We start from the raw sequence: 57,671 nt of genomic DNA on the forward strand, positions 1-57,671 counted from the left end.
CCGCAGAATAGTGGAGCTATCCCGGGAGGAAAGGTTTAAGGGCCACGTTTACATCGTGGAGAACTATGCGATGGATAAGGCGAAGAAGCTGGTCCAAGGCGTCGACGTTTGGCTCAACACGCCCGTGAAGCCGATGGAAGCGAGCGGTACAAGTGGACAAAAGGCGGCCATGAACGGCGTAATCAACTGCAGCGTACTGGACGGCTGGTGGGTGGAAGGCTACAACGGGCGAAACGGCTGGGCCATCGAAGGCGAGACGGAAGGCGACCTTGAGTACCAGGCGCAGCAGGACAGCGAAGCGCTTTACCGCTTACTCGAGGAAGAGATTATTCCGCTGTTCTACAAGCGGGGTGATCGCGCGGTCCCGACGGAATGGGTTAACCTAATGAAAGAGTCGATCTGCTCAATCGCGCCCGTCTTCAACACCCACAGAATGGTAAGCGATTATTGGCACAAGTTGTATGTTCCCACGACCTTACGGGGGAAGCGGTTTGCCGCTGACAACTTCGAGGTCGCATCGAGGGTTGCCGCCTACAAGCAATTCATCCGTGACAACTGGTCCGGCGTCTGCGTCCGGAAAGCGGACATTCTGGCCGACCATAGCAGCAGGATTGGGTTGAACAAGACGGCCTTCCGTGCCGAAATTCAACTCGGCGCCATCTGTCACAAGGACGTCCGCGTGGAAGCGGTCGGCTCCGACGGCCATCGTGGCATCTGGAAGGCGAAGCTGGAGCCAGTACAGCAGCAGGCCAAGGGACTGTACGTCTATGAGGGGGCTTCTCCCGACATCGCAATCAACATCTGGAAGGCTAATGTGAACGTGCGGGTCACGCCGATCAGTCCAGATTTCACGACCGATTTCGAGATGGAGCTGGCCGCTTGGGGATAACGGAAGAACGGCATATAAGACGGCGGAGCTTTGAAGGGCTCGGCCGTCTTGCATTCCCGAAGAATGGGGAGTTTTATAAGGTAATGAATAGGCGACCTGTACAGCTAGCTCTAACAGGAATCGAGACGGCGCAGGTTGTAGTTAAATTACGATTGTGATAAACTGTATGTAATTTTGATGATGGGAGTTGAACGAATACATGTAGAACTTTCTTGCTGTGAGATCGCGAAAAGAACGGACTCAGCTATCGGCTGTAGTTGGTTTATTTCGTCTCTGCAAGAAAGGTCTGCATTTCGTTTGCGCTCCCTATCCGGACAGTCATCCGGCCCCTTGGAATGGGGCTGTATTTCCTCGTATGGATTAGAGCCGCAAGAAAGCACCTTTCTTGCGGTTCTTTTTATTTTCCATACGAAAGGATGATCGCCATGCCCGCGATACAAGTATCCAATCTTACTTTTGCCTATCCAGGCAGTTATGACCATATATTCGAAAATGTTCATTTTCAAATCGATACAGACTGGAAGCTGGGGTTTACAGGGCGAAACGGTCGGGGAAAAACGACGTTTTTTAACCTGCTGCTGGGGAAATACGAATACAGTGGCACGATCTCCGCACCGGTCGCCTTTGATTATTTTCCGTTTCCCGTCGAACATCCGGAATATTTGACCGTCGACGCCATCGAAGAGATTGTGCCAGGCTATGAGCGCTGGAAGTTGATGCGCGAACTGAATCTGCTTAAGGTTTCGGAGGACGTGTTGTACCGGCCATTTGAATCGCTGTCCCAAGGCGAGCAAACGAAGGTATTGCTAGCCGTGCTGTTCATCCAGGACAATCGATTTCTGCTCATCGACGAGCCGACCAATCATCTCGACTTTCATGCACGCAAGCTTGTAGGCGATTATCTGAATACGAAACGAGGTTTTATTCTTGTTTCACACGATCGGGCATTTCTCGACCGCTGCGTCGATCATATTCTATCGATCAACAAAACTAATATCGAAATCCAAAAAGGCAGCTTCTCCAGCTGGTGGACGAACAAAGCTCGCCAGGACAATTTCGAATTAGCACAAAACGAAAAGCTGTACAAAGACATACAGCGTTTATCGACTTCCGTCAAACGTACGAGCGGCTGGTCTCACGAGATTGAAAAATCGAAAAATGGCACACGAAACTCCGGCTCCAAGCTGGACAAAGGATACGTCGGTCACAAAGCAGCAAAAATGATGAAACGCGCGAAATCCATCGAGCAGCGGCAAAGCGCCGCTGTAGAGGAGAAATCGAAACTGCTTCGAAATATCGAACAGTCAGAAAGCCTTGCGATCTCTCAGCTCGCGTATTCGAAATCAGAACTGGCTGTGCTGGATCACGTCACGATGTACTACGGGGAAAGACCGGTGTGCAAAAACGTTTCTTTGACGATCGAACAAGGGGATCGGATCGCAATTTCAGGTCCAAACGGTTCGGGCAAGTCTAGCTTGCTCCGCCTGTTGAGCGGTGAGGCGCTTCACTATACAGGCACGTTTCGGCGGGAGCCGCAGCTTCGCGTTTCCTATGTATCCCAAAGCACTTCTCATCTGCGAGGATCGCTTTCCGATTATGCAGCAGAGCACGGAATCGACGAAAGCTTATTTAAGGCCTTGTTGCGTAAGCTTGATTTCGCCCGTATCCAGTTTGAGAAGGATATGTCGGCGTTTAGCGGCGGGCAGAAGAAGAAGGTACTGATCGCGAGAAGCCTATGTGAAGAGGCGCATCTGCATATATGGGACGAACCGCTCAACTTTGTCGACGTGATTTCCCGGATGCAGATTGAAGAGCTGCTGCTTGAGTACGCGCCGACCATTGTGTTCGTGGAGCATGATCGGGAATTTCACGACCGTGTCGCTACGAAAACGATTGAACTCGGTGAAGGTTAGATTTATAAAAGGTTTAACAATAGCAGAACGAGGCTGCCGTTACATGTTGGCAGCTTAAAAAGGGCGGTAAACCGATAACTCATGAGAATCTTTTATGTAATATTGGTGATTATTATTTTAGTATTGATATTTATATATTTTCAAAAACGATTTAATATTAACAAAAATTTAGTTAGTAATCAGAATTCAACCAATGTAGGTCCAAAGGCAATGAAATTCGATTCGAATCCTGATTTGCCAGTTGAATTTGGTTATAAGTGTCAATGGTTTGCGGTTAAGACTAACGATACCCAAGCTGTTTTAGATGCAATAAAGCTGGAAAATATTCAAATCTCTAATTGGAGAACCGGAATAGAAGGAGCTTATGAAGGATACTATTTCATATCACCTCCAATTAATGGTTGGACATTAGTGATTAATTCGATTATGCCAGATTTAAGTGGAACAGAATCACTAAATCCATTAACTGTAATATCTGATCTGAGTTTGAGTTTCGGAGAAGCTTATTACTTCGGAACACATCGAGTTGTTGAGTACCATGCTTGGGCAAAATCTGTTAATGGCAAGCTAGTACGTGCTTATGGATATTTAGGAGAGACCGGAGAAACCATTTTTAATCAAGGTGAAATTAGTAAAGAAGAACTTGAAAATAATCTTATTTTTACGGAAATAGATGTTGATGAACCAAATTTAGCTGACGAAGAAGATGTTATATATATTGCAAAAAAATGGACTGTGGACCCTCAGATGGGAACTAACAATTTTCAGAAGGGGACAGGGTTTATTGGAATAAAATAAACGGATCATTCTTTTAGGCTAACGAAAAACGAGTGTTTAATGACCACGCAACATGGCTGCCGAGAGAACAGGCAGCCTCATAACTTCATAATGGTTATTTGAACTACAAGTAAACACCAGTAGGGTGGAGCCCTCCTTAAAGGAGGGCAAATCTCTCTGCCGAATCAACCGTATGCTTCAGAAGCGTAGCGATGGTGACCGGCCCTACGCCTGCAGGCACAGGGGTAATAGCGCTTGCTTTGGCAAGACAAGCCTCGTAATCAACATCTCCCACGTTTCCTTCATTGTAGCCGGCGTCTAACACGACAGCACCAGCGCGAATCCATTCTCCTTGAATAAAGTTCGGCTTGCCGACTGCTGCAACGACGATATCTGCAAGTCGAAGCATTTCTGATAAATTTTTCGTTCTGGAGTGACAGGTGGTGACTGTTGCATTGCGGTTCAGCAGCATTTGAGAAACAGGCTTGCCTAGTATTGGGCTTCTTCCAACTACGACCGCATGCTTGCCTTCAATTGGAATGTGATAGTAATCGAGAATCGCCATAATTGCAGCGGGTGTACAAGAAGGATAATTAGCGTAACCAAAGGCATTTTGGGCAAAACCGAGCGACGTTACACCATCGACATCCTTACGGATGCTTATCGCTTCAAATGCCGCACGTTCATCTATCTGATGCGGTACGGGGTGCTGCAAGAGGATGCCGTGAATAAGCGGGTCCTCATTAAGCTGAGTAATGACATCAATCAAGTCTTCCGTTGATATGTTTTTGTTCAAATGGATACGCTTGGAATGAATACCGAGCCGCTTGCATGCGTTGCCCTTCATTCGAACATAAGTTTCAGAAGCGGGATCATCCCCTACCAGTATCGTCGCTAAGCAAGGAACAATTCCTCGTTGGCTAAGTCTTTCAACTCTTCCTTTCAACTGCTCTTTCATAGAATCCGCGACAATTGTTCCGTTCAGTATTAGTTGTTCCGTCATCTTCTACCCAGCCCCTTCGAATCGTTATCGAAAAACATAAAAAGGCAAGGGGTATGTCCCCTTACCTTTGCCCAGGCGTACGGCTGATATTCTGCGCGCTTCCTCATGGGTGTGAAAAAGGGTGATGGATGCTATAATTGCTCTATCAAGAGGGAGCGAGCTGCGCTGCCTCTATATTTGCTATTGTACAAAATTGTTAGAGAATTGAGGTGTAACTTTGTTAAAGCTTACTAGATTTTTGAAAAAATATTGGCTGTCCGCTTTGCTGGCACCGCTGTTTATGCTGCTTGAGGTTTTCATGGATTTGTTGCAACCACGTTTTATGGCTTGCATTGTGAATGATGGCATTATTGCGGGTGATTTAGGGGCAATTGCGAGTACCGCTCCTAAAATGCTGCTGGCTGCGTTCATCGGTCTGATTGCAGGTGTAGGCTGCACCGTTTTCTCAACGATCGCCTCACAGAACTTTGGAGCAGATCTAAGGCAGGAGCTGTTTCAGAAGATACAATCCTTGTCACTGCGCTCACTAGACCGTTACGGTTCTGGATCAATCGTGACGAGGCTGACGGGTGATGTGACACAAATTCAGAGCTTAGTGCTGCTGCTGCTCCGCGTATTCGCGCGCAGTTCATTTATCATTATCGGGAGCTTAGTAATGGCTTTTGTAATAAGCCCTCGCTTATCAATTATTTTGCTGGCTATGATTCCGTTATTGGCCTTATTTCTCGTCATTACAACTCGGATTACCGTTCCTCTGTTTGCGATGATGCAGCAGCGGCTTGATCAAGTGAACACCGTCATGCAAGAAAATTTGTCTGGGATTCGTGTTGTGAAAGCATTCGTTCGGTCCGACTATGAGGAAGAACGTTTTAACGAAACGAACTCTAATTTACTGCAAGCAAGTCTCAAAGCGGCTAAGATTGCTGCACTAAATACGCCGCTTGTGTCGATCATTCTTAATTTCAGTATAGTAGCTGCTTTGTGGTATGGAGGAATGCTCTCAGAGCATGGAGCATTGTCCGTGGGCAGCCTTGCGGCATTTTTGACTTATATTACACAGCTGTTATTCTCTACACTAGGACTAGGTAATCAATTGATAGCGATTTCCCGTGCAAAAGCTTCTGCTGATCGTATTAATGAAATATTGGAGGTTCCTGCTGATAAGTGGACTGCTGTTCGTAAGCTGAATGAGCAGTCTAACAAAATTACGGATGGTAGAATTGCATTCGAGCATGTGCGCTTCAGCTATGAAGGCGATGTAGAGAAGGCCGTGCTTCACGACATTGATTTGGTTGTGGAGCCAGGGGAGACGATCGGGATCGTCGGTGTGAATGGCTCGGGCAAATCGACGCTGGCCAGTCTTATACCTAGATTCTATGAAGTGACTGAGGGAATGCTCCGCATAGATTCTCATCCCATTAACGAGATTGCTGCTGAGGAGCTGCACAGCCAAATCGGTATGGTGCTACAACAGGCGCATTTGTTCAGTGGGACCGTTCGAGATAATATCAGCTACGGTAAACCGGATGCAAGTCAGGATGAAGTTGAAGCGGCGGCCAAGGCGGCCGAAGCGCATGCTTTTATAATGAAGCTCGAAAATGGTTATGATACCGTGCTTGGACAGCGTGGCGTCAATTTGTCAGGAGGTCAAAAGCAGCGTTTAGCTATTGCTCGGACACTATTGCTGAAACCGAAAATCGTCATTCTCGATGACTGCACAAGTGCGGTCGATTTGAGAACAGACTTGCTTATACGGAAATCGCTTCAAACGATTATGAAGAACAGTACTTGTCTTATCATTGGGCAGCGAATTGCATCCGTACAGCAGGCGAATCGGATTATTGTGCTTGAGGACGGTCAAATAACGGCGATAGGCACGCATCGTGAACTGCTTGAACAAAGCAAACTTTACCAGCAAATGGCCTTTTCCCAGCAAGGAGCATAATAGATGAATCATACACTAACGACATTAAAAAGAATCGGCACTTATTTGCTCCATGGGCGGGCTAGGCTCGTAACGGTCATGCTATTAACAGTCGCTGCAGCGGGGCTTACGCTTGCAGGTCCATATTTCCTAGGCAAAGCGCTGGATGATTATATTATTGCTAAGCAATATGACGGTCTGCTTCAAATTTGCTTGCTGATGCTTGGAATTTACGCGGCAGGCAGCATAGTGGCATGGCTTCAAGCAATATTTTTGGCTGAGGTGTCGCAGAGGACAGTATGGAGCCTTCGTAAGGAGCTTTTCAATCATTTGCAAAAGCTGCCCATACCGTTCTTCGCAAGCAAAAATCACGGTGAGCTCATGAGCCGTACGACGAATGACATCGATAATGTGACCAATACGCTCAATCAAAGCCTGATTCAAATCATATCGAGCTTCATTATGCTCATAGGCTCCTTCACGATGATGCTATTCCTAAACGTTTGGCTAACCTTGGTTGCGCTGATTGTCATCCCGATTATCGTATTCGTTACGAAACGAATAGCAAAGATTACGCAGCGCCAGTTCAAAGGTCAGCAGCAGGAGCTTGGCGGACTTAACGGATTTATTGAGGAGACGGTATCCGGACAAAAGGTTGTCGCCCTCTTTCATCAAGAGGAGAGAATGGCGGAGCATTTCAGCGCTGCAAATGCGAAGCTAAAGAAGGTCGGAACAAAAGCACAGATTTATTCAGGTACGATGGGCCCATTCATGAATATGTTTGGTCACATTAGTTATTTGATCATTGCGGGTGTCGGCGGCTGGCTTGCGGTTCATGACCATGCGACGGTCGGTGTCATTATAAGCTTTCTCGGCTATTCGAAGCAGTTTTCGGGTCCGTTGAATGAGGTTGCCAACCAGTATAATATGATTCAGTCTGGGGTGGCAGGTGCGGAGCGGGTATTCGAGATGATTGATATTCCATCAGAGTTTGAAGCGGCAGATGCGGTGAAAGAGGTAGACTCAGTTGCAGGCAAGGTGGAGTTCCGCGATGTGCGATTTGAATATAAGGATGGAACGGCAGCGCTGAACAACATCAGCTTCATAGCAAAGCCAGGCGAGACGATCGCACTCGTTGGGCCAACAGGTGCAGGCAAGACGACGATTATTAATCTAATCGGACGGTTCTATGAGATTAAAGACGGTCAGATATTGATTGATGACGAGGACATTCGTGAGATGGATAAAAACAGCCTGCGAAGACAGCTTGGCATCGTACTGCAGGATGCTCATTTGTTCTCCGGTACGATTCGCGAGAATATTCGATATGGTAAGCTTGATGCAACGGATGAAGAGGTAGAGGCAGCAGCTGTTCAAGCGAACGCAAGCAGCTTCATTGCGAAGCTTCCGCAAGGATATGAGACAGAGCTGACGGTGGAGGGCGGCAACATCAGTCACGGACAACGTCAGCTCATCACGATTGCGCGTGCGATTCTTGGAGACCCTGCTCTGCTTATATTGGACGAAGCAACGAGCAGTGTGGATACGATTGCCGAACTTCAGATACAAGAAGCGATGAAGAAACTGCTCAGTGGCAGGACGAGTTTCGTTATCGCCCACCGCCTCAGTACGATTCGAAATGCGGATACCATTCTATTTATCAAAGACGGTGAAATCGCAGAGCGCGGAACTCATGAAGAGCTCCTCAATCGCAAAGGACTGTATGAGCAGCTGCATGGAAGTCAGTTTTTACAACAAGCATAGATCAACTCTCTCATAAAGCCGATATGAATGTGGTACAATGAGGACGAGCGATACAATTAGGAGATGACAAACGATGACTGAGGAATTGAACGAGCAAGAGCTTGTGAAGTATATAGCAAGCGAAACAAACGCGGATGAGAAGCTGATTAAGCTGGTATTAAAGCATGAGCATGCCTTCATCAACAGCGCAAAGGAAGATAAGAACGGCGAGGTAGATATTGACGGCGATGAGCTGGTTGATTACGTATTGAGCCGCCCTGATGTGAAATCGAACGAGTTGATCGTGGAATCGATTTTGGATGCTGAAATGGATTACTTGATGGACAAAGGCCTTGCAGGATACGTAGATTAAATGGAAAAAGACTCATGTCAGCTGGAATGCGGCAGGAGTCTTTTTTTTTGTTAACATGTATGCAAATGATAAGCAAAAGCTGCTCTTTTTCGTTTGTCGAGAAGTAGTTTTTTGAAAAAGAGCCTCTTTTATGATAAAATTAATGGATAGTCTAGGAACAAACGGAGGTTGAACTGTTGGCAAAGGCGAAGGCGCACAAGGGTTTATCATCTTTAGAAATTTTCAAACGGTTTATATTTATAACGATAGGCTCGATCTTAATGGGTGTTGCCTTAGAGCTATTTCTTGTTCCTAATAATGTTATCGATGGAGGCATTGCAGGTATATCGATTATGTTATCGAGTTTAACACCGCTTCCGCTCGGCGTTTATTTGTTCGTAGTGAACGTACCTTTTCTCATCCTCGGCTATAAGCAAATTGGGAAAACGTTCGCGATCTCGACCCTTTATGGCATTATCGTCATGTCAATTACGACATCAATGCTTCATCATGTTGAAGCATTCACCGATGAGAAGCTGTTAGCCGTACTGTTCGGCGGTCTCATTCTGGGAGCAGGTGTTGGTCTTGCTATTCGGTTCGGTGGCTCGCTTGATGGCGTAGAAATTGTATCGATTCTTATTTCGAAGAAGATGCGTATGCCGGTCGGACAAATTATTATGATTTTTAACGTTATCATCTTTATAGTTGCAGGCTTCGTGTTTGAATGGGATTCAGCCATGTACTCGATGTTTACATATTATATTGCGATTAAAATCATAGATATCGTAGTGGAAGGTCTCGATGAATCGAAATCAGTAACGATTATTTCATCGGAATTTGAAGAGGTGTCGCAAGCGATCATCGATCGTCTCGGTCGTACGACGACCTTGATTCAAGCGCGCGGCGGCTACTCCAAGGAAGATACGCAAATGATCTATTGTGTCGTATCTCGTCTAGAGCTCGCGAAGCTCAAGGCAATTGTACAATCCATCGATGAGAATGCGTTTATTGCCATCGAGCATGTATCTGACGTCATGGGCGGCGGGTTCAGCAAAGGCAGTATTCACTAATGATATAAACCCCAAAAAAAATCCGGCAACGACGTCAGTAGACGCAGAGCCGGATTTTTTTGTATGGATTCATAGGTTAGATGTAACCGTGGATTCGGATGCGCTTCTAGCAAGCCCTTTATCCTTCACGCTGAGAAGGAACAAGAGGGCGATAATCATGCCTCCAGATGAAGAGTAGAAAAGCACGGAGTAACCAAATAGATCAATCAAACCTCCCATAAGCGGAGGTGAAGCTATAGCCGCGAGTGAAGAAACTAAATAATAGATACCGGTACGGGTGCCTATGCTTTGTTCTCCTCCGAGCGCGATGATGAAAGGGTAGGAGTTGATGTTGATCATCGCCCAGAATATGCCGCCAATAATAAGTAAAGTACGTAGAGGCAGCAGAGCGTCGACGAATGAGATTGCAGCAAAAATAATAATAAGTCCTAGCACGCCTAGAGAGATAACAAGCTTCTTGCCAAAGCGGTTGCCGAGCAGTCCGCTTGGAATAGCGGCAACTACGAAAGCTAGTGAGAAGAAGGCAAGTGAGAAAGACGATTGACCATCGGTCAAATGTAAATGTTTTGTGCCATAAAGGGTGAAGAAGGCTTCAACGCCTTGATAGGACAGAAACCAGAAGAAAATTGCTCCGAGCAGGAAGATCGTGGGACGATTCCATTGTCCCTTAAACGAGACTGCTTTCTTCTCTTCAGCAGGGACATAGGCGATGGCATCCCTTTTTTCCTTTATGGAATACAAGAGAATAACTAGACAGATTAGTGTCAAAATAGAGGCAGACAGAAACGGGAGCGAGGCATGCTTCTCGTATAGAATAGCGCCCCCAGCGAAGGCAATTATCGAGCCAACGCCACCCATGAAATTGATAATTCCGTTTGCCTGCGTTCGCTTGCTGTCTTGTGTAATATCTGGCATTAGTGCAACGGTGGGTGAGCGGTATAAGCTCATCGATAGATTCATAAGTACCATAAACAATACGAGCATAAGCAAGGTGGTATGCCATGGGATCAGTGCGCCGAATACGGCTGCGAGCGGCATGCCGATGAGCAGATAGGGCATTCTTTTTCCCAGCTTGGTGTTCGTACGGTCGCTGCGGCTTCCAATCCATGGCTGCAAAAACAAAGCAAAGTAATTATCGATCGTCATCATGAACCCAATTAACGCAGTACTCGTCAAAAATTTATCTAAAAAAAGCGGGACGAATGCATTGTAAAGTGCCCATGTAATGCTGATGCTAAAAAAACCAAACCCGAGCAGCCATGTTTTTTTCATTCCGTTTGCGCTCCTCTCCGTTTTAGCACTTCTGCCAGCCGATCGGGGTAATCGGTAATGATGCCGGCAACACCGGCACGGATTAGCTGCTCCATCTCTTCCACCTCATTAACGGTAAATGGATTGTAAACGATGCCATGAGCGTCTGCAGCGGCAGTCCATTCAGGCAATACGGCATATTTGATGGGATGGAGTGCATCTGCTTGAAGCGTCAGAGCATAATCCCATGGACGATAAAGACCTTCCATGTACAATACACCAGTACGAATTTCGGGCGCAAGCTGCTTGCAAAGCACAAGCGAATAGTGGTTGAAGCTGGATAAGATGATCCGATCGGTCATTCGGTAAGCCCGAACCATATCGATAACCTTTTGCTCCAGACCAGGGTATTGGACGATGCCGTTTTTGAGTTCAATATTTAGAATAGTATCGTTATGACGCAGAAGCTCAAGAAGTTGTTCTAAAGATGGAACTCTTTCGGAATGGAAGGCGGGGTCGAACCAGCTTCCGGCGTCGAGCGTGATAAGCTCCTCGTACGTCATATCTTTTACAAGGCTGCGGCTTCCGGTTGTTCGTGCTAGGGATTCATCATGGATGACAACGATTTGACCGTCCTTAGTGAGTTGAACATCGATTTCAATTCCAGTAGCTCCTAGCTCTAGCGCTTTCTTAAATGCGGCGAGCGTATTTTCAGGACAATAGGCGCTTGCTCCGCGATGTGCGAAATTAACGATGTTTTCGATAACGAATCATCCTTTCTAGGCAAGAAGGTCTTTAAGCAACTATACAGAAGTAATATTAGTACAGTGTTAAACGAAGCGTTCATAAATGTGAAGGAAGGTCGGTTACGAGGATCGTAGCATATTGTCTTCTACAATAAAAGTGTCAAGATTGGAATAAAAAAAGAATATTTACATACCCCTTAGGGGTATGATATACTGAGTTCACGAAATGATACCCCCTGGAGGTATGAATGATGAGCAACGATCCAATAAATGATGGGAATCATGGGCATTCACACGATGATTGTTGTGATATGAATGGGCAGCGTAAGAGTCATCACTCTGCGCAGACAAAGGACAATTTAACGAAGCGCTTGAATCGCATCGAAGGTCAAATAAGAGGCGTAAAAGCGATGATTGAGAAGGATACGTATTGTGATGACGTGCTAAATCAAATCGCGGCAGCGCAATCCGCTTTGAACAGCGTCGGTAAGCTGCTCCTTGAAGGGCATATGAGAAGCTGCGTTATTGAACGTATTCAAGCGGGTGAGAGTGAAGTTATCGATGAGTTGCTGGTTACAGTAAATAAATTAATGAAATAGACGGAGAGGGGATTTTAATAATGGCAAATGTAGTATTGAAGGTTGAAGGTATGACATGTGGGCATTGTGTCAGTTCAGTTGAGAAGGCAGTCGCTGAAGCTGGAGCAGTAGGTAAAGTTGATTTGGCGAACAAGAACGTTACGGTCGATTTTGACGAGGCGAAAGTAACTCTTGAAGCTGTCAAAGCCGCTATCGAAGATCAAGGCTACGACATCGTATAATTAGTTGTATCCGTTTGAAAAATAAAAACGAGATAACGAAAAGGGGTCTGCCCTAAAAGTAGTACTAGCTACTTTTAGGGCAGACCCCTTTTTCTATGGTAAATTGATCATCAGTTATTTCCTGAATTAAATATTTATATTAAATGCGCTTCATATACTCTTGTCGATTTTAGCAACCCGCTTGCCAAGCGCATCAAACACTTCATCGAATTTATTGCCCATATCGTTAGCCTTATGACTTCATTATTTTTTTCGCTAGTGCAGATCATAATATTATCAAGTGTTATGCCTGCCGCACACGTCGTATTTGCTCTGTAAGCACGTATGTGCTCTTACAGACTACTAATCATGGTTACTTTGGCGCTGTAAGAGCACTGGTGTGCTTACAGCCATTCTTTCGCGTGACGCACACGTCGTATTCGCTTTGTAAGCACGTATATGCTCTTACAGACCACTAACTATGGTTACTTTGAGGGCTGTAAGAGCACTGGTTTGCTTACGGCCTTTCTTTCGCCTGCCGCATACGTCGTATTTGCTCTGTAAGCACGTATGTGCTCTTACAGACCACTAACTATAGTTACTTTGGCGCTGTAAGAGCACCGATGTGCTTACAGCCATTCTTTCGCGTGACGCACACGATGTATTCACTCTGTAAGCACGTATATGCTCTTACAGACCACTAACTATGGTTACTTTGGCGCTGTAAGAGCACTGGTGTGCGTACAGTCATTCTTTCGCGTGACGCACACGTCGTATTCACTCTGTAAGCACGTATATGCTCTTACAGACCACAAACTATGGTTACTTTGGCGCTGTAAGAGCACTGGTGTGCTTACAGCCATTCTTTCGCGTGACGCACACGTCGTATTTGCTCTGTAAGCACGTATGTGCTCTTACAGACTACTAATCATGGTTACTTTGGCGCTGTAAGAGCACCGATGTGCTTACAGCCATTCTTTCGCGTGACGCACACGTCGTATTCACTCTGTAAGCACGTATATGCTCTTACAGACCACTAACTATAGTTACTTTGGCGCTGTAAGAGCACCGATGTGCTTACAGCCATTCTTTCGCGTGCCGCACACGTCGTATTCACTCTGTAAGCACGTATATGCTCTTACAGACCACTAACTATAGTTACTTTGGCGCTGTAAGAGCCGATGTGCTTACAGCCATTCTTTCGAGTGACGCACACGTCGTATTCGCTTTGTAAGCACGTATATGCTCTTACAGACCACTAACTATGGTTACTTTGGTGCTGTAAGAGCACTGGTGTGCTTACAGCCATTCTTTCGCGTGATAGAAACAAGATGTCTTCATTCTGTTCATAGACGGTGATACGCGCCTCGGGGTATAGTTTATTTGGGAGAATCGCAGCAGTTCCTTCATCTGTGCAGCCTATAACAGCAATGTTTATCGTATTTGCAATTATTTTGTATTAGACTCTTACGTAAAGTATGAAATAGCTGAGGAGGAATTTAATATGAAATTAACCTATGATGATAAAATCGTACTTATAACGGGAGCCGGAGCCGGTATTGGTCGAGCGATTGCGCTTGCCTGTGCGGAGCAAGGCGCAATTCCTGTTTTGGCAGATAAAAGTGAAGAGGGACTAGAAGAAACCGGCATGCTGCTGCAAGAGGCTGGTTATGATTCGTTATCCTTAACTGTTGATATGAGCAAGCCTGAGGAAATTACGAAGATGCTGCAGGATCTGCAAACGATTGTGGGGAAATTGGATATCGTGATCAACAATGCAGGCTTTGGCATTTGGAAGTCGCCTTATGAGCTATCGATTGATGAATGGGATAGCGTTGTGAATACAAATTTGCGTGGGACTTTCGTCTGCTCGCGCGAAGCAGCGAAGCTCATGCGGGTGAATGGCGGAGGTGCGATTGTAAACATTTCATCGACTAGAGCGACGATGTCCGAGCCGAATTCAGAGGCATATGCGGCATCCAAAGGCGGGATTCTCTCGCTCACACATGCGATGGCTGTGTCACTTGGTCCTGATCGGATTACTGTTAATGCGATCTGTCCGGGTTGGATTGAGACGGGCGACTACAGTAAGCTGCGCCCAGAGGATCATGCACAGCATCCGTCGCAGCGTGTAGGCAAACCGGAAGATGTTGCAGGGGCATGTCTTTACTTGACCAACCCTCAAAATGACTTTTTGACCGGAACTCACATTACTCTAGATGGCGGTATGACGAGGAAGATGATTTATGAGGAATAGTTGCGCTAGTTCTACAAGTCATGATTTACTGATCTCAGAGCAAGAGAAGAGTTAATTCAAGCATAGCAATTATCCATACCGAACATAATAGTCCAAACGACGACTATGAACAGGTCAGGAGTATTGCCATATGTTTAATGAAGCAGTATCGATTGTGGATCATAAAATAAAAGTCATTGAGAGCGAAAAAGGGACTATATATTTGGTTGGACCTATTCAATTGCCCGTCAAGTTGGATGAGGGAGAGGTTGTCTTCCACTGGTATTGCTGGCTGCTCTGTAAAGAGAAGCTGGACGATGTGGAGCAAATCATTAAGAAGCTGTCAGCGATTAATTTAGCCGAAATGCAGCAATCAAGCGTGCTTGTCTATGGTGACTTTGAGCAGGCTGATGAGGCGTGGATTCGGATGCACAGCATTTGTCATACTGGAGATATTTTTGGGAGCAAACGTTGTGATTGCGGTTATCAACTGCATGAATCGATGCGTATGATTGTGGAGAAGGGAACTGGCGCCTTATTTTATCTCGCGAATCATGAAGGAAGAGGGATCGGTCTGTTCAGTAAAGCGATGGCTTATTTATTGCAAGAGCAAGGTTATGATACGGTAGAGGCAAATGAGGAGCTTGGATTTGTTGATGATGCCCGCAATTATGGCGATGCAATTCGCGTACTGCAAGCACTTCGTGAGAAACCAGTCTCACTCATTACTAATAATCCGAAGAAGCTAGATGCACTGCAAGCGGCGGGGCTTGATGTGAAGGACCGTATTCCGCTTTGGGGAGATCGATCAGAACATAATGAACGGTATCTTGCTACCAAAATAAACCGTTCGGGCCATTTTGCAGCAGGCGCGTGTCCTAACGAATAAGTAGTGAAAATTGGATAGGGCTGTCCGATTAGCACATAAATGTGCTAATCAGACAGCCCTTATTTGTATCATATATTTAACCGGACCTCTTCCTATAGAAAGGCCGTATGGAATCCCCTTGTTAACAGCAAACAGCATGTGTACTAAGTTGTCCTAAACTTGCATCCTAAAACAACGAAAGCCCTACCTCTCTTCCGTCCTCGCGGCTCCGATGACCGCGCCAGTGTGAATCAGAAATACATCACGTAACAGGTTTGGAATTAACAGCAAAGAAATCAAAATCTGAGGAAATCATTGAATCTTACTGGGGATTATATGGGGTTAAATATTATACATTTCTATTATCATACTACATGTACGGACAAAATGCAACCATGAAATGTAAGGAATGACTTTTCCAGTTCTGGATACTCTAGAAATGGAAGGGGGAAGTTAAATGCCAAGTTGGTTTGAAATTGTTCTGCGGACATTAGCGGCAATCATTATTTTATTTGCCCTTACGAAAGTACTGGGCAAACGCCAAATATCACAGCTGTCCTTGTTCGAGTACATAACAGGTATATCCATCGGTAATATTGCTGCATATATCTCGCTTGATCTCGACAATTTATGGTTTCTAGGGCTAGTATCATTAGGAGTATGGGTTAGTGTTTCGGTAGCTATGGAGTTTTTAACTATGAAAAGTAAAAAGGCACGTGACTTTATTGATGGAAAAGGAACAGTATTGATTAAGGATGGGCAGATGCTGAAAAAAGGGTTGTATAAGGAACGATTGACTTTAGATGAAATGCTAGAACAATTACGAAAAAAAGACGTGTACCGTGTAGCAGACGTGGAGTTTGCTGTCATGGAATCAAGCGGTGAAGTTAATGTTATGCTGAAGAAGGCCTATCAGCCCATAACGGCGGATTTACTTGGTTGGAAGGTTCCAAATGAACGAGAAGCAATGACCGTTTTGATGGACGGGGATATTCAGGATGAGGTGCTTGCAAGCATTGGACATGACCGGCAATGGCTGCGGCATGAACTGGACAAGAGAAATTTGAAAGAGTCAGAAGTGTTTATTGCTCAAATAGACGGCAATGGTGAACTGCTTATCGATACTGGGGAAGAGAGTAAACAACCACAAAACAGTCAATCGAAGCCCAGAGAACGCGTTACGATGTTAATCGAGCAATTTGAGGCTGAGCTGCTTCGCCTTGAACGTTTGTCTCGAAATGAAAGCGATCGACGAGTTTATCAGACAGCGATCGATCGCTTTCAAGCTAGTACAAAGTCGCTGCCCGATGATTTGCTGAAGCATTAGCCTATGTCCATCTAGCCGACCAGAGCTTCATTTCTTTTAAAATATGATGTAAGTCCTCGCCTTTTGGTGTCAGCGTATATTCGACCGTAACAGGTACGGTTGGAATAACCTTGCGTTCAAGCACGCCCTTGTCCTCGAGATGACGGAGCGTGCTTGTTAATGCACGCGGGCTGACAGCAGGAATAAGCTTCTGTATTTCTCCGAATCTTTTGGTACCACAAAACAACTCCCTCAGTACTAAAAAGGCCCATTTTCCCCCGATTACGTCCAAGGTTTTCTCGATATTACAATCGATGTGTATAGGTTCCTTCGGAATGTAATTATGTGCACTCATAGGCTATACCCCTCTCTGTTGGCTGCTATGACCAAGTATAGTATGTATAATAAAGATAATAAAGTGAAAAAACATTCACTACTTTAATAATAAAACGATCAAGTGCTTACACCGGAATTAGTGAATGGAAGCTGAGTCGATTTTAGCTGAAATGAGCAGCTTCTCACCGATGCGTTCAATAGGAATAAATAAAATTAGCAAAAAAAAGACTCTTCAAGGGAAGAGTCTTTTTTTTGCTATATATAATAGAAGCGATTTTTTTTATTGATCCATTTGGGTCTCTGATGGGCTGTTGATGCCGGGTTGTGTAATTGGAGGGGGCATGTCCTTGCCGCCAGCAAAATGGTATTTTACAACTGTATTGAATTTGTCGATCCAAGGCATTAGAGAGCGTCCGCCCCAAGCCTCCTTGGCAAAATCATTAAAGTAGTTTACGAACTCCATATTTGCTGAAATGTGTACCTCTTGTACGGCTGGAGCAAGTTCCCGTACTTTAAGTGCTATGGTTTGCTTAAGTTCATCCGACAAATTGTTAATATCGTTGACTGAAAAATAGGAATTGTAAGGTGATACGAGCATGCGGCTGTTGCCGTAAGGACTTCCTGTGTCATGGTTATAAACGCCTTCATTCGTGCCTGTATTGTCTTGTTCCGTTTTACCGCCGTGATTGCGCGTGCCGACAGCAGTCCAGTCAAGCATTAAGCCAACATAAGCGTTCTTGTCTGTTAGCATGACGATTGCGGAAGCAACGCCATTAAGATCGGTTACTTTTCGAGAAATGACGGAGCTGTATTCAAAAAAGGAATTGTCATGCTGATGCGGATTGTTCGACGTCGGTCCATAAGCTTTGCCTCCGAGCATCTTAGGATCATTGGCCTGACGACTGCCATAATCGGTGTCGCTGCGCTCGGCATTCTGTTGGTAGCTGCAGCCGGCAACTGTTGTTACGATTACAATCGACAGGAGCAATGCGGCTATTCGTTTAACCATAAAGAGCGAACCCCCATTCATGCGATAATGGCTTTAGTTTTTGCCTAGGCTACTTAAATATACGTTTTCACAAGCATACATAATTGACCATGGGTTTGGTGCACAATGTAGGATAGAGAGAATGCCATGCAAAGGGGCTGTACAATATGTTCATCATACGAAAAAACGTAGTGCTGATGCGAATTTGACAGCTTTGAGAACAATTTGTGAACTCTCTGTGGAACATTGACAAATAGGGGCTTCAACTTTATATTTAATAAAGTGATTTAAGTACAGGAGTTGGAAAAACATCTGTGAAACACGCAGCCAGCCGCATGCCACGTGAAAATTAGGCAGCTGCGAAAACGTCAAAAGTGGGGTTGATTAATGATGAAACGGTGGCGATTTGTAAAACGGCTTGCGCCGCTAATGGCCATGATGGTACTGGTACTGGCGGGCTGTGGGCGGAGCGATTTGTCGACGCTGAATCCTCAGGGACCTGTAGCGGAAGAACAATTCGGCTTGATGAAGCTGGCAATTGGGATCATGTTAATCGTGATTATTGCCGTATTTGCAATTTCTTTGTTTGTAATTATTCGTTTCCGCAGACGTCCGGGAGACAAAACAATTCCTAAGCAAGTGGAAGGAAATCATAAGCTTGAGATCATTTGGACAGTTATTCCAATCATCATGCTTATCATTTTAGGGGTTCCAACTGTACAATCCGTATTTAACTTAGCAAAAGACTACAGTAAAGATCCAGAAGCGGTTCAGGTAATCGTTACTTCACACCAATATTGGTGGGAATTTGAATACCCGGATTATGGAATTAAAACAGCTCAAGAGCTAATTATTCCAAAAGGTAAGACGATTTCCATCACAGCGAAATCCGCAGACGTGCTTCACTCTTTCTGGATTCCATCGCTGGCAGGGAAAATCGATACGAACCCTGGTGCTAACGTAAATAAAATGTACTTCTCGGCTCCAAAAGAAGGCGTTTACCTAGGTAAATGTGCCGAGCTTTGCGGACCTTCACATGGTTTGATGGACTTTAAAGTTAAATCAGTGGACGAGTCTTCATTTGATCGCTGGGTAGCAGCGCTTAAAGAGCCGGTAGCTCTTCCAAGTGATCCAGCAATTGCTAAAGCTTTCGAAAGCAAATGTCTATCTTGCCACGCTGTGGGCGACCTTGGCGGACCAGCTTATCCTAACTTAACAGGTATGGGAAGCCGTGGAACTGTCGGAGGTATACTTGTCAACACCGATGACCCGCAATATTCCAACGAAGGTTCAGTATACGATAACTTACACCGTTGGATCAGTAACCCGGATGAAGTTAAACCGGGCAACCAAATGGGTAAAATCGAAGATTTGACTGAACAAGAAATTGAAGGTATTGCTAAATATTTATCTGAATTGAAACTTGACTACGAACAATAATTTATCGGTGATTGAAGGAGGTACCTACTTTGGCTCATGCGCATTCGCATAAGGTCAAACGTTACAGCGGTCTAATGGACTGGCTGACAACGGTTGACCATAAAAAAATCGGAATATTGTATATGATTGCCGGCGGTTTTTTCTTCCTTGTCGGCGGTTTGGAAGCGATTTTGATTCGTGTTCAACTGTGGAAGCCGCTAAATAACTTTGTTAGCGCAGATACATACAATGAGCTATTAACAATGCACGGCACGACAATGATCTTTCTTGCGGCCATGCCACTTTTATTCGCTCTAATGAATGCGGTTGTACCGCTTCAAATTGGCGCACGCGACGTAGCCTTTCCTTTCGTTAACTCATTAGGCTTCTGGACATTCTTGTTCGGCGGTATCTTGCTTAACGTAAGTTGGTTTACTGGCGGCGCACCTGATGCAGGCTGGACATCTTATGCGCCACTCGCCGGAACGACCTATAGCGGCGATCATGGCGTAGATTATTATGTACTTGGCTTGCAGATTGCAGGTATCGGAACACTAATCGGGGGGATTAACTTCCTCGTAACGATTATCAACATGCGTGCTCCAGGCATGACGTTCATGCGTATGCCGATGTTCACATGGACAGCGTTCATTACTTCAGCGCTTATTTTGTTCGCTTTCCCTGCTTTGGCAGTTGGTCTAGCGGCGCTAATGTTCGACAGATTGTTTGATGCAAATTTCTTTGATCCTTCTGGCGGCGGTAACGCGGTTCTATGGGAGCATATTTTCTGGATATTCGGGCATCCTGAGGTTTATATCCTCATCTTGCCGGCCTTCGGCGTTATTTCCGAGGTAATAAGTACATTCTCACGTAAGCGTTTGTTCGGTTACAGCTCAATGGTATTCGCTACAATCCTGATCGGCTTCTTGGGCTTCATGGTTTGGGCGCATCACATGTTCACAGTAGGTCTGGGACCTGTTGCGAATGCGTTGTTCTCGATTGCAACGATGCTTATTGCAGTGCCAACAGGTATCAAAATTTTCAACTGGCTATTTACGATGTGGGGCGGTTCCATTAAGTTCACAGCAGCAAATTTATTCGCTGTCGGATTTATCCCGACCTTCGTAATGGGCGGCGTTACCGGCGTCATGCTGGCAGCAGCACCTGCTGACTTCCAATATCATGATTCTTACTTTGTCGTAGCGCATTTCCACTATGTTATCGTAGGTGGTTTGGTACTAGGTATATTCTCAGGTCTTCACTACTGGTGGCCAAAAATGTTCGGACGTGTGCTTAATGAAACACTTGGTAAGTGGACATTCTGGACATTCTTTATTGGATTCCACTTAACATTCTTCATTCAGCATTTCCTTGGCTTGCTAGGTATGCCGCGTCGTATTTGGACATATCTTGACGGACTTGGTTTCAATGAAATGAACATGATTAGTACAGTAGGCGCGTTCATGATGGGCTTTGGTACGATTTTCTTCTTGCTAAACGTTGTTATTACAGCGTTTAAACCACAAGATGCACCAGCAGATCCATGGGAAGATGGTCGTACTCTAGAGTGGACAATTCCATCTCCGCCTCCTGAGTACAACTTTGCACAAACTCCGCTAGTACGCGGATATGACGCTTACTGGAAAGAAAAAACGGATGGCCACAAAGGCATGACGCCTGCGGAGCCAATTGGTCCGATTCATATGCCTTCTCCATCGATCCTGCCTTTCTTTATGGGACTTGGATTGTTCATCGCAGCATTAGGATTTATGTATGCTCCAGATTGGGGTAACTTGTTCGGTTCATTCAACGCGGGCTATGCTGTCGGTATTGTTGGTTTGGTGATCTTGTTCGGTTGCATGTTCTTGCGTTCAGTAATCGATGATCATGGATTCCACATTGAAGAAGAAGAAATCCTTAGAGATTTGGGGGGGAAAGCATGAGTGCGCATTCGCATGTAGAGGGGCAATTGCCTCATGAGCCCGAAAAGGCGACCCTCGAGGGACGCAATAAAGTATTAGGCTTCTGGCTTTTCCTTGGCGGAGAGACCGTATTGTTTGGAACGTTGTTCGCAGCGTTCCTTGCACTACGCAATCAAGTGCTAGATGGACCGCCAGCACATGAACTGTTCCAGCTTCCACTCGTTGCACTTGCGACTGCATTATTGCTTACGTCAAGCTTAACGAGCGTGTTCGCTGTTCATGCGCTGCACACTAACAGAGTGAAGGCGCTAATCAATTGGTTGATTGTTACCGTAGTTCTCGGGGCTGCCTTCCTTGGTCTTGAAATTTATGAGTTCGTGCACTATGTACATGAAGGCCACGGTTTTACAACGAGTGCATTCAGCTCCTCGTTCTATACACTAGTTGGTTTCCATGGAGCACACGTAGCTTTCGGTATTACGTGGATCACATTGATTATCATTCAATTAGCAAGAAAAGGCTTGACTGTAGTGACAGCTCCGAAGGTATATGTAGCTGGTATGTACTGGCACTTTATCGACGTTGTATGGGTATTCATTTTCACCGTCGTTTACTTGATGGGAAAGGTGGTTTAATCCATGGCAAGCAATCATACAGCTACTGAGGAAACCCCAAAGCGTCATAGGGTAGAAGGTCCTAAGAAGCACATCATCGCTTTTCTATTCTCTGTCTTGCTTACATTCATCGCTTTCGCGACCGTAATAAGCGGAGAAATAAACAAAGATTTTACCTACATCATATTAATGGGATTAGCTGTATTGCAAGTATTCGTTCAAATGGCATTCTGGATGCATATGAAGGATCGTGGTCATACATTCGCAATCATTGGGATCTTGACAGGTGTTTTCATCGTATTCACTTGTGTCATTATGGCTGAATATTGGGCTTGGTGGTAAACGGTTAGTCCATTGGAGGAGGAGGGTCCCGAGGCTTGGGTCCCTCCTCTTTTGCAAAAAATAGCTGGCGTAATTGAAAGGAGCTTCCACGATGCTTGGCTTACAATATTTTCGCTTCGAGGAATTGTGGACCCCCATGTTTCTATTCGGAATGGCCGCAATCGTCATTCTATATTTCTATTTAATTGGTCCTTGGCGTGAGAAGCATGTTCCTGAGGCAGATGCAGCAACAACACTTCAGAAGACGATGTTTGTTTCGGCTGCTATTTTGTTTTATATGGTTCACGGTGGACCTTTCAATCTATTAGGTCACCTTATGTTTACATTTCATATGGTCAATATGTCGGTGTCGTATTTAATCGTCCCGCCTCTAGTTTTACTTGGAGTGCCAAGCTTCCTTTGGCGTAAAATGTTCTCGGCTCGTTTTTGGAAAAAGCTGAGTTTTATGATGAATCCCATTGTTTGTCTAATCCTGTTTAATATGTTGTTTTCGGTCTATCATGTTCCAATTGTCCATGACTATGTGATGACGCACTTCTCTGTGCATCGTCTTTATTATTTTATATTGTTAGTAACTTCGTTTATGATGTGGTGGCAGATTACAGATCCTGTACCGGAGTGGAAAAAACTAAGCGATGTGAAAAGAATGGGGTATGTGTTCGCGAACGGTATGCTGCTAACTCCAGCTTGTGCATTGATTATTTTCGCGAAAACTTCCATGTATGCGATTTATAGCGATCCAGACGTTTGGGTAACAGCGATGGGCTACTGTGTATCGGGTGACCCAAGCAGATTGCTAGAGAGCTTCAGCGGTCCGCAATTTTTTAATTTGATGGACGTTGTCGAGGATCAGCAGCTGGGCGGGATCGTCATGAAGTTTATACAAGAAATTATGTATGGACTCATTCTGGTGTACATCTTCAAGCAATGGTACAAGCGCGAGCATAAGGATGATGATATGCCGAATACGAATCCAGGAACGGCTTAATACCAAATATTTTACGAACAATAGGTGGGGTAAAATTGAACAGTTATACTATTATGCCGACAATCAGCACTTTCTTCATCGTGCTTAGCGCCGTGCTGGTCGCAATAGGCTGGAGACTCGCAATCAAGCGCAGGCTGGAAGAGCATCAGAAGGTCATGTTCTATGCAGCGGTATCCGCAACAATCTTCTTTATCATATATTCAACTCGCACGATATTTGCAGGAAATACAGCATGGGGCGGTCCTGATGAGTTAAAGCCTTATTATCTTGTTTTCTTATTATTTCATATTGTGCTTGCGACAGTTGGCGGCGCATTTGGAATTACAACACTTACGCTTGGTTATAAGAAGAAGTTTGTTAAGCACCGCAAGTGGGGGAAAGTAACCTCGCTCATTTGGTTTGTTACAGCTATTACTGGAACGATGGTATATATATTGCTGTATCTTATGTATCCAGGCGGCCATACCGAACCTGTCATCAAAGCTATTTTCGGATAGGATATTTCTATTTATAAAGTGAGAAGGCTGTGCTTTCGAAAGAGATAACTCTTTTGAAGGCATAGCCTTTTTTGTATATTTAAGTGAATTGCTTATTAAATTAGACGGATTTTTATGATGCTGGTGCATTTAACGTTAGAGGGAAATCTCCTTCATAAATCTTTTTATGGAAGTGCTTGACAACTATGTATACAGTGAATATACTGTGTATAAGGATATATACAGTATATATACGATATACGGTTGAAGGGAGTATATGGCATGGGATTATGGAAAGGTGCTTGGTATTTAGCGAAGCATGAGATCGCTAATGATGGCTGGAAGTGTCTCTTCACATTATTGATTGTCGGTTATTTATTGTTATTCACTGTACCATTGTTAGGTGAAATAGCTGACGGGGAAGACATAGGGATGATGAGCTGGTCTACGGATTTTATATATTTAAGTTTCCTTCCCATTCTAGGCTTTGTTTTCAATAAAACGATGATGCGTTTTTGGAGGGAAAATACGTACACAAGAAAAATGGCGTTATGGCGCACATTACCGATTTCCTCCAAGCAGATTGCGCTCGGACGTATTATTCATCTAACGATTGTATTGCTTGTTGCACAACTTATTTTTTTCATCCTGCAATTTATTTTATTAATTAATATGGGAGTGGAGTTGTCTATTAGCTCCTTCGCTTTGTATGGAATATTCTGGTTTGGCTATTCGTTATCGATTGCTATAGCGTATGTGTACTGGGAAATTGGTCATTCCGGAAAAATTTATTTCTTCTCCAATCTGTTTTATATCATCGTAATTTTAATCATTTCGTCATTCATGGCGTTCTTAGATATAGGAAATGTTGTAGTTACATCTTTTCAGGCAATTGATAAAGGATTCTGGTGGATGCCTGTCGCTGCAATCATAGTAAGCGGAATTGCAGTAGTCATCGGAGTTAATCGAATATCAAACAGGCTTGAGAATCGCACCTACAGAGCATAGATATCGGTGAATGGAAGAAGGTGAAGTCCATGCGGCTTCCAATACAAATTAATGAGCAAAGTGCAGAGCCGCTTTATCATCAGATTGAAGTACAATTGCGCGCATTAATTGTCAGCGGTCAGCTATCAGAAGGGATGCTGCTGCCATCGATACGCGAGCTTGCACAAACGGTAAAGTGTAGTGTCATAACAGTAAAGAGAGTATATAACGATTTGGAAGCGGAGGGTTTGCTGCGAACGCGGCAAGGAACTGGCACCTATGTCGCACAAGTTGGAGAGCTTGACCTGGAACGACATCGCTTTGGAGCAGTAGTAGAGGCATTGGAGCAGGCGGTTGTTGCCGGTAAAAGAGTGCAATGCACGGCAGAAGAGCTGGAGACGATGTTTAAAGAAGCGATGAGTAAACATTTTGAATAAAGGAGGGACGTATGATGAGTGAGACGATGGCGATTCAGTTAGACGGAGTTGTGCAAAATCGTACGAACTTCAAGCTAGGACCAGTCCATATGAGCATTCCGCAAGGGTACATTACCGCTATTGTAGGACCGAACGGGTGCGGCAAAAGCTCCACATTTCGATTGATGCTTGATCTGGATAAAGCGGATGAGGGCAACATTCAAGTGCTTGGTCATCATATCGGGCATGGCATTGACATAGAGCTAAAGAAACGAATTGGTTATTTGCATGATCAATCCTCCGCGCATGAGGATGACATGAAGGGAACTGCAAAGGCGGAGTTTCATCGCTTATGGTACGACAAATGGGATGTGAATCGCTATCGCGAGCTGCTGCACATTCTAGAAGTCGATGATAATCAGCTGCTTGGCAAAATGTCGAAGGGGATGCGCCGCAAATTCGAATTTGCGCTGACGCTCGCACATAGCCCAGAGCTTCTTTTGCTCGATGAGCCATCGTCTGGTCTAGATCCACTCGCATGGAAAACGATGATCGAGATTCTTCATCGGTATATGGATCGAGGTGATCGTACTATTCTGATGACCTCTCATATCATCGAAGAAGTAAAACGACTTGCAGATTTTATCGTGTTTATGGCCCAGGGAAGAGTACTTGGCATGTATGAGAAGGATGAGTTATTCAGCAGTTGGTTTACGCTATTTATAAGCGGAGAAGAGCTTAGTGCGAAAAAGGCAGCAAGCATGCCGGGGCAATGCGGCGTGGAACACGCAGGCGGCACTACATATCGCATTACGACGAACAAAGCTGCAGATGCAGAAGCGTGGTGCGCAGCGGAGGGTTATCAGATCGTCAGCAGGCAGGCGCTCGAGCTTGATGAAATTATGAGTGCGTTTCTGCTGCACGATCGGTTAAGCAATCGATTAAATTAATGAGGGGAGCAGACAGATGAATCCATTAAAGGTAGAGAAGGTTGTCAAGCAGTATGGGGACAAAACGGCGGTAAACGAAATTAGCTTGGAGGTAAGCGAGGGCGAGATTTACGGTCTGCTCGGGGCCAATGGCGCCGGCAAAACAACGACGATGCGGATGGTGCTTGGCTTGATCTATCCGGACCAAGGGCGAATTCTCTACAACGGAAAGCCTTACAGCAATGAGCAGCTTAGCCTGCTTGGGTATTTGCCGGAGGAACGGGGACTCTATCCGAAGGTGAAGATCAGCGATCAAATCATCTATCTGTCGCAGCTTAGAGGAATGTCGAAAGCGGATGCCGACCGCAATCTGAAGCAATGGCTGGAGAAGTTCGAGGTGCCGGAATATTACAATAAGAAGGTCGAAGAGTTGTCGAAGGGGAACCAGCAGAAGATTCAGTTCATCGCGGCCGTCAACCACAAACCACGCATCGTCGTCATGGACGAAGCATTCAGCGGGCTTGACCCTGTCAACGTCGAATTGTTGAAATCGACGGTGAAGGAGCTGCGCGACTCCGGCTCGAGCATCCTGTTCTCGACGCACCGGATGGAGCATGTCGAGGAGCTGTGCCGCAACATTACGATTTTGCATCGATCGAACACGGTCTTGAAGGGCACTCTGAAGGAGATCAAAAAACAATTCCCGAAAGAACGTGTCATCCTTGGGGCCGACAAAGAAATTAGCGGTCTCGATCGGCTGGCCGGCGTAACCGGTGTCACGCGCACGGAGCGCGGCTACGACATTTCCATCTCCTACGAAGCGGCGGGCGCAGACATTCTGCGTTTAGCGATGGAGCAGGCGAGCGTGAATCATTTCGAAATCAAGGAACCGACGCTTAATGAAATCTTTATTCGAACGGTGGGTGATCGTCATGAATAGTTTCTGGACGGTAGTAGGGTTTACGATCCGGAATAAGGTCAAAGGCAAAGCTTTCGTCATTACGACGTTGATTATCGCGTTAATTATCAGTATCGGCATTAATCTTCCTTATATCATTGAACAGTTTGACAAAGGCGACAAAGCAACAAATATCGGCTATATCCAGTCGCAGAGCGAACAAGCGGCAAACAGCACGGCAACAGGCGACAGCTTGAAGGCGTACTACGAGAAACAAGAAAATTCGAGCATCGTGATGGTTCCTCTTGAGGACAAAGGCGATGCCTCGGCGAACGAGAAGCAGCTAAAAAAAGCAATCGACGAAGGGAAAATCAAAGGCTACCTTGAGTTCGGCGATATGACGGACAGCGGTTTCCCGCAAATGACTTACAAGTCCGAGAAGCTGATGGAATTCAGCATGACGGAATCACTGCAGGGAGCACTCTTACAAATTCGCCAAACAAACGTGCTGCAGGATGCTGGCCTCTCGGCCGAGCAAATGGCGCAGCTGTCGGCTCCGATCGAGATCGGCACCGTTCAGATTTATACAGGCGAAGGTTCGGGCAGCGGCAACACGGGCAGAACGCCGGCGGAGCAAGGCGTCAACATGGGCGTCATCTATGTCATGATTATTTTCCTGTTCATGGCCATCATAACCTCCGGCAACATGATCGCGTCGGAGATTACGGCGGAGAAAAGCTCGCGCGTCATGGAAATCCTCATTACGAGCGTATCGCCGCTGAAGCAAATGTTCGGCAAAATATTTGGCATGTTCGTTGTTGTCATCGTGCAGGTCGTATTCTACGTCGCCGTCATCCTGATGAACGTATCCATGCCGCATAACAAAGGCGCATTAGGCAATCTCGACATCGACTTGTCGCTCGTCGATCCGATCCTAATTATCTATGCTCTGCTGTTCTTCCTGACGGGCTTCTTCCTGTTCGCGACGCTGTACGCGGCGGTCGGTTCGATTGTGAGCCGGACGGAAGACCTGGGTCAAGCTGTCATGCCGATGACGTTCGTCTCTCTGGCAGGCTTCTACATCGCGATCTTCAGCATCAGCGCGCCGGACAGCATGCTCGTGAAAGTGACGTCGTTTATTCCGGTCTTCTCGCCATTCGTCATGCTGCTTCGCCTCGGGCTGACGGACGTGCCGATGTGGCAGACGCTTCTCTCCTTCGGCATCCTGCTCGTCTCGATCTACGCAGCGGTCTACCTCTCCGCCAAGATCTACCGCACAGGTGTACTAATGTACGGCAAGCGCCCTAGCTTGAAAGAAATCCGGAAAGCTATGAAGGCGTATAAGATCTAAAAAAATATTGATCTTCGATAACGTTGATTGGAATTGACCCCATAACGTGAGATAAATTAAAACACCTTTAAGTTGAAATTACGAGTGTTGTAAAATACTTGTACAACTTGGAGGTGTTTTTTACGTTGGGACAAGGGTCAGTTACCCAGTAGAGGTGAAAGAATTAGTAGAGCATTTAAGCTTGGATGATCATCACCTGCACTAAGTGAACGGAGTTAGATAGTTTTGCCTCGGAAATGATGGATGAAGAAAGGATACCATGTTCGGCATACTCTCTTTATATTTGGCGTGCCCAGAGACACGGATCATCTAATTAGTGAAAGAGCAATTCTTGAATTACAATAACTTGGTCAAAATCGTTGGATAAACACGAATGACGGAACAACACTAGAAACGGAATGGAAAATATTAAATAAGGTGGATGAAACCGAATTTGAGCCTGGGAACAAAATTTTATTAAAAGCAGGCGATAGCTTGTCCTGCTAGTTTTTGGACAGTCTATCATGATTTTAAATTGAGGGGGTGAAATATACATTCTTTAATATAGTTTCTGCAAACAGACTGTGGTTTATCGACGGTCTGTTTATTTTTTTATTGAATGCAATATATGTAATTTTCTCTTCGAGTTTATTATCTTCCATTAAGGGTATTCTAATAAAAGATAAGAACACACGTTCCAGATTACAGTTGTTTATTCATAAGCTCAAAGGAGAAGGTGCTATGCTTGAGATAATTGAGGATGTTGAAACGAAAATTAGGGGGCTTCAAGCACAAATTAAAAATAGAAAATCCTGTGACAGATTTAATTTTAGTTATGAATCAGATAACCAATGTAAAATTTTTTCTTTAACATTAGAGCTTGAAAAGTGGGAAGCACTATTAAAGTTATTGTTGGAATATAAGAATAAAAGATGCATTCCACTAATAAGAAAGAGTAAAGATTTCGATAATACGATTAAACTCCAACTCTCTGGCGTTCCTGGATCAATTAGAAGGGAAACGTGTTTTGCAATGATTGAATATATGAAACAATTAGAATGGAAAATTGAAAATATAAATGATTTCCCATTAGCCGGTTCTGGGCAATAAAGTTAGATAAAAACGAATAATAGTCACTGAAATGACCCCGTGAGTATACAAAGAAGCGCATTTAATGGATATGCTTTGGTTATCGTACAAGCAGGACATACACCAAGTGAGATAACGTTATTTGCTTCTATTGAAGGACTTCAAACAGCTACGGTACATATAATATTAAGGTAAGTTATAGAAATCTTGCATGTCAAAGACACCAGTTAAGACCGTTCATGTCTCAGAAAACCTTGATGACCAGATACCTTGGTCTATCAAGGTTTTTTTAAACATAACTATCGTTGAAATTTTGCGATTTGAGGAAACTTCAATTTACAATGATATGTATTATTTTTACGAATCCATATACTTTCTTGTGTGAATCACTTCATATTACGATATAATACCCATGATATAATGAAATTGATCTTATAACATCTAACGGAGAACCAAACTCAATGAAATATTACCAAAGAGTACAATCCAAGATTATCACTTACCTCAGGATGATTAGTATCAAGAAGCGTCTCGCCATAAGCTTAATGTGCTTATGTATCTTATGTAGCTTGACTGTGGGAGGACTAAGTTATCAAATTTCGTCACAATCATTAAAGAATACGATGGTTGTCACAACCTCTCAAAATCTCTCAACATTGGAGCTTGCGCTTTACAGCCAAATACAAACGTATGAGAACCTTATTGATCAAATTGTATACTCTGACCAAGTAGAGCAGGTTATACTTAGCTACACAGCAGATCCTCAACCTGATCAAACAACAGAAAAACGCTTGATCCATGAGAATATGTCTAAGTTCCTTACATCCAGTTACTATCGGCTATTCTATACAAAGGATATTCAAATCTATACTGAGAGTGGGAATTCAGTTTACAGTAGTGGATTTGTAACGATTAAAGATTCATATATAACGAAGATCCATAACAGACTTGCGAACAATAGCAGTACCGTGTTTTTACCATACAAAACCATGTCGCGAGACTATTTACTGATTGGTCGAAATCTTAACTCTATAACTTCAAAAAAAACTATTGGCTTCATTGTAGTTGCAGTAGATGCGCAATTCTTAAAGGATCTGTACAACACTACAATTGTGCAGAATGGCTCAGATATTATAATTGCTAACTCGGATGGAGGTATTCTTTCATCTAGTTCTGCAGAACATCCATTCTCTGAACAGATGGAGATTGAGGATTACCCGAAAGACAAGAAATCATTCAGTTATAAAACATCAGGTAAGAACGGCAGTCTATTTACCGTTCGCTCATCACCTATGCAAGGAATTTATCTCATTTCCCAGACGCCAAATGCTATTATTGATTCCGAGTTATTCACATTAGGTAAAAATATTTTCCTTATTGTAATCTTGTTAATATTTTTATCGCTCATTTTTTCATTATTGATTTACAAAAGTATCGCAATACCTCTGAATAAACTTGTTGGACATTTATCGCGTATACAAAAGACGATCACTAATGAACATGTGATTATTGATTCTTCAAAAGATGAGATCGGTTATCTATCGAATACCTTTAACAAGTCTTTACATCAAATTCAGCAACTAATAGAAGAAAACAATAAGGAGCAGCAGCAAAAGCATAAATACCAACTTAAGATGCTTCAAGCTCAAATTAACCCACACTTTCTGTTCAATACACTTAATTCTTTGCGATTTGTCGCGATGATGAGTAATGTTCCACATTTGAGTGGAGGTCTCGGCAGCTTAGGCGCATTGCTGCATAGTAGCATTCTCAACAAAAATGAACTAGTAAATCTAAAATCAGAGCTAGAAAATCTGCAGCATTACGGTGTAATCCAACAAATTCGCTATGGGGACACCTTCGAAATCATCAATAAAGTAGCAGAACAATTTCTTGAATTAAAAGTTCTTAAATTGCTCTTGCAGCCTATTGTCGAGAATTGCATCCTGCACGGAATGGATTCGGACAGAGGAAAAATAACTATTATCGTTAGTACTTATACAGAAGGAAGCACACTAGTTATCAAAATAAGTGATAATGGTAAAGGATACGAGCCGAAAGATAACTTGCAACAAAAGACAGGGTCCTTCTCAGGAATTGGGATAAGCAATGTAAATGAACGTCTGCAATTATACTTTGGAGATAAATATTGTCTTACCACAAATTCGATCATTAATTTTGGAACCGAGGTCACCTTAAGAATGCCAATCATCCATGAAGGGGCTGAAATTAACTATGTATAATGTACTCATTGTAGATGATGAACAGATCGTAAGAGTAGGATTGAGTACTATGATTGATTGGAGAAAGAATGGATACCATCTCCTTTCTCCTGCTAGGGATGGGATAGAAGCTCTTAAGCAAATAGAGTTGAATCACGTGGATATCGTCATTACTGATTTACAAATGCCTGTCATGCACGGTCTCGATTTCATTATGCAATTGAAAGATCACCATCCTCATATACCAATAATTGTACTAAGCAACCATGGGGATTTCGAGACCGTACATCAAGCTATGAATCTTGGGGCTTTTGATATATTACTAAAGGTAACCGTTACTCCTAATAAATTACTCGAGATGTTGAATAATGCAGCACTTACAATACCTAAAAAAAATGAAAATATGCAGAGAGAGCCTGACTATAATAACTCTGCTGAACAAGTAACTGACCTTATCCTTGACATCTGCTGTAATCAAACAAAGCATGATGCTCTATTTCAAAAGTATAACCAGAAGGGCATAATCAATCAGTTAGTATACATTCAGCTGGACTCAGTGCTTCTTCTCACGAACAAGGAACAGATTCCTAGTGTTACCTTCTTGCATAATTCATTATCGATGATGGCACGCGAAATCTTTTGCTTAATAGATCAGGTATATTTGATTCAATTAAAACAAGAAAGTTATTTGCTTGTTCTTTTCGATCACGGAATGGATCAATCAACAGTAATGGAGAAGTGTGATCAATTGATCACAAATGCAGAACGCTATACCAATCTCACGCTTTATGCGAATATAAGCAAACATTTCGAGGATAGTGAGAGTTTTTATCAGCAGTTCAAATCATGCGTAAATACAGCCGAAATATACTTTTATAACTCAACATGTAAGATTACAAATGCAAACGATGAATTATCTATTTTACCGTTAGATCGACAATTTATTGAGAGTATGCAAAAGCAAATATGTTTTAGCATACTAGATTATAATTATGAATTAACTCGAGATCTGTTTGAAACATTATTCAAGCATATTAAAGATTTTAAACCATACCCAGATCAAATCAAGAACGATCTAGCTCACTTTGCTAGAACTTTACTCCATTCTATCAACTATCCGCTTAATGATAATTCACAATTTTTGAAATCTTTTCATGCTTTATCTTCATGCTCAACCTTAATCAGCTATAAAGAGAAATACTTAGAACTCATTGAAGAGCTACTTAAGTATGTCATACCGCTTCAATCCAATACTTATCGACAAGAAATACGTGAAATTATGGATTATATTAACATAAATATCACTTCGAAGCTTACATTACCTATGATTGCGAAACGAATAAATATGAGTGAAACCTATGTAAGTCATTTGTTCAAAACTGAAACTGGCACTACGTTGATGAATTACATTAATACTATGAAAATGCAGCAGGCAAAAGAGCTTCTCAAAAAATCATCCATGCTTATTAAAGATGTATCGAATGTGCTTGGCTTTGATAACCAATTTTATTTTAACAAGACCTTTAAGAAATACTATGGAATTACACCAAGTGCCTTTAAGAACGAACATATTAGCATGCTGTATAAGAACTTAAAATAGAGCTAAACATTCGCATCAATTCGTTCACCGCCCTCCTCTTCTGAAGGGCGGTGATCTTGCAGTTGATTCTGCTAAAGGTGTTAACGCAAGTATTTCGCCCGCACCTTCTTCCTCAACTATTGTTGCCGGAAAGATAGGAAATGCGTTAAAGTTTGCAGGCACTGCAAATAGTCAACCTAATATTTTGGTTGATCAAAATGCTCTTTATAATGAACAAAACTATACTATCGAAACATGGTTTAACCCATTAAGCTGTACACTTATCCAGTAAAAACGGTAAAAGCTTTACAGGAACGGCTCCAGCAAACTCTGTTTCCTTAGACACATGGAATCATTTTGCTATTACAAAGCAAGCAGACACTGTTATATTATATTTGAATGGGACCGAATTCTATTAAGTACGGTGCTGCTGAGGAAGGAAATCAAGATGGATTGTATGCGATCGGCTCCAAAGCATAAAGACGGTACGGTAGATATTGTAGACCTGGCGATCGTAGCCAAAGCGATTTTGCAATAATAGAATCGCATTTATAGGCTTAATAACGAGAAAGGGGCTGAAATGGAGGATCCATTTCTGCCCCTTTTGTTCTTGAATACTTCGAAAAATAATATATACACCTCCCAAGAAAATGCATGTTGGTACACTAAGGTAATCTATTAAAATATATATCTAAGCTTTAATAAATACTAAATCATATGAGGGTCAATTAGGAGGGGAAATTATGAAAAAAAGTTCTATTATGTTATGTAGTTTGGTGTTAAGTATGAGCTTATTTGCAGGTTGTGGGGGAGAGAATAACGGTTCTAATTCACCTAGCACTACTGATCCTGTTACTTCGCCTAGTGCTGGCACAGAAGTTAAGAAGCTTGAAGGAGAACTGAATATTGCAGTATTCGAGGGAGGTTACGGCAAGGAGTATTGGGAAGCTGTTAAGGTAGCATTTGAGACGGATTATCCGAATACGAAAATCAATATCTCATCCAATCCGAAGATTGGGGATATGATTCGACCACAAATTTTAGCAGGTAATTCACCTGATTTTATTTATTTGAATATAGGCGATTCATCTGGTGTACCGAGAGCGCTAGTAAAGGATAAAGGACTTCTTAATCTGACTGAGGTATTTAACGAGAAGGTTCCAGGTGAAGATGTAACACTAAAAGATAAGGTTATGAATGGTTTTACAGAATCCAGAGATGCAGCTCCTTATGGTGACGGAGAAATCTATATGGCACCATTATATTATGATGTAACTGGTATGTACTATAACAAGAAATTACTAAATGATAATGGCTGGGAAGTTCCAACGACTTGGGACGAGTTCTATGCACTTGGTGATAAGGCTAAAGAAAAGGGAATTGCATTATATACTTACCAAGGAATTTATCCTTCTTATAATGATGCAGCGATTATGCCAATGTTAGCTACTGCAGGTGGAGTAGAAGCTTTGAATGCGGTATACAACTATGAAGATGGCGCATTCGAAAGCGATGCAGCGAAGAAGATGGCGACTGTATTTGAAACAATCGGAAAACAAGGCTATCTAATGGAAGGTACAGTTGCCTTGAACCATACTCAGGCTCAAACTGAATTTCTAAAAGGAAATGCGCTATTTCTCCCTTGTGGAACATGGCTTGAAGGTGAAATGAAGGATGTTATCCCAGCAGACTTTGAGTTTGGCTTTATGGCATCACCTGCATTCGAGAAAGGACAAACACGTTATGTAAAAACAAGTGTTCAACAAATGTATATTCCTGCAGCCGCTAAAAATCCGGAGTTGGCAAAAGAGTTTTTGAAATATCAATATACGGATAAAGCAGTTAAGTTAAATGCAGAAAAGGCAGCCGCAATCGTTGCAGTAAAAAATGGAGTAGAAATAGCTAAAGAATATATTCCAGCGTCTGCTTACGAAACCTATAATGTATTCTCTGAAGATGTTCTTCCCGCTATGGGACAATACTTAATTACAGAGGAAACTGACATCCCACTTGATAAAGCTTTGTTTGATCCGCTTGGTGAAGTTGTAATGGGTAAAATGACAGCAGATGAGTGGATGGCAAGTGTAGAAAAAGTATCTGATAAGTTAAGAGAACTTGTGATTAAATAATTTTGTAACGTTCAATTAAGTCGAAAGACTATAATATTGGAACTATTAACAAATGGTCATCAATGTTATAGTCTTTCATTATTTAAAAATACAGGAGACTGGTAGAGAAAATGAAAAAAACACAAAGAAATCTCTTCATGGCTGTTTGTACAATTCCTACTATTATTCTTTTTGTTTTCTTTATTGTCGTGCCAACTTGGAATGTTTTTAAGATGTCATTGTACAAGACAAGTGGGCTTTCTCCAGAATCGACATTCGTGGGATTCAAAAATTTTGAGAAGCTATTCCAAGATAGCACTTTCTGGATTGCACTGACCAATAGTTTATTCTTCATAGTAGTGGTAACCGTAATCACCATGAGTTTATCTATGTTTTTGGCAGTAGTCTTGACACAAGCAAAGATAAAAGAAAAGAACTTTTACCGTACCATTTTCTTTTTTCCGAACATTTTATCTTTAGTCGTTATCTCGATCTTGTTTATTTATATTTTTGATCCTTCCATCGGTATACTGAATTCATTCCTTGACATTATTCATTTAGGTGAGCTAAAACGTGCGTGGCTTGGAGAGTCTGAAACAGTACTATGGGCAATTGCGGGTGCTATGGTATGGCAAGGTGTTGGTTATTACATGGTCATGTATATGGCAGGTATTGATGGCATTCCAGCAGAGCTATATGAAGCGGCAACAGTAGAAGGGGCTGGGAAGGGAAGACAATTTTTCTCGATTACACTTCCACTGTTATGGGAAATTATCCGTATTACGATTGTATTTTTTATTGGTTCGACGATCAATATGAGCTTTATCTTTGTCAAGGTTATGACCGCAGGTGGTCCGAATGGAAAGTCAGAGGTATTGTTGAGCTACATGTACAGGCAGGCATTTGAGCAATCTAACTTTGGCTACGCAATGGCTATTGCAGTCATTATATTCATATTCTCCCTTAGCCTCGCCCTATTAAGCAATAAGTTGACCAAAAGAGATGCAATCCAGTACTAGGGGAGAGAGGGAGCAATTATGAAATCAACAAAAGTGAGAAGCAAGCCGATAAAAGATATGATTCTGAAGCAGATATTACGATTGATTTTACTTATTTTTACAGTTATTGTTGGTTTTCCGATTATTTGGACTTTCTATACTTCATTGAAGACGAGTAAAGACTTTTTATTAAATCCTTGGTCGCTCCCAAGCTCGCTGCATTTTGAGAATTATTCCAACGCATTTGAGAAGGCTCAGATGGGAGACTTGTTTTTCAATTCGATCATAATCACACTAGGGGCATTGGCTCTGCTATTGCTCTTCGTTATTCCGACAGCGTATGTTATCGCAAGATTTAATACGTTATACTCAAAGATTTTGCAACTTGTTTTTATGATTGGGTTGTTTATTGGCGGTACGAATACCATTGTGCCTTTATTTATCCAGTTGAATCATTTTAATATGATAGACAATCGTTTAGCTTTAACTGTACTTTATGCTACAACACAGTTTGCGTTCTGTATTTATTTATTAATTGGGTTTCTTAAAGCGCTACCTCGCGATTATGAAGAAGCAGCTAAGATTGATGGGTGTAATGAATTTCAAACGCTATTCTATGTTATGATGCCTCTGATTAAACCAGGTGTTGTAACTGTTAGTTTATTTGCATTTATGAGCTTCTGGAACGAATATATTTTAGCATTTACACTAATTTCTACACCAGATAAAAAGACATTACCTATAGGGATTGAGAATTTGATGCAGGTGGCAAAGTATGCAACAGATTGGGGTGCTATGTTTGCGGGCCTCGTGACCGTCATGCTTCCGACAATTATTATTTATTCCTTACTGCAGAAAAAGTTAACTGAAGGAATAAGTATGGGTGGAATAAAGGGGTAAGGTATGTTTGCTTATATGAGAATACTTTTTATAGACATTTATAGAGTTGTCGGAACACGTTATATGTACTAATGTCACAAGATATATAATATTTTGTCACTGAAATGCCCCCCGTAAATATACAGAAATCCTGTATTTACGGGGTTTTTTCGCTTTTTGATTTGATAAATTGTACAGACTCTTCTATAAAAAGTAAATTTAATGTAGGATTAGATTGGCTGTTAAAAGGTGTAAAGAATATTGCTATCGCTTGATAGAAATTGTCGTTGGAATACGCAAAATTTAAATTTAACCGATATAAATGAATCTAAAAATATGATTCATTGTACTAGAGTGAGTGGATTAGAAAGCGTTTGCAAAGGCGGTGGTCTACGTTTAATATCGAGGTTGTCCGATAAAGCGCATACTGCTCCATAATCCGAAACTAAATGGTTGTGGATTTTTTTCTTGAAAAACTGTGTTTTTCAATCATGGATGATATTGAAAATTTGGAGGGGAATCTCATTGTACAAAATACTGCTGGTCGATGATGAAGCGGTTGTAAGGGAAGGGCTTCTGCACGAAATAAATTGGGAGGCGAATGGCTTTACGGTTGCGGGCACGGCGGAGAATGGCAAGGAGGCAATGGAATTGGCTGAGCGACTGGAGCCGGACGTTGTCATTACAGATATTCATATGCCGTTCACGGACGGGCTGCAACTAGCTGAATGGCTGAGGCAGAATCAGCCGCTTACAAAGATTGTAATACTGACTGGCTATGATGAGTTCGATTATGCCAGGAAGGCCATTCGGCTTAGCGTGGATGAATACTTGCTTAAGCCGTTCTCAGCTGAGAGCTTAACTGAACTGCTTAGTAAAATCAAGAAACGGATTGAACAGGAAGTTGCAGAACGAGAGGACATACGGCAGTTAAAGGAACATTACCGGACAAGTTTGCCACAACTGCGTGAGACGTTTTTGGCCTCGCTGGTTATGCGAAAACTGCCGCATACGAAGATCGAGGAGAAAACAGTCAATTATGGGCTTCAACTGAAAGGAGTACATTTTATAGCGGCAGTCATTGCGCTGCATCCGGCTGAAGGTACAGTAGAAGAGCTGTCAAAGCATTCACTTCGGCATTCGGGAGATATGGATTTAATGCTTCATGCGATACTAAACATCGCCAAGGAATTGTGGGAAGCGGCGGGAATGGGAAGCGTATTCATACACCAGGATAGTATAGCGTTACTCGCTATTGATGTGGATGGTGACGTGCAGGCGTTTTTAAGCAGGGTACAGGAGACACTGGATAATATACTTAAGAGCATTGTTCATTTTTTGAAATTGTCAGTGACAATTGGAATTGGTTCCGTAGTAACGGAACTTGCCGAATTAAAGGACTCGTTCAGCGATGCACTCTTGGCGCTCGATTACCGGTTCGTTCTCGGCTCGAGCAAGGTGATTTTCATTCGAGATGTAGAAGGTCAGCGGGGCCGGAAATTGCGCTTTGATGAATTGAAGGAGCAAGCACTCGTCCGAAGCCTCAAGGTAGGGACTGCTGAAGAGTTGGCCGAGGTCGTGTCGGAAATCTTTGGAGAATTGAATGATATGTCCTATTCGTACAGTGATATTCAGGTGTATTTGCTGGAGGTGGTAACGGCCTTACTGCATACGGTTCAGGATGTAGACGCGGATATAGATGAATTGTTCGGGGCTGGCTTCCAGCCACATGCTGAAATTTTCAAATTTTCCGGTCTATCTGAGGCGCAGCGCTGGTTCCAGGAACTTTGCCTGCGCATCATGAAGCATATTTCAAGTCGGCGGCAGCATTCGTACAAAGATATCGTGGAGAAGGCGGTGCAGTTTACCAAGGAGCATTACGGCGATCCGGATATCTCTATACAGCGCCTGTGTGCTTATCTGCATATTAGTACGGGATATTTTAGTGGAGTATTCAAGAAAGAGGTCAAAATGACGTTTGTACAGTATTTAATGCACATCCGTATGGAAGCGGCCAAACATCTACTGCGGACAAGCGATTTGAAATCCTTCGAAATTGCGGATTGCGTTGGCTTCGCTGATCCAAATTATTTCAGCTTTTGCTTTAAGAAGCAGGTCGGCATCTCGCCGAAGGAATACCGCAGTCGCTTGTATGAATCTTCGGAAAGCGCGGCGGATATATGAGATCTGCCATTCGGCGTCAACTGAAGCTTCAGGCGCGTAGCATCCGGTCGATTATTATGTTGTCTTTTTCCGTCTGCATGTTGATTATTATTATCATTGTTGCGGTGCTGCTATTTAACAAATTCTCTATGACAGCAGAACGGAATGTGTTCTTAAGCACGCAGCAGATTGTCGATCAAGTGAGCTACAACCTGGAGGATTACATAGAAGGTATGGCTCAACTGTACCGCACGATTGAGGAGGATATGCTGTCCGAAGGTCAATGGGACGACCCGCAGGTGACTAAGCAGTTGAATACGCTCATGAGAAGTCGTGAAGACCTCGTGTCGATTGCTCTGTTCGACGAGCAAGGTGTCATGCTGCGCAATCATCCGCAAGCACAGGTCCGCGAGAGCGCGAAGGTAACTGGTCAAAGTTGGTTCCATTCGGCCATGCGTGTACCGAACCATCTCAGTTTTTCTCTGCCACATGTTCAGAACCTGTACGATGGCACGTATAAATGGGTCGTATCCATGAGCAAGGGCATAACGATCGAGCATGAAGGGAAGCCGATGCATGTCGTGCTCCTCGTGGATATTAATTTCAAAAAAATTGATGAGCTTAGCAGTCGTGTGAGCCTAGGCAAGCGTGGTTATGTTTATATCATTGACGAGGGCGCTGGCAATATTGTTTATCATCCCCAGCAGCAGCTCATTTACCAGAGGCTTCGCAATGAAAGCGTGGAGAAGGCTTTGACGACTAAGGACAGCTATATCGATGAAGTGTCAGGCGTTAAGCGGCTGAATACCGTTCAATCGGTCGTCAATATCGGTTGGAAAATCGTCGGAGTCTCTTATTTGGATGAGATTATGACAACTCGTGAGGAGATGAATCGTTATTTGGTTCAGGTCGTTGCTATCGTTCTAATGTTTGCTGTGTTGATGTCAATACTGCTGTCATCAATGATAACGCGTCCAATTAGACGTATAGAGAGGACGATGAGGGCGGTGGAGCGTGGCGATTTTGAAGTTGAGCTTCCGCTGAGCGGACCGCTTGAGGTCGTTCAATTGTCCAGTCGCTTTAATCTGATGCTGAACAAGATCAGACAGTTGATGAATCAGATCGTTGTGGAGCAGGAGTTGAAGCGAAAATACGAATTAGAGGCGTTGCACGCGCAAATCAATCCTCATTTTCTTTATAACACGTTAAACTCAGTAGTTCGGATGGTAGGTATGAGCAAGAATGAGGAGGTCATTAGGATGATTACCTCCTTATCGAAGCTGTTTCGAATCAGCCTGAGTAAAGGCAGGACGAGCATTACGGTCGGCGAAGATATTGAGCATGCGCGGCATTATTTGACGATCCAGCAAATGCGATTCAAGGGCAAATTCGATTTCTCTATTGAAGCGGATGAATCCATATTGGGCTGTTACACGCTGAAGCTGGTGCTTCAGCCGTTGATTGAAAATGCTATAGTCCACGGTATCGAATACATGGTAGACGTTGGCCATATCTGGGTCAGTGCTAGGGAGCGGGAGGGAAAGCTTGTGCTGGAAGTGGCCGATAATGGGGTAGGCATGACGGATGAGAAGTTGCAGCACCTGCTAGAGGTAATCGGTGTGGGCAAGGCAAGTGCAGAGAGCGATGCGACCGGTCTTCTTGATCCGGGCTTCGCAGCCGATCTGGGCGGAACCTCTGGAGCAGATTCACGAACAGGCTCGGGTGTGGCTATCCGTAACGTCCACGACCGTATTCGACTTTATTATGGTGAGCCGTATGGACTGGAGATCGAGAGCGAGTTAGAAGAGGGAACGAAGGTCCGGGTGAACATCCCGATAATCAGACGGACAGTGGAGGAAAGCGAAGCATGATGAGTAAACTTTGGAAGGTTGCAATAACGAGCAGACTGGCTTACTTCTTGCCATTGTTAGCAGTGGTGGGACTGACGGCATGCTCTGCTCCGAAACTTGGCATCGACGATGGGCTTTCTAGGCGAATCGTCCTAGTAGCACCGGTACATGCATCGGAGCAAGGCGATGCTATGCTGCTAGGTGCCCATGCGGCGGCTAAGGAGTTCAGTACCACGCTCGATTATATCGCTTTTGAGCAAGACGAGGATGCTGACGAACAATTGGAAGCAGCGCTTCAGGCGGTGGAGGAGGGAGCTTCCGCTGTATTGATTGATCCGGCAAACGAGAAGGTGCTGAAGGAATTAGCCGAGCGTGCGATGACTTCTGGCGTACCCGTCGTTGCGCTCAATGATGTGAGCAAGACATTCGGAGTGTTGGGTAACATTGCAATTGATAACGAAGAGGCAGGGAGAAAGGCTGGAAAAGCACTTGCGGAATTGTTAGGTGGGAGTGGAACAATCGCGTTGCTCCGTTCGGACCGTAGCGATCCGAATTTTGAGCGGCGCGATGCGGGCATTAGGGAAGCTCTGGCCGAATATCACGGCATCCAGATCATAGACGGGGGTACCTGTGGCAACCTGCGAGATGCATGCTGGCAGGCGGTTAAGCAACTGCTTGACCATGAAGCGGTTAACGGCATTATCGCGCTGGATATACAGGCTTCGCTGGGCACGGCGGACGAAGTACGGCGTCGCGGAAAGCAGGGCCTACTAAAGATAGTCTCCTTCGGCAATGAGCTGGAACAACTCGAACTGCTGCAAGATGGCATAATACATAAACTGGTCGTACAGAACGATTTCAGTATAGGTTATCTTGGTGTGAAACAGGCAGTGGAGCTACTGATGGGAATGAATTCCGGGGAGCCGATGCTGTTAGAGACGAGAGTGATCGACGCGGACAACATGTTTTGGATGGACAATCAGAAGATGCTGTTTCCATTCGTCAAATAGGTCATTTATAGATGTAATCCGGTGAAAGTGATGAGAATTTTCATAGAAAGCATGAGAATATTGAATTCGAATCGTCGTGCGAATAGGCGATAATTGCAATACACGATGCACGCAGCGAAGCGCTGAAGAACATCGAATTCCATTTGATCCAGGGGGGCCACTCAGGTGAAAAAGAAATCACATGCAAAAAAAAGTTTGATGCTTGTGCTTATGACAGGAATTGTGCTGACGGCTGCATGCAGCAACAATGCGAACAACGGCTCAAACAACAGTGCAGCTAGCAACGGAAGTGCGGCTAATAGTAAAAATCCTCAGATCGGGGTAGCGATCTATAAGTTTGACGACACGTTCATGACCGGCGTGCGAAACGCGATGTCGGCAGCAGCGGAGGGCAAGGCGAAGCTGGATATTGTAGACAGTCAGAATGCTCAGCCAACACAGAACGAAAAGGTCGATCTGTTCATCTCAAAGAAGTACGATTCTATGATAATTAATCCGGTTGACCGAACGACGGCAGGAGTCATTATTGACAAAGGACAAAAGGCGGATATACCCGTTGTGTTCCTAAACCGTGAGCCGATCGCTGAGGACATGAACAAGTGGGATAAAGTTTATTACGTCGGAGCAAAAGCAGAAGAGTCCGGCACAATTTCCGGCCAACTTATCGTGGATTACTGGAAAGCGAATCCTTCGGCCGACAAGAACGGCGACGGCAAGCTGCAGTATGTAATGTTACAAGGTGAGCCGGGTCACCAAGATGCTGAACTGCGAACGAAATTCTCGGTGCAGGCGATCCAAGATGCGGGTATCGAGGTGGAAAAACTTGCTGAGGATACGGCCTTGTGGGATCGCGTGAAAGGGCAAGAGAAGATGCAGGCTTTCCTCGCTTCACACGGTGACAAGATCGAAGCGGTGCTTGCGAACAACGATGACATGGCGCTCGGAGCAATTGAAGCACTTAAGGCATCGGGCTACTTTAAGGATGGAAAGTATTTGCCAGTTGTCGGTGTAGATGCGACAGCTCCGGCGATTCAAGCATTGCAGGATGGCACAATGCTCGGTACAGTGCTGAACGACGCTAAGAACCAGGGCGCGGCTTCTGTAGCGATTGCAACAGCTCTTGCGAATGGCGAAACGCCAACAAAGGACAACACAGGCTTTGACATTACGGATGGCAAATATGTCTGGATCGCATACAAGAAAATCACTAAAGATAATATCGATGACGCGAAATAAGTTTTGAGCATAAGGGGCAACGGCCTACAACAGCGTTGTCCTTTTATTTTCGCCAAAAGTGAGGGGATATGGAAATGGCGGAGCAAAATGTGCTGGAAATGCGGGGAATATCTAAAGCTTTTCCCGGTGTTCAGGCGCTCAGCAACGTATCATTAAAGGTAAGACCGGGAACGGTACACGCGCTTATGGGGGAGAATGGAGCTGGCAAATCGACATTAATGAAATGTCTGTTCGGCATATATAAGCCTGACGAAGGTGAGATTTATATCAACGGAAGCAAAATGACGATTAACAATTCGAATGATGCGCTGAGCAGCGGAGTATCTATGATCCATCAAGAGCTACATCCTGTTCCGCAACGTAATGTTATGGAAAATATATGGCTCGGGCGTTTCCCGACGTTCGGCTATGGACCATTTGTGCTAGTCAATGAAAAACGATTGTATCAAGATACGATTAATCTGTTTCGAGAGATGGATATCGATATCGATCCGCGCGCCCGCGCCGGGTCGTTGTCTGTCTCGAAAGTCCAGTCGCTGGAAATAGCGAAGGCCGTCTCTTTCAACTCGAAAGTCATAGTAATGGATGAACCGACATCTTCGCTGACAGGAAACGAGGTTGAGCATCTGTTCGCTGTCATTAACCGCTTGCGCAAGCGCGGAGTATCCATTATTTATATATCGCACAAAATGGAAGAAATATTACGCATATCCGATGATGTGACAATAATGCGTGACGGTAAATATGTCGGCACTTGGCCATCGTCAGAATTAACGACTGATCTTATCATTACTCGTATGGTCGGCCGTGATCTGACAGATCGTTTTCCCGAACGGACGAATGTGCCGGGCGATACGCTGATGAAGGTTGAGGGTCTAAGCTCGCCGAATCCGAGGTCATTCCAGAACGTATCGTTTGAGCTGCGCAAGGGCGAGATTCTTGGTCTCGGTGGACTCGTAGGCGCACAGCGGACAGAGCTGATCGAAGCGCTATTTGGCTTAAGGTCAATCTCATCCGGTACAATCTCCATTCATGGTAAGACGGTTCGGATTAAATCGCCGGCGGACGCGAAGCAGCACAATATCGCGCTGCTCACGGAGGAACGCAGGGTGACGGGGATTTTCCCAGTGCTTTCCGTATATGAAAATACAATAATAGCTAATTTGGGAAAATATCAAAATAAAGTTGGTCTGCTGAATGAGCGCAAAGGAAAAGAGGAGGCTAGGCAGAATGTGGAAAAGTTGCGAACGAAGACACCGTCGGTCAATACACAAATTCGTAATCTGTCAGGAGGAAATCAGCAAAAGGTATTGCTAGCTCGCTGGCTGCTGACCGATCCAGACATTCTGCTACTGGACGAACCGACACGGGGGATTGACGTCGGAGCCAAATACGAAATTTATTCGATCATTACAGAACTCGCTAAGCAAGGAAAAAGTATTATTATGATCTCCTCTGAAATGCCTGAGTTGCTCGGTATGTCCGATCGGATCATGGTCATGAGCGAGGGCCGCATGACGGGCATCATACAGGGCGGCGAAGCGACGGAACAGGAAATCATGCGATTGGCTGCACAGCAACGGTTGGCAGACACAGGAGGGGGAAACAGATGAATACGCAAGCTATCAATAGAGTAAAGGACTATTTAACACAACGTGCAATATTTGTAGTATTGATATTGCTGGTCATTGGAATCGCTATTGCAGATCCAAACTTTTTAGCGTTCTCGACATTGCGTGACATTATGCAGCAATCATCTACAAGACTAATCATCGCTCTAGGAGCGGCCTTCATTCTCATTACGGGCGGGGTGGACCTATCCGCAGGTCGTGTCGTCGGTCTGACAGCAGTTATATCGGCTTCAATGCTCCAGATTGACACCTATGCTAGCCGATTCTTTCCGGATCTGCCACAGATATGGGTAGGCATTCCAATAATAATTGGTATCGTCGCAGGTTTGCTGGTAGGTCTGATTAACGGCGTAATTATTGCGAAGCTTCACGTGCCTCCGTTCATCGCGACACTTGGCACGATGGTAGGTATCTATGGTGTCAACTCAATCTATTTCAACATGGAGCCGAATCAGTCGCAGCCGATAGGCGGTCTCCGTGCTGATTTCACTAAATGGGGCACAGGCTTTATTGATCTCGGAGGAGGCTACTCGATACCGTATATCGTCATTATTGCTATCATTGTTGCTTTTATCTGCTGGGTCGTCTTCAACAAAACACGTCTTGGTAAAAATATGTACGCCATTGGTGGAAATGTACAGGCGGCGCATGTTTCGGGTATAAAAGTAGCTCGCAACCTGATGGCGATCTATGCGATCTCTGGAGCGCTCTACGGATTGGCAGGTGTGCTCGAGGCGGCACGTACTGGTGGGGCAACGAACAACTACGGCAACATGTACGAATTGGATGCAATTGCTGCTTGCGTTGTTGGCGGCGTATCCACAGCGGGAGGCATCGGTACGGTTCCAGGCGTCATGGCAGGCGTTCTTATTTTCGGTGTCATTAACTACGGCTTGACGTTTATCGGAGTAAGCCCATACTGGCAACTTATTATTAAAGGTTTGATTATCGTAGCGGCGGTAGCGTTCGATATTCGCAAATATATAGCGAAGAAATAATAGGAGGAATAATGGCCGCAGGACGAAAATCCGGCGGCCATTATTTATAGATTGGTAGGGTGATAGATGTGGTATAATATCCATGTTCTTACAATCACCAGAAGGAGATCGGCAAAATGAACTTAGATCAATTGTGCGAAGGTATTCAGCTCGATGAGGGCGCCCGTCAGACGATCAATCGGATTCATATTGATGATAATAGCTATAATCAACTAAAACAGCAGTTTATAAGCGATAGGTTTGCCTTCTTTGACAGCGTGAAGCAATCGCCGTCTTACCGTGAGACGTTCTTGGCCCTATTCGCAAGATTTGCGGTGGATGCCTATGAAGAATATAGGGCCCGAGGCATATCGGACGATATTTATTACGACACATTCTCTGATCTGCAAATATGGTGCATGAAATGTTACCAGGATTTCGGTGTCTATGGCATCGAAGAATACGGGTGGCTGCAGGAGCACGTTCAACTACGGTTATTTCGGCTAGGCCGGCTGCAATTCCAGCCTATAGCGCTGGATCAAGACGTGAAGGCGGAAGGAAGAAAGTTCGGCAAGGGAGAACTGGCGCTCAACGTTCATATCCCGGAAGGCGGACCGCTGGATGGGCAAAGCGTGGAGCAATCGTTCGAGATGGCGAAAGCGTTCTTCCGGGGCAATCCTTCAATCTTCGTATGCCAGTCGTGGCTGCTCTATCCGCAGCTTAGCGAAGTGTTGCCGCCGAATTCTAACATCCTGAAGTTCCAGAAGAACTTCGTCGTCTATGAAGTGGACCGCGATGCAAAGCAAGCGGAAGAGAGGATATTCAACCGCGTGTGCGAAGACCCTTCGCTTTATGAAGAGCGAACGTCATTGCAGCAAAGCGCAAAGGCCTATCTGATGGCCGGTAATCAGTTGGGGAACGGTTATGGAATAATATTTTAATAGTGAGAGAGACCGCGAGCCGTTTGACCGTTTCTGTACGGGCAGCGGCTCTTTTTCATTCAAGGAATTACGAGACGTCAATGAGCATCTTTATATTGCTTAGGCGAAAGCCCCGTATGCTTTTTGAAAAAATGTGAGAAATAAGTGTTATCGTCAATGCCAATGGCTTCGGCAATTTCTTGAATTTTCATATTGCTGTTGATGAGATAGCTCTTGGCTTTTTCAATTTTTTTTAGGTGAATCGTGTTCATGATGGTGTCACCTGTTTTCTCTTTAAACATTCGGCTTAAGTAGCTGCTGTTCACATTAATATGAGTGGCTATTTCATTGAGTGTAATATTGCGTTCAAAGTTAGCGTTAATGTAATTAAGCGCTTCCAAGATGATATTGTTTTTTCCACGCGTTGCCTCATAGATTAGATCACAGGTTTTGGTTACGATTTGTTTAAGCCTATGTGCATATTCACTGAAAAAACGACTTTCACCGATGGTATCGGCATGACCTGCAAGATCACTGGCATTCACATTCGCTGTGCTGGTACTTGCGGAACTGTAAGCAGAGATGAATTTTTTGCAATTGCTTTCTATAATAAGTCCGGTATATTTAATATCTTTTTCGCTGAAGGAGTGCAATTGTTGAATAAGAAGAAGCTGTTCAAGGTATTGCAATGCGGTCTTGGTTAAGCCCTTCTCTATTTCTTGGATGATTTTTTCTACTAACTGATCGTTTTGTGCGGAGTAGAGAGGCGCTGCAGGATCAAGTGAACTATAGGAATAAATCTTGCTTGTTTCATTAAGAAACCGATCAGTGATCGCTGATGCAGCCTGCTGATAAGTTTCATACAGCTTTAAGATAGAATGGCTGCTAGGACTAACACCAATATAAACACTGTAATTATTGAAGTTTTCAATAGTGATCAGAACTTCCTGACAGATAGAAATAATTCGCTGGGTGTTATCTGAAACGAGCCCATTAACGACGACGCACAGCATTTCCCTACTAAGTGGAATAACATAAGTGGAATATTCGTTGAAAGCTATTTTGAAGAAGTTGCTTATTTTCATATAGAGCTGTGATTTATGCAGGTCCTCTTCTTCGATTGAATCTAATTTAATGGCTAGCACAACGTATTTTTCTAGGTTGATCTTATATTTTTCCGATGAGCTCAGCATTTCTTCACGATTAAAAAGCGAGCTGTCCAGAATAGATTTAAGCAAATTGGTTTTCAGCAAATCAAGATTAACCGTATTACTTTCCGAACGCTCACGCTCAATGAGCACCTTCGCTTTCTCTATAGCCTCAATTATACCCTCAAGCGCTCCTGTTTTGGTCACATATTCAACAACACCATATTTAATGGCTGATTTGGCATAAGAGAAATCAGCATAGGCTGTGAGCAGAATAAATTTGGTTTTTATTTGATTCTCCCAAATATATTGCGCCGCTTCAATTCCGTCTACTCGCGGCATCTTCACGTCACTAATAATAATATCTGGCTGATATACATCTAGATTATCGAGAAGATCACGACCGTCAACCGCTGCATAGCTTAATTCACAACCGATATCATGCCAGTTGATCAAATGGATAAACCCTTTACGAACCATCGGTTCATCATCGGCAATCATAACTTTATACATTGTTCTCTTCCTCCATTTTCGGGTCTTTACGATCGAATGGAATTTGAATTGTTGCCGTAGTTCCTTCATCTTTTTTGGTGTATATATGAATTCCATAATCGTGACCGTAGAAATATTGAATGATTTTGTAGGCGTTATTAAGCCCCACATGGTTATGCCCCTTCTTATGATCGACGGTTTTAAATGGAAGCTTTACTTGCCCCTCCATATTTTGAAAGCCAATCCCGTTATCCTTAACATCGATAAACAAACGATCGTTCTTAGCATGAATATGTACTTCAACAAAGCCTTCTCCCGGCTTAGGCTCAATGCCATGCATAACTGCATTCTCCACTAAAAATTGAATGGCAAGCTTAGGCACGTATAACTCTAATAAGTTCTCATCTTCACAAATAATACGGTAGGTTAGCTTATCTTCGAATCGATAGCTTTGTAAATACAAGTAGAATTCAACGTAAACAAGCTCTTCCTTAATCTGTACTTTTTCCATGCCTGTGCGAAAAATACTGGCTTGTATAAGTCCGGAAAACGAGCTAATCATGCGGCTTACTTCATCATTGTTGTCCATTTTGGCTTTCAAGGAGATCGTATTCAGCACATTAAACATGAAGTGTGGATTGACCTGTGTTTGTAGAAATTTGAGTTCAGATTCTTTAATGATCAATTGCTTCTTATATACATCTTGGATTAAATAGTTGATTCTATCCATCATCGTGTTGAACACTTCGCTCACATGGGCAAACTCACGACTTTTAAATTCAGGCATTTTAATTTCAAATCTGCCCTTGCTTACGAGTCTCATGCTAGAGGCGACTTCCTTCAGCGGCCTTGTTATCCGGTTAATGAAAAATATCGTAAATAGGATCACAAGGACGATTATGAAAATAAAAACATAAACATAAGCCTTGATTGAATTAAACAGCAAGGTAGAAAGCTGGTTGCTAGGAATAGCAATCACACTGTTGAAATCCATATTCATTCTTTCGGTATAGACGAGATATTCCTTAGTTCCTATCATTTTCTCATAGGCGTCCTGCTGGTAAGTGTTTATAATCTGTCGCTCTTCATCAGGCGAAACCTTATCAGCATGATTCGATAAAATAAGTTCGCCCTGGCCATCGAACATAAACCAGAAGGAGTCGTTATAGTTACCTATATCTTGCATAATTTCATGCACGCTGCTTTGATTGATGACGAAAATAATCGTTCCAATAGATCGCATTGAATCGGAATAGAGGGGGAATAGGAGATGGATATGGTCATCCTCTATGACGAAGCTAACTTCTTTCGTACTTTGAATGAATTTCTTGTACATTGAAGTATATTTTTTGTCAAATTCCTTCATAAGCGACTTTAGAGGCTGGTAATAAAAGGCGTTAAAGGCTACTCCGTTGTTATCGAATAGATATATTTTATCCAAAAAAGGCTGCTCCAGCTTGACTGTATTTTTATCTGAGTATAGATTGGCAGACAGCTCGAATTGCGTTTCTACCTGCGCATAGAGATCATTGTCAGCTTTACCTATTGTGACCGCCTCGCCGGCTTTGTCCGCTACATTGGTTAAGTAATCTGTAATAACCGGGTTGTTCCTAAAGCGCAGCAGTGTGTCCTCCAAAAGCTCCGTTTTACTCTGAAAATTAGTATTGGTTTGCTTGAGGAAGAAAACGGTGTCATTGCGAATGTAGTCAGTCAATACATTGAAAATCAGGGTAATTAAAAGAAAAGTGCATAATATGAGCGGAATGAGAGTTGTTGCAATGTCAAATAAAATGATTTTTGACCGAAGAGACTGCTTCTTATTTATTTGATCAGTAGACAAAACATACAACTCCAATCAAACGAGGCTATTGTCATGTATATTAAATTGATGATAGCATGAAAGATAACGGTGAGGGAAGGTGTGTTCGTTTGAAGCTGTGGAAGATAGTTTTGAGAATGGGGCTTTGGAGCCTGACATTCATCATGGCGATGAGTTCGGCGGCATGCAGTAGTACACCAGAGAGAGAAGTTATTGAGATCACACTTATGCATGGATATGGCGGTTCTTCTCTCGATCATGTGAATATGCGGAAAATATATGAAGATTTTTCATTGGAAAACCCAGATGTTAAAGTGATTTTGGATTCATCACCTGATCTTCCCATTATAATTAATAAGGCAAATGATAAACTGGCTGCGGGCAGAATGCCGGATATTATATCTACAAACGGTGAAAGCCGCTTTCTTAGCAACGCGATCATTCGAGGAAAGGCTTTGAATCTTAAGCCATATATAGATGCGGATGAACAATTTAGAAATGATATTCACCCGTCGATTCTGGAAGCATGGATGAAGAACGACGCTATCTACACGCTGCCCAATGTGCTCGAAATTGTAGGCTATTGGTACAATGAAGAGATTCTAAGGAAAGCGGGTGTTACCACCGACGGTACACCTTACACAGAAGTGAAGCTTCCGGCTACATGGGAAGAGTTCTGGGAGGCATGCGATAAGATTGAAAATTGGGCGGAAGAACAGCAGAATGGTGTATATCCGATCATGATGGGGAGTGATCAAAGCTTGAACTTTCTTGGCGCTAGAATTGCGGGAGAGAATAAAGCGGGAACGGAATTTATGAAAAAAAGAACGATTGATTTCAATACCCCTGAGTTTATCAAAGCGATGGATGCACTGCGCAAAGCTTATTCCTATAGCGACCACTCGCTAGTTAGTCGAAATGACATTTTTCAGCAGTTCAAAAGCTCTAAATTGGCTTTTTTCTTTAGCGGAGTGTGGGAAAGCAATGATTTAGCCCAATCCAAAAATCATGAACAGATCAAGTATGCTGCTTTTCCTGGATATGACGGCTTAAAGGTTTCATATGAATCGCCATCGTCAGGCTATGTGATTGGCAATACAGGAGATCCAAAGAAGATTGAGGCTAGCGTGAGGTTTCTCAAATATTTGCTGAGCGATGAGGTTCAGATGCGAATGGTGGAGGAGACGTATCAAGCCCCTTCTAACCCTCATATCGATCTGAACTGGATTAAGCAGGTGTCGCCTATGCTAGGAATGGCGCTTAGTGTTGCAAGAGAATCTGAGATTCATATATGGACACTGGAATCCTTGTGGGATGAGAAGGCAATAGAGATGCTCAAAAATAATCTAAATCGTGTTATTAATAGAACGATGTCGACACATGAGTTATCAGAACTGCTGCGTCGTTAATTATTTAGTCGTGGAGGAGCAAAATACGATATGCTTAATTATCTCCAAAAAATACACATTTTCAGACGGTTTCTATTATCGTATATTTTGATTCTCGTGATCCCTTTAATCGCAAGTTTTATCATATATCAAGTGAGTCTTAATAAAATCGTAGATCATGCAACGACAAGCAGTACAAAATTGTTGAAAGAAATGATATCCGCGATCGACCAGAAAAATATTGAAATCGAACAGTTCATTTATCAGCTGCATTTTAATCAGGATATCAAGCAATTAATGCATCGAAAATCTGCTAGCGATACGCTTGTTGCTTATGATATATACAAGGTTCGTGAAAGTCTTGAACAGCTGGTGCATACAAACACGCTTCTCAGCAGATTTTATATTTATTTTAATCAAATTGATACGATTGTAACTCCTAGATCTGCTTATGTACGTCCGGAAGATTTTTTCAATAATTATACTTATGATGAAATGAGTTTTGAGAAATGGAATACCGATATTAACCAACATTTTTACTCGAATATGTACATTCCCGCTGCGAACGTAACTATGGAACGGGGAACCAATACCGTGAAAGAATCGGTTATTACCTATGTACAATCGTTGCCTTTAAATAATTCATTATCGTCAAAGGCAAATGTTGTCTTAATGATTAATGAAAGCGAATTCACATCCTTATTAGGCCCGATTTCGGCTCAATATAACGGGTTTACGTATGTATATAATCAAGAAGGGGATATTCTCTTTAGTGATGATTCAACTGAAAATACGGCTATACGTAAGGATTCCTCCGGAAAACCTTTTGTTGATGTGGAAAATGGGCAATTTATGTATATAGAATTGAAATCCGAACTTAATGATTGGACCTATGTAGCGGCAATTTCTAAGGACAAGCTGCTCGCAGATGTTAATCATATCAAAACGATTAGTATGCTAACCGCTTTAATCTCTATTTTGGCAGGACTTTGTATTGCGTTTGTTTTCTCGTTTAATAACAGCATTCCATTAAGTCGCCTATTACGTATTATCCCGCTTTCAGAAACGAAAAAAATAAAAAACCCTTATGAATTTTTACATAGTAATGTTGAGGATATGATTTCCAAAAATGCTGATCTAAAAAATCAAATTTTGCAACAACAACCGATCCTGCAAGATTCTGTGCTGCGCTCTGTCGTTATGGGAGAAAGAACATCTATGAAGGATGCAGGTGTTCTGCTAGAGCAGGCTGATATCCGATTGAAAGGCGATATTGGATATGTTGGTATTATTCAAGTTATTCATTTCTCCAACGAACTTGATAAGGAAATGTTGGATGAAATCAATGTTGCACGTCTGATGATCCAAAATGAAATGAAGAAGAAGTTTCATGAATATATTTATCTCTTTCATTATGATGTGAATCAAATTATTTTTCTTCTAACCTATTCCGAAAATGACCTTATCCATGATGAGAAAATGGATAAGGAGCTTAATTTATTCATAAATCTATTAAAAGATAAGTATAGTTTACAGGTTACTATAGGAATGAGCCAACAATTTCAAGGAATCAGGGGAATTTCGAAAGCATATGAAGAAGCGAAATCCAGTCTACCGTTTATACTATCCATGGATCAGCAAGCGACTTTGTATAGATATACGAACAAACCGGTAGAGCAAATGAATGTTTATTATTATCCGATCGAATTAGAGATCAGACTCATTAATTCTGTTATGAACGGTGAAGAAACAGAGGTCATAGAATCATTTAATAAAATGCATGACGAAAATGTTGTAAAAAGAAGGTTAACCCAGCAAAATGGCACCCAACTAATTGGCGCATTACATGAGACAATGATTCGAATCTTATCAAAGAATACCGGAAATAATCATATCATCATGGAAGATATTCAAGACAGGCTGGAAAGAGTGATGGGTAAGAATAGCATCTTTAGTAAAGACTTTGACCAAATAAAGTGGATGATGATCGATATTGCTCGAAGGATACAAAAACAAAAGCTTGCCGGAAACCAGCTGCTGATATCAAAAATAAAAGAATACATCAAGCAAAACTTTCATGACCCGGATTTAACCCTGTACCAATTATCTGAAGCAGTCGGTTATCCGGAAAAAGGAATTCCGATCATTTTTAAAAATAATATCGGAGTTAACATTTCTGATTATATTGAGGAAATTAGAATGAACTATGCAAAATTAAAACTCACGCAATCGAATGATTCGATTGAGGATATTGCTATTGCTTCCGGATATAATAGCAGCCATTCATTCAGAAGGGCGTTTAAACGGATTACCGGTTTATCCCCTACAGAGTATCGAACGATTATTGAGAACTCATAAAGTGCATCAATAAATTAAATGTACCCTTCTAATTTAATGTACGGTTATAGGTGCTGGACATAGAAAAACCCTTGATAATAAAGGAGTTTCTTGGTGTAACCTGCAAATGAATTGTCCCTTTTCGTATTTCCGCAATCATAATATGATAGCGCTATCAACACAGAATATCACCCTAGAATTTGTTCGGAAATATGATAATGAAAGGGGAATGAAATGGAACTGAGAGGAGTCAAACAACCTGGAATTCAACAGACAAGCAAAAAAAAGGTGAGTGTGAAAAACAATTCAGCTGCAAAAAAAATCAAAAGGCATTGGCAACTCTATTTATTAGCAATTGTTCCTTTAGTATTTTTATTTACCTTCAAGTATATACCAATGGCCGGAATCGTCATTGCCTTTAAGGACTACAGCGTCACAAAGGGGATCATGGGAAGTGATTGGGTAGGTTTGCGCTACTTTAGTTACTTTTTTGAAAGCCCGAACTTTTCCCTCTTGATGAAGAATACGCTTGGTTTGAGTCTTTATGGGCTGATCATCGGATTTCTTTGTCCAATCATTTTGGCACTAGCATTAAATGAAGTAGGTAATGCCCGCTTCAAGAAGCTAATACAAACCGTTACCTACGCACCGTTTTTTATCTCGACGGTCATTATGGTATCGATTATTATTTTATTCCTATCTCCAAATGCAGGATTAGTTAATAATATTCTCGAGTTGTTTGGCATCGGGCAAATTAATTTTATGGGTATACCGGCATACTTTAAATCGATTTATGTATGGTCTGACGTGTGGCAAAATACTGGTTACGCTGCAATCATTTATTTAGCGGCATTGGCTGGAATTGATCCAACCTTGTACGAAGCGGCAAAGATAGATGGTGCCAGTCGATTGCAGAAAATCACTTATGTAGACCTTCCCGGGATTACACCGATTATTGTGGTACTTCTTGTGTTAAGCATTGGCAACATTATGTCGCTAGGTTTTGAGAAAATTTATTTGATGCAAAATGATTTAAACACAAGTTCAAGTGAAGTGATTGCCACATACGTTTATAAAATCGGATTACTAGGAGCAAATTATAGTTTTGCAGCGGCTGTTGGTTTGTTTAATTCCGCTGTGAACCTTATCTTGATCATAACGGCTAATACGATTTCAAAACGATTTTCGTCGTCAAGTTTATGGTAAGGAGTGTAAGGAGGAGGACAATGAACGGGAAGCCATTCACACAAGGTACGAATAAAACGAGAATAAGAGAATCGGCGGTTGACCGAGTGTTTCTCGGAGGTATTTATTTCTTTCTATGTCTGATCTTAGTTTGTGTATTATACCCGCTTATCTATATTGTAAGCGCTTCCCTTAGTGACCCGTCGGCGGTAACTTCCGGTCAAGTATGGCTGTTTCCGGTTAATCCTACGTTAGAAGGGTATACGACCGTGTTTAAAAACCCGCAAATTATTCAAGGGTTTTCCAACTCGCTTTTCTATGCGGTTGTCGGAACGCTGATCAGTGTAAGCATTACGGTTATGCTCGCCTATCCGCTTTCAAGACGAACCTTTTACGGCAGAAGCATCATCATCATTTTGCTTGTATTCACCATGATATTTGATGGCGGCTTAATTCCAACATATCTCGTTGTAAAAAATCTTCATTTCATCGATACGATTTGGGCACTATTGCTGCCTTCGGCATTGGCGGTGTTTCAGGTTATTATTGCTCGAAGCTTCTTCCAGACAACGATTCCGGATGAATTAGCTGAAGCGAGTGAAATTGATGGTTGCAGTGATTTCCGTTTTTTTTGGAGCGTCGTATTACCGCTGTCCAAACCGATTCTTGCCGTTTTAGTTTTGATGTATGCGGTTGCGAAATGGAATATGTATTTTGATGCATTGATTTATCTGAAGTCCGAACAACTATATCCTCTGCAGCTTATCCTGCGAAGTGTATTGATATTGAACGCGGATCCAAACGGAGATGTTATGCAATTATTGAAGGCACAAGGATTAAGGGAATTAATGAAATACTCTCTTATCGTTATTTCCAGCTTACCGGTCCTTATCATCTATCCGTTTGTGCAGAAGTACTTTGTGAAGGGTGTATTAATTGGCTCATTAAAGGGGTAACGAACAGGTGACAACAATTTATTAATGAAAGGGATAAAAATATGAAAAAACTAAAGATGCTAAGTATTATGCTATTCATCATTGCTTTATTATCGGCTTGTGTGCCTTCGAAGGATGAACCGTCCTCAAGTAAGGAAAGCGGAAACACTGGTGCAGGCGGTCCGATTCCAGTGACGATTTTCACACCCAAGCTGTCATGGGATGGTGAATTCGGAGCCGACGTCAATGAATTTACAAAACATGTGGAGGAAAAATTCAATATTAAAATTACGTGGGAGTTTGCTCCCCAGGATGTAGCGAAGGAAAAACAACAATTATCTCTCGCCAGCGGAGACTATCCGGATGCATATTTTGCAGTCACATGGCTAGATGGGTTTTCGAAAATAGATGTACAGAAGTATGGAAAAGAAGGCGTATTTCTCCCGTTAAATGACCTAATTGATAAATACGCACCAAATATCAAGAAGGCAATGGGAGAAATCGATTATTTGGAAGACGGGATAACAGCGCCTGATGGCAATATTTACGCCTTGGCATCTATCAACGAATGCTACCACTGTTCTAGGTATGGTAAAATGTGGATGGATACGGAGTGGCTAGAAAAACTAGGTTTAAAGATGCCTACAACGACAGAAGAGTTTAAAAATGTGTTACGCGCATTTAAAAACGATGATCCCAATGGAAATGGAGCAAAAGATGAAATTCCATTAAGCGGAGAAACTAGCGAAATAGGAAACAGTCCGACCATTTTCCTGATGAATGCCTTTATCCACAATAACGGAAAGGATTTTATTAACGTAGAAAACGGGAAGCTGGCTTTGGCGGCCATGAAACCGGAATGGAAAGAAGGATTGAAGTATATTCGCTCCTTATATGAAGAAGGATTAATAGACACAGGTACTTTCACTCAAAATATGGAGGCTCTCAAGCAGATGGGGACACGTGAGGGGGATTCCATCCTTGGTGCTTCAGCAGCAACTCACTTGGCTGTCTTCATGGATTTGGCTCATGAAAAATCGGGAGCGTTCGATGTTGTACCACCGTTAAAAGGGCCGAATGGCGTTCAATTAACGACTGCTAATTACGGAGCTGTAGACACACTTACATTTGCGATTACTGAAAAAGCAAAAGGTGAAAAGGCAGAAGCTTTAATTAAACTGGC

Annotated in this window: 49 protein-coding genes and 1 pseudogene (2 of these 50 only partly in view); 43 read left to right on the forward strand and 7 right to left on the reverse strand. The window is 43.1% G+C overall.

Translation table 11 applies throughout. From position 1 onward, the window contains the following. The 3 genes from glgP to AC0YN6_RS05950 all read left to right on the forward strand — a co-directional run. Positions 1–889 carry the final stretch of an alpha-glucan family phosphorylase gene (glgP, locus tag AC0YN6_RS05940; RefSeq protein ID WP_475745723.1) on the forward strand. 1,289 nt of this gene lie to the left of the window's left edge, so 889 of the gene's 2,178 nt are visible here — the last part of the coding sequence; the start codon falls outside the window, past its left edge; its stop codon occupies positions 887–889. 425 nt (positions 890–1,314) lie between these two features. Further along, on the forward strand, positions 1,315–2,802 hold the full coding sequence (gene abc-f, locus AC0YN6_RS05945) for a ribosomal protection-like ABC-F family protein (RefSeq protein ID WP_475745724.1): 1,488 nt from the start codon (positions 1,315–1,317) through the stop codon (positions 2,800–2,802). Positions 2,803–2,883: 81 nt separating this feature from the next. After that, the gene (locus tag AC0YN6_RS05950) at positions 2,884–3,600 is read left to right on the forward strand and encodes a hypothetical protein (protein ID WP_475745725.1); all 717 of its coding nucleotides are present in this window, start codon (positions 2,884–2,886) and stop codon (positions 3,598–3,600) included. 136 nt (positions 3,601–3,736) lie between these two features. Here the strand turns inward: AC0YN6_RS05950 and AC0YN6_RS05955 are convergent, their stop codons facing one another. Continuing rightward, entirely contained in the window at positions 3,737–4,582 is an 846-nt protein-coding gene (locus AC0YN6_RS05955; protein WP_475745726.1) for a bifunctional 5,10-methylenetetrahydrofolate dehydrogenase/5,10-methenyltetrahydrofolate cyclohydrolase, read from the reverse strand. Between the two features lie 217 nt (positions 4,583–4,799). Between AC0YN6_RS05955 and AC0YN6_RS05960 the strand changes: the two genes are divergently transcribed. The 4 genes from AC0YN6_RS05960 (at position 4,800) to AC0YN6_RS05975 (ending at position 9,671) form a co-directional block, all read left to right on the forward strand. After that, positions 4,800–6,527, forward strand: coding sequence for an ABC transporter ATP-binding protein (locus AC0YN6_RS05960; RefSeq protein ID WP_475745727.1), 1,728 nt, complete (start codon positions 4,800–4,802; stop codon positions 6,525–6,527). Between the two features lie 3 nt (positions 6,528–6,530). After that, entirely contained in the window at positions 6,531–8,270 is a 1,740-nt protein-coding gene (locus AC0YN6_RS05965) for an ABC transporter ATP-binding protein (protein ID WP_475745728.1), read from the forward strand. A 73-nt stretch (positions 8,271–8,343) separates the two neighbouring features. Then, a complete protein-coding gene (locus tag AC0YN6_RS05970) occupies positions 8,344–8,622 on the forward strand; it encodes a hypothetical protein (RefSeq protein ID WP_475745729.1) in 279 nt (92 codons plus the stop codon). A gap of 176 nt (positions 8,623–8,798) precedes the next feature. Beyond that, complete coding sequence (locus AC0YN6_RS05975) at positions 8,799–9,671, forward strand: YitT family protein (protein ID WP_475745730.1); 873 nt, start codon at positions 8,799–8,801, stop codon at positions 9,669–9,671. A gap of 69 nt (positions 9,672–9,740) precedes the next feature. Here the strand turns inward: AC0YN6_RS05975 and AC0YN6_RS05980 are convergent, their stop codons facing one another. Beyond that, entirely contained in the window at positions 9,741–10,943 is a 1,203-nt protein-coding gene (locus AC0YN6_RS05980; protein WP_475745731.1) for an SLC45 family MFS transporter, read from the reverse strand. After that, positions 10,940–11,686: a glycerophosphodiester phosphodiesterase gene (locus AC0YN6_RS05985; RefSeq protein WP_475746276.1), complete on the reverse strand. Its 747-nt coding sequence runs from the start codon at positions 11,684–11,686 to the stop codon at positions 10,940–10,942. The genes AC0YN6_RS05980 and AC0YN6_RS05985 overlap by 4 nt, the downstream gene beginning before the upstream one ends. A gap of 293 nt (positions 11,687–11,979) precedes the next feature. Between AC0YN6_RS05985 and AC0YN6_RS05990 the strand changes: the two genes are divergently transcribed. The 5 genes from AC0YN6_RS05990 to AC0YN6_RS06010 all read left to right on the forward strand — a co-directional run bounded on the left by AC0YN6_RS05990 (position 11,980) and on the right by AC0YN6_RS06010 (position 16,898). After that, entirely contained in the window at positions 11,980–12,267 is a 288-nt protein-coding gene (locus tag AC0YN6_RS05990) for a metal-sensitive transcriptional regulator (protein WP_475746277.1), read from the forward strand. Positions 12,268–12,287: 20 nt separating this feature from the next. Further along, on the forward strand, positions 12,288–12,488 hold the full coding sequence (locus AC0YN6_RS05995; protein ID WP_475745732.1) for a copper ion binding protein: 201 nt from the start codon (positions 12,288–12,290) through the stop codon (positions 12,486–12,488). A 1,483-nt stretch (positions 12,489–13,971) separates the two neighbouring features. After that, positions 13,972–14,724 carry an SDR family NAD(P)-dependent oxidoreductase gene (locus tag AC0YN6_RS06000; RefSeq protein ID WP_475745733.1) on the forward strand — a complete coding sequence of 251 codons (753 nt, stop codon included), beginning with the start codon at positions 13,972–13,974 and terminating at the stop codon, positions 14,722–14,724. Between the two features lie 130 nt (positions 14,725–14,854). Next, positions 14,855–15,592: a GTP cyclohydrolase II gene (locus AC0YN6_RS06005; RefSeq protein WP_475745734.1), complete on the forward strand. Its 738-nt coding sequence runs from the start codon at positions 14,855–14,857 to the stop codon at positions 15,590–15,592. A gap of 436 nt (positions 15,593–16,028) precedes the next feature. Continuing rightward, positions 16,029–16,898: a DUF421 domain-containing protein gene (locus AC0YN6_RS06010; protein ID WP_475745735.1), complete on the forward strand. Its 870-nt coding sequence runs from the start codon at positions 16,029–16,031 to the stop codon at positions 16,896–16,898. A gap of 1 nt (position 16,899) precedes the next feature. On the opposite strand, the gene AC0YN6_RS06015 is transcribed toward AC0YN6_RS06010, so the two are convergent. Together AC0YN6_RS06015 and AC0YN6_RS06020 are read right to left on the reverse strand one after the other, a co-directional pair. Continuing rightward, on the reverse strand, positions 16,900–17,232 hold the full coding sequence (locus AC0YN6_RS06015; protein ID WP_475745736.1) for a winged helix-turn-helix transcriptional regulator: 333 nt from the start codon (positions 17,230–17,232) through the stop codon (positions 16,900–16,902). A 261-nt stretch (positions 17,233–17,493) separates the two neighbouring features. Continuing rightward, on the reverse strand, positions 17,494–18,222 hold the full coding sequence (locus tag AC0YN6_RS06020; RefSeq protein WP_475745737.1) for a YhcN/YlaJ family sporulation lipoprotein: 729 nt from the start codon (positions 18,220–18,222) through the stop codon (positions 17,494–17,496). A gap of 366 nt (positions 18,223–18,588) precedes the next feature. On the opposite strand from AC0YN6_RS06020, the gene coxB reads away from it, so the two are divergent. The 26 genes and pseudogenes from coxB to AC0YN6_RS06150 all read left to right on the forward strand — a co-directional run bounded on the left by coxB (position 18,589) and on the right by AC0YN6_RS06150 (position 47,205). Continuing rightward, positions 18,589–19,641 (forward strand): cytochrome c oxidase subunit II, encoded by a 1,053-nt coding sequence (gene coxB, locus AC0YN6_RS06025; protein WP_475745738.1) that lies wholly within the window; start codon positions 18,589–18,591, stop codon positions 19,639–19,641. A gap of 74 nt (positions 19,642–19,715) precedes the next feature. Beyond that, complete coding sequence (gene ctaD, locus AC0YN6_RS06030) at positions 19,716–21,563, forward strand: cytochrome c oxidase subunit I (protein WP_475746278.1); 1,848 nt, start codon at positions 19,716–19,718, stop codon at positions 21,561–21,563. Further along, positions 21,560–22,177 carry a cytochrome (ubi)quinol oxidase subunit III gene (locus AC0YN6_RS06035; RefSeq protein ID WP_475745739.1) on the forward strand — a complete coding sequence of 206 codons (618 nt, stop codon included), beginning with the start codon at positions 21,560–21,562 and terminating at the stop codon, positions 22,175–22,177. Before ctaD ends, AC0YN6_RS06035 begins: the two co-directional genes overlap by 4 nt. A gap of 3 nt (positions 22,178–22,180) precedes the next feature. Further along, positions 22,181–22,498, forward strand: a complete 318-nt coding sequence (locus AC0YN6_RS06040; protein WP_475745740.1) for a cytochrome C oxidase subunit IV family protein — start codon at positions 22,181–22,183, stop codon at positions 22,496–22,498. A gap of 91 nt (positions 22,499–22,589) precedes the next feature. Continuing rightward, a complete protein-coding gene (gene ctaG, locus AC0YN6_RS06045) occupies positions 22,590–23,486 on the forward strand; it encodes a cytochrome c oxidase assembly factor CtaG (protein ID WP_475745741.1) in 897 nt (298 codons plus the stop codon). Between the two features lie 53 nt (positions 23,487–23,539). Continuing rightward, positions 23,540–23,983, forward strand: coding sequence for a DUF420 domain-containing protein (locus AC0YN6_RS06050; RefSeq protein ID WP_475746279.1), 444 nt, complete (start codon positions 23,540–23,542; stop codon positions 23,981–23,983). A 261-nt stretch (positions 23,984–24,244) separates the two neighbouring features. Continuing rightward, positions 24,245–24,970 (forward strand): hypothetical protein, encoded by a 726-nt coding sequence (locus AC0YN6_RS06055; protein WP_475745742.1) that lies wholly within the window; start codon positions 24,245–24,247, stop codon positions 24,968–24,970. A gap of 29 nt (positions 24,971–24,999) precedes the next feature. After that, a complete protein-coding gene (locus AC0YN6_RS06060; protein ID WP_475745743.1) occupies positions 25,000–25,386 on the forward strand; it encodes a GntR family transcriptional regulator in 387 nt (128 codons plus the stop codon). 11 nt (positions 25,387–25,397) lie between these two features. Next, complete coding sequence (locus tag AC0YN6_RS06065) at positions 25,398–26,315, forward strand: ABC transporter ATP-binding protein (RefSeq protein WP_475745744.1); 918 nt, start codon at positions 25,398–25,400, stop codon at positions 26,313–26,315. A gap of 16 nt (positions 26,316–26,331) precedes the next feature. Continuing rightward, positions 26,332–27,234 carry an ABC transporter ATP-binding protein gene (locus AC0YN6_RS06070; protein WP_475745745.1) on the forward strand — a complete coding sequence of 301 codons (903 nt, stop codon included), beginning with the start codon at positions 26,332–26,334 and terminating at the stop codon, positions 27,232–27,234. Then, positions 27,227–28,543, forward strand: a complete 1,317-nt coding sequence (locus AC0YN6_RS06075; protein WP_475745746.1) for an ABC transporter permease — start codon at positions 27,227–27,229, stop codon at positions 28,541–28,543. The genes AC0YN6_RS06070 and AC0YN6_RS06075 overlap by 8 nt, the downstream gene beginning before the upstream one ends. A gap of 720 nt (positions 28,544–29,263) precedes the next feature. Beyond that, positions 29,264–29,632 (forward strand): hypothetical protein, encoded by a 369-nt coding sequence (locus tag AC0YN6_RS06080; protein ID WP_475745747.1) that lies wholly within the window; start codon positions 29,264–29,266, stop codon positions 29,630–29,632. Between the two features lie 39 nt (positions 29,633–29,671). Beyond that, a complete protein-coding gene (locus AC0YN6_RS06085) occupies positions 29,672–29,806 on the forward strand; it encodes a hypothetical protein (protein WP_475745748.1) in 135 nt (44 codons plus the stop codon). Positions 29,807–30,072: 266 nt separating this feature from the next. Beyond that, entirely contained in the window at positions 30,073–31,854 is a 1,782-nt protein-coding gene (locus AC0YN6_RS06090; protein ID WP_475745749.1) for a sensor histidine kinase, read from the forward strand. Beyond that, entirely contained in the window at positions 31,847–33,433 is a 1,587-nt protein-coding gene (locus AC0YN6_RS06095) for a response regulator transcription factor (RefSeq protein WP_475745750.1), read from the forward strand. Before AC0YN6_RS06090 ends, AC0YN6_RS06095 begins: the two co-directional genes overlap by 8 nt. A gap of 272 nt (positions 33,434–33,705) precedes the next feature. Continuing rightward, a pseudogene (locus AC0YN6_RS06100) lies at positions 33,706–33,831 on the forward strand (hypothetical protein); the annotation flags it as partial. Between the two features lie 324 nt (positions 33,832–34,155). Beyond that, on the forward strand, positions 34,156–35,541 hold the full coding sequence (locus AC0YN6_RS06105) for a carbohydrate ABC transporter substrate-binding protein (RefSeq protein ID WP_475745751.1): 1,386 nt from the start codon (positions 34,156–34,158) through the stop codon (positions 35,539–35,541). Between the two features lie 110 nt (positions 35,542–35,651). Continuing rightward, on the forward strand, positions 35,652–36,539 hold the full coding sequence (locus AC0YN6_RS06110) for a carbohydrate ABC transporter permease (RefSeq protein ID WP_475745752.1): 888 nt from the start codon (positions 35,652–35,654) through the stop codon (positions 36,537–36,539). Positions 36,540–36,557: 18 nt separating this feature from the next. After that, a complete protein-coding gene (locus tag AC0YN6_RS06115; RefSeq protein WP_475745753.1) occupies positions 36,558–37,418 on the forward strand; it encodes a carbohydrate ABC transporter permease in 861 nt (286 codons plus the stop codon). A 504-nt stretch (positions 37,419–37,922) separates the two neighbouring features. After that, entirely contained in the window at positions 37,923–39,581 is a 1,659-nt protein-coding gene (locus tag AC0YN6_RS06120) for a response regulator (RefSeq protein ID WP_475745754.1), read from the forward strand. Beyond that, positions 39,578–41,431, forward strand: coding sequence for a cache domain-containing sensor histidine kinase (locus AC0YN6_RS06125; RefSeq protein WP_475745755.1), 1,854 nt, complete (start codon positions 39,578–39,580; stop codon positions 41,429–41,431). Before AC0YN6_RS06120 ends, AC0YN6_RS06125 begins: the two co-directional genes overlap by 4 nt. Then, positions 41,428–42,420 (forward strand): substrate-binding domain-containing protein, encoded by a 993-nt coding sequence (locus tag AC0YN6_RS06130; RefSeq protein WP_475745756.1) that lies wholly within the window; start codon positions 41,428–41,430, stop codon positions 42,418–42,420. Before AC0YN6_RS06125 ends, AC0YN6_RS06130 begins: the two co-directional genes overlap by 4 nt. 210 nt (positions 42,421–42,630) lie before the next feature. Continuing rightward, positions 42,631–43,656: a galactose ABC transporter substrate-binding protein gene (locus AC0YN6_RS06135; RefSeq protein ID WP_475746280.1), complete on the forward strand. Its 1,026-nt coding sequence runs from the start codon at positions 42,631–42,633 to the stop codon at positions 43,654–43,656. A 74-nt stretch (positions 43,657–43,730) separates the two neighbouring features. After that, positions 43,731–45,269 (forward strand): sugar ABC transporter ATP-binding protein, encoded by a 1,539-nt coding sequence (locus AC0YN6_RS06140; protein ID WP_475745757.1) that lies wholly within the window; start codon positions 43,731–43,733, stop codon positions 45,267–45,269. Continuing rightward, a complete protein-coding gene (gene mglC / locus AC0YN6_RS06145) occupies positions 45,266–46,285 on the forward strand; it encodes a galactose/methyl galactoside ABC transporter permease MglC (RefSeq protein WP_475745758.1) in 1,020 nt (339 codons plus the stop codon). Before AC0YN6_RS06140 ends, mglC begins: the two co-directional genes overlap by 4 nt. Before the next feature lie 116 nt (positions 46,286–46,401). Then, entirely contained in the window at positions 46,402–47,205 is an 804-nt protein-coding gene (locus AC0YN6_RS06150) for an acyltransferase domain-containing protein (RefSeq protein ID WP_475745759.1), read from the forward strand. Positions 47,206–47,282: 77 nt separating this feature from the next. Here the strand turns inward: AC0YN6_RS06150 and AC0YN6_RS06155 are convergent, their stop codons facing one another. Both AC0YN6_RS06155 and AC0YN6_RS06160 read right to left on the reverse strand, forming a co-directional pair. Beyond that, entirely contained in the window at positions 47,283–48,845 is a 1,563-nt protein-coding gene (locus tag AC0YN6_RS06155; RefSeq protein ID WP_475745760.1) for a response regulator, read from the reverse strand. Next, the gene (locus AC0YN6_RS06160; protein ID WP_475745761.1) at positions 48,838–50,664 is read right to left on the reverse strand and encodes a cache domain-containing sensor histidine kinase; all 1,827 of its coding nucleotides are present in this window, start codon (positions 50,662–50,664) and stop codon (positions 48,838–48,840) included. Before AC0YN6_RS06160 ends, AC0YN6_RS06155 begins: the two co-directional genes overlap by 8 nt. A gap of 143 nt (positions 50,665–50,807) precedes the next feature. On the opposite strand from AC0YN6_RS06160, the gene AC0YN6_RS06165 reads away from it, so the two are divergent. The 5 genes from AC0YN6_RS06165 to AC0YN6_RS06185 all read left to right on the forward strand — a co-directional run. Next, entirely contained in the window at positions 50,808–52,052 is a 1,245-nt protein-coding gene (locus AC0YN6_RS06165; RefSeq protein ID WP_475745762.1) for an ABC transporter substrate-binding protein, read from the forward strand. Positions 52,053–52,244: 192 nt separating this feature from the next. Further along, entirely contained in the window at positions 52,245–54,389 is a 2,145-nt protein-coding gene (locus AC0YN6_RS06170; RefSeq protein ID WP_475746281.1) for a helix-turn-helix domain-containing protein, read from the forward strand. 213 nt (positions 54,390–54,602) lie between these two features. Then, positions 54,603–55,574: an ABC transporter permease gene (locus AC0YN6_RS06175; RefSeq protein WP_475745763.1), complete on the forward strand. Its 972-nt coding sequence runs from the start codon at positions 54,603–54,605 to the stop codon at positions 55,572–55,574. 20 nt (positions 55,575–55,594) lie between these two features. Continuing rightward, positions 55,595–56,509, forward strand: coding sequence for a carbohydrate ABC transporter permease (locus AC0YN6_RS06180; protein WP_475745764.1), 915 nt, complete (start codon positions 55,595–55,597; stop codon positions 56,507–56,509). Positions 56,510–56,550: 41 nt separating this feature from the next. After that, positions 56,551–57,671, forward strand: partial view of an extracellular solute-binding protein gene (locus tag AC0YN6_RS06185; RefSeq protein WP_475745765.1) — the 5' portion only. Its footprint extends 535 nt past the window's final position; 1,121 of the gene's 1,656 nt are visible here — the first part of the coding sequence; it begins with the start codon at positions 56,551–56,553; its stop codon lies beyond the right edge, outside the window.

This window comes from Paenibacillus sp. J22P15 (genome assembly GCF_056269345.1).

Excerpts from the sequence above, each read along its gene's own strand:
- abc-f (WP_475745724.1), top strand. The coding sequence starts at position 1,315 with ATGCCCGCGATACAAGTATCCAATCTTACTTTTGCCTATCCAGGCAGT.
- AC0YN6_RS05950 (WP_475745725.1), top strand. The coding sequence starts at position 2,884 with ATGAGAATCTTTTATGTAATATTGGTGATTATTATTTTAGTATTGATA.
- AC0YN6_RS05955 (WP_475745726.1), bottom strand. The coding sequence starts at position 4,582 with ATGACGGAACAACTAATACTGAACGGAACAATTGTCGCGGATTCTATG.
- AC0YN6_RS05965 (WP_475745728.1), top strand. The coding sequence starts at position 6,531 with ATGAATCATACACTAACGACATTAAAAAGAATCGGCACTTATTTGCTC.
- AC0YN6_RS05970 (WP_475745729.1), top strand. The coding sequence starts at position 8,344 with ATGACTGAGGAATTGAACGAGCAAGAGCTTGTGAAGTATATAGCAAGC.
- AC0YN6_RS05980 (WP_475745731.1), bottom strand. The coding sequence starts at position 10,943 with ATGAAAAAAACATGGCTGCTCGGGTTTGGTTTTTTTAGCATCAGCATT.
- AC0YN6_RS05990 (WP_475746277.1), top strand. The coding sequence starts at position 11,980 with ATGAATGGGCAGCGTAAGAGTCATCACTCTGCGCAGACAAAGGACAAT.
- AC0YN6_RS05995 (WP_475745732.1), top strand. The coding sequence starts at position 12,288 with ATGGCAAATGTAGTATTGAAGGTTGAAGGTATGACATGTGGGCATTGT.
- AC0YN6_RS06000 (WP_475745733.1), top strand. The coding sequence starts at position 13,972 with ATGAAATTAACCTATGATGATAAAATCGTACTTATAACGGGAGCCGGA.
- AC0YN6_RS06005 (WP_475745734.1), top strand. The coding sequence starts at position 14,855 with ATGTTTAATGAAGCAGTATCGATTGTGGATCATAAAATAAAAGTCATT.
- AC0YN6_RS06010 (WP_475745735.1), top strand. The coding sequence starts at position 16,029 with ATGCCAAGTTGGTTTGAAATTGTTCTGCGGACATTAGCGGCAATCATT.
- AC0YN6_RS06015 (WP_475745736.1), bottom strand. The coding sequence starts at position 17,232 with ATGAGTGCACATAATTACATTCCGAAGGAACCTATACACATCGATTGT.
- AC0YN6_RS06020 (WP_475745737.1), bottom strand. The coding sequence starts at position 18,222 with ATGGTTAAACGAATAGCCGCATTGCTCCTGTCGATTGTAATCGTAACA.
- coxB (WP_475745738.1), top strand. The coding sequence starts at position 18,589 with ATGATGAAACGGTGGCGATTTGTAAAACGGCTTGCGCCGCTAATGGCC.
- ctaD (WP_475746278.1), top strand. The coding sequence starts at position 19,716 with ATGGACTGGCTGACAACGGTTGACCATAAAAAAATCGGAATATTGTAT.
- AC0YN6_RS06035 (WP_475745739.1), top strand. The coding sequence starts at position 21,560 with ATGAGTGCGCATTCGCATGTAGAGGGGCAATTGCCTCATGAGCCCGAA.
- AC0YN6_RS06040 (WP_475745740.1), top strand. The coding sequence starts at position 22,181 with ATGGCAAGCAATCATACAGCTACTGAGGAAACCCCAAAGCGTCATAGG.
- ctaG (WP_475745741.1), top strand. The coding sequence starts at position 22,590 with ATGCTTGGCTTACAATATTTTCGCTTCGAGGAATTGTGGACCCCCATG.
- AC0YN6_RS06050 (WP_475746279.1), top strand. The coding sequence starts at position 23,540 with ATGCCGACAATCAGCACTTTCTTCATCGTGCTTAGCGCCGTGCTGGTC.
- AC0YN6_RS06055 (WP_475745742.1), top strand. The coding sequence starts at position 24,245 with ATGGGATTATGGAAAGGTGCTTGGTATTTAGCGAAGCATGAGATCGCT.
- AC0YN6_RS06060 (WP_475745743.1), top strand. The coding sequence starts at position 25,000 with ATGCGGCTTCCAATACAAATTAATGAGCAAAGTGCAGAGCCGCTTTAT.
- AC0YN6_RS06065 (WP_475745744.1), top strand. The coding sequence starts at position 25,398 with ATGATGAGTGAGACGATGGCGATTCAGTTAGACGGAGTTGTGCAAAAT.
- AC0YN6_RS06070 (WP_475745745.1), top strand. The coding sequence starts at position 26,332 with ATGAATCCATTAAAGGTAGAGAAGGTTGTCAAGCAGTATGGGGACAAA.
- AC0YN6_RS06075 (WP_475745746.1), top strand. The coding sequence starts at position 27,227 with ATGAATAGTTTCTGGACGGTAGTAGGGTTTACGATCCGGAATAAGGTC.
- AC0YN6_RS06080 (WP_475745747.1), top strand. The coding sequence starts at position 29,264 with ATGCTTGAGATAATTGAGGATGTTGAAACGAAAATTAGGGGGCTTCAA.
- AC0YN6_RS06090 (WP_475745749.1), top strand. The coding sequence starts at position 30,073 with ATGAAATATTACCAAAGAGTACAATCCAAGATTATCACTTACCTCAGG.
- AC0YN6_RS06095 (WP_475745750.1), top strand. The coding sequence starts at position 31,847 with ATGTATAATGTACTCATTGTAGATGATGAACAGATCGTAAGAGTAGGA.
- AC0YN6_RS06105 (WP_475745751.1), top strand. The coding sequence starts at position 34,156 with ATGAAAAAAAGTTCTATTATGTTATGTAGTTTGGTGTTAAGTATGAGC.
- AC0YN6_RS06110 (WP_475745752.1), top strand. The coding sequence starts at position 35,652 with ATGAAAAAAACACAAAGAAATCTCTTCATGGCTGTTTGTACAATTCCT.
- AC0YN6_RS06115 (WP_475745753.1), top strand. The coding sequence starts at position 36,558 with ATGAAATCAACAAAAGTGAGAAGCAAGCCGATAAAAGATATGATTCTG.
- AC0YN6_RS06125 (WP_475745755.1), top strand. The coding sequence starts at position 39,578 with ATGAGATCTGCCATTCGGCGTCAACTGAAGCTTCAGGCGCGTAGCATC.
- AC0YN6_RS06130 (WP_475745756.1), top strand. The coding sequence starts at position 41,428 with ATGATGAGTAAACTTTGGAAGGTTGCAATAACGAGCAGACTGGCTTAC.
- AC0YN6_RS06135 (WP_475746280.1), top strand. The coding sequence starts at position 42,631 with ATGACAGGAATTGTGCTGACGGCTGCATGCAGCAACAATGCGAACAAC.
- AC0YN6_RS06140 (WP_475745757.1), top strand. The coding sequence starts at position 43,731 with ATGGCGGAGCAAAATGTGCTGGAAATGCGGGGAATATCTAAAGCTTTT.
- mglC (WP_475745758.1), top strand. The coding sequence starts at position 45,266 with ATGAATACGCAAGCTATCAATAGAGTAAAGGACTATTTAACACAACGT.
- AC0YN6_RS06150 (WP_475745759.1), top strand. The coding sequence starts at position 46,402 with ATGAACTTAGATCAATTGTGCGAAGGTATTCAGCTCGATGAGGGCGCC.
- AC0YN6_RS06155 (WP_475745760.1), bottom strand. The coding sequence starts at position 48,845 with ATGTATAAAGTTATGATTGCCGATGATGAACCGATGGTTCGTAAAGGG.
- AC0YN6_RS06165 (WP_475745762.1), top strand. The coding sequence starts at position 50,808 with ATGGCGATGAGTTCGGCGGCATGCAGTAGTACACCAGAGAGAGAAGTT.
- AC0YN6_RS06170 (WP_475746281.1), top strand. The coding sequence starts at position 52,245 with ATGATATCCGCGATCGACCAGAAAAATATTGAAATCGAACAGTTCATT.
- AC0YN6_RS06175 (WP_475745763.1), top strand. The coding sequence starts at position 54,603 with ATGGAACTGAGAGGAGTCAAACAACCTGGAATTCAACAGACAAGCAAA.
- AC0YN6_RS06180 (WP_475745764.1), top strand. The coding sequence starts at position 55,595 with ATGAACGGGAAGCCATTCACACAAGGTACGAATAAAACGAGAATAAGA.